Below are 57,671 nucleotides of genomic sequence, written 5' to 3'. Positions count from 1 at the left end.
TCGATAAAGCCAGATATGACCACTATGCAGACTATAACGTCCTGGCGGCCCGAAACGGCTGGCTCCCGTCTTATCCGACATTCGGCAAAAATGGCATCGACCTTTATAAAGAAGCGGCAGAGGCAGGCTGCACGACAGCGGAAGAGTTTGGTGAATACGTTGCCGAACAGCTGAAAAAGAAAGACTTGCGCTTTGCGATTGAGGATCCGGATAATCCAGCCAACTTCCCGAGAAACCTGTTTGTCTGGCGGGCGAATTTGATCTCTAGCTCAGGCAAAGGCCATGAATACTTCCTGAAGCACTTGCTCGGCACAACGAACGGCCTGTTGAATGAAGACCATGACACGCTGCGCCCGACAGAGATCGATTGGCATGACAAAGCGCCGGAGGGCAAGCTTGACCTGCTGATCAACCTTGACTTCCGGATGGCCGGCACGGCTTTATATTCCGATGTGATTTTACCGGCCGCCACATGGTATGAAAAACATGATTTGAGCAGCACCGATATGCATCCATTCGTCCATCCGTTCAATCCGGCGATTTCATCGCCATGGGAGGCGCGGTCTGACTGGGATATTTTCAAATCGGTTGCGAAAGCTGTATCCGAACTTGCGTATGAAATTGACATGGATCCCATCAAGGAAGTTGTCGCAACACCGCTTCTGCATGACACACCGCAGGAAATGGCTCAGCCGCTCGGCGCAGTTGATGACTGGATGAAAGGTGATAAAGATCCGGTGCCGGGTGTAAATATGCCGAACATCCATGTGGTGGAACGCGATTATAAAAATCTATATAAAAAGATGACGTCTCTCGGCCCGAATCTTGCCAGCCAGCCGAACGGCACGAAAGGCATGAAATGGTCGATCGCCAAAGAATATGAGCAGCTGAAAAGCCTGCTCGGCACTGTGCGTGAAGAAGGGATTTCAGAGGGCTGCCCTGATATCAGCACAGCGCTGAACGTGTCAGAAGCCATCCTGACAATGTCATCGACGACAAACGGAAAAGTGGCTGTGAGAGCCTGGGAAGCACTTGAGGACATAACAGGAAGAGAATTGAAGGATCTTGCTGCCGAGCGTGAAGAAGAACGGTTCACGTTCGAGCAGATCACGGCCCAGCCGAAAACGGTCATCTCTTCACCGGCTTTCAGCGGAAATGAAACTGGCGGCCGCCGCTACTCTCCTTTTACAACAAACATTGAAAGGCTGATTCCATGGCGGACGATCACCGGAAGGCAATCATTCTATATCGATCATGAAATGATGAAGGAGTTCGGTGAAATGATGGCAGTCTTCAAGCCGGTGCTTGAGCATACACCGTTCAAGGAGAAACGGCCGGAGTTTGAAGGCAAGGAAATCACCTTGAACTATTTGACACCGCATAACAAATGGTCGGTGCACAGCATGTATTTCGATTCCCAGCACATGCTGACATTGTTCCGCGGCGGTCCGACAGTGTGGATGAACAAAGATGATGCGGCCGAAGCGGACATTTCCGATAATGATTGGATCGAATGTTTCAACCGTAACGGCGTTGTTGTGGCGCGGGCGGTGCTGTCCCACCGGATACCGCGGGGCATGGCGTTCATGCACCACGCCCAGGACCGCCACATAAATGTACCTGGAACAAAATTGACAAACACGCGCGGAGGCACCCATAACAGCCCGACACGCATCCATGTGAAGCCGACCCACATGATTGGCGGTTACGGCCAGCTGAGCTACGGGTTCAACTACTACGGCCCGACCGGCAACCAGCGCGACCTTAATGTTGTCATTCGTAAATTGAAGGAGGTAGAGTGGCTTGAAAGTTAAAGCGCAGATCGGCATGGTCATGAACCTTGATAAATGCATCGGCTGCCACACATGCAGCGTGACATGCAAAAACACCTGGACAAACCGTCCGGGTGCGGAATACATGTATTTCAATAACGTCGAAACGAAGCCCGGAATCGGTTATCCGAAAAGATGGGAAGACCAGGAGCAGTATAAAGGCGGATGGGTTCTGGAGAAAGGGGAGCTCGTCCTCCGTTCCGGTTCCAAAACCCGCAGGCTGCTGAACATTTTCCATAATCCGGACCAGCCGACAATCGATGATTATTATGAACCGTGGGAGTACGACTATGAAACTCTGACAAACAGCCCGCAGAAAAAGCATCAGCCGGTTGCACGCCCGAAATCGGCCATCACCGGTGATTTCATTGAACTTGAATGGGGACCGAACTGGGAAGATGACCTTGCCGGCGGCCACGTGACCGGGCTGCAGGACCCGAATGTCCAGCAAATGGAAAACTCGATCAAAACTGAGTTCGAGGACGTTTTCATGATGTACCTGCCCCGCATTTGCGAACACTGCATCAATGCGCCCTGTGTTTCATCCTGTCCATCAGGGGCGATGTATAAGCGTGAAGAAGACGGCATCGTGCTGGTTGACCAGAATGCATGCCGATCGTGGCGTCATTGTGTCACTTCCTGCCCGTATAAAAAGGTTTATTTCAACTGGAAGACAAACAAAGCCGAAAAATGCACCCTCTGTTTCCCGAGAGTGGAGCAGGGGCAGCCGACAATCTGTTCGGAGACGTGTGTAGGCCGGATCCGTTATATGGGTGTCATGCTGTATGATGCCGACAAAGTGCAAGAAGCGGCATCAGTGGAAGATGAAAAAGAACTGTACCAGGCCCAGCTTGAAGTGCTTCTTGATCCGAATGATCCGGAAGTGGTTAAAGCTGCAAAAGAAGAAGGCATTCCGCTTGATTGGATCGAAGCGGCCCAGCAATCACCTATCTACAAGATGATCAAGGATTGGAAAATCGCACTGCCGCTGCACCCGGAGTACCGGACAATGCCGATGGTATGGTATATTCCGCCGCTTTCCCCGATCATGAATGCAGTGGAGGGAAAAGGCAGCAAAGCCGTTGATGCCGATATTTTCCCGGCAATCGATAACATGAGGATCCCGGTCGAGTATCTTGCTAATTTGCTGACGGCAGGGGATACCGAACATATCCGGATGACTCTCAAGAAAATGGCGGCCATGCGCCTGCACATGCGCGGCAGGCAAACAGGAAAGGAAGCAGATGAGGCCCGCCTTGAAGAACTCGGTCTTACATCGCAGTCTGTTGAAGATATGTACCGGCTGCTTGCAATCGCGAAATACAAGGATCGTTTCGTCATTCCGGCTTCACACAAAGAAGAAGCCCAGAACATGTATGATATGCAGGGAAGCTGCGGCCTTGACTTTGCCGGCGGTCCCGGCACCTGTTCCACAGTATCCTGATTGGAGGGAGCAACAATGGCAAACGAAAACTTTCAATACTTGTTCCGCTGTATCTCCTACCTTTTCGCCTATCCATCCGCGGAGTGGCAGGAAGGACTCGAGGACTGCAGGGAATTTGCCGAATCAGTCCCCCATAAGCAAATTAGCGCACGGTTGAGTGAGTTTGTCGATTATTTGCAAAGCCGCACACTCGATGAGCTGAGGCAGTCTTATGTCAATACAATCGACTTCGGCAAAAAAACGAATCTGTATGTAACTTATATGCAGCATGGGGAACAGCGGGAACGGAGCATGGAGCTTGTCCAGCTGAAACTCAAATATGCCAAAGCGGGGTTTCAGACAACTGACAGGGAACTTCCGGATTACTTGCCGCTTATGCTTGAATTTGCCGGTTTCGCTCCACAGAACCATGCCGTTCCTGTACTTGATCAATATCAGGCTGCGATCGAAGAAATGAGGGAACAGTTCATCAAGCAGGAAAGCGTGTATGCTTTATTGCTGGATGTCGTCCTGCTGGTGATTGAAGAATTTACTTTTGAACATGAAAGAAGGGCTGCCTTATGATGGACCAATTTTTATGGGTGATTTTCCCTTACCTTGCACTTGCCGTATTCATCGGCGGCCACATTTTCAGGTATAACTATGATCAGTTCGGATGGACCGCCAAATCGAGCGAAGTGCTTGAAAAGAAGAAGTTGAGATGGGGGAGTCTCCTTTTTCACTGGGGCATTCTGTTCGTCTTAGCCGGCCACATCATGGGAATTCTCATTCCAGCCGGTGTTTATGAGGCGATTGGGGTAAGCGAATATACTTACCACTATATCGCCATCGCAGGCGGACTTCCTGCCGGTATTGCAGCTGCCCTCGGTCTCGCCATATTTATCTACCGCCGTTATACGGTAAAAAGAGTGAGGCGTACGAGCAGCATCGGTGACTGGGCCGCCCTTTTCTTCCTGGCTGTCGTGATGGGCTCCGGCCTGTCGGCCACGTTCGCCAATATCGATTCACACGGGTTCGATTACCGGACGACGATCGGCCCGTGGTTCAGGGGGCTGTTTGTGCTGAGTCCTGATGCGAGCCTAATGGAAACGGTGCCGCTCTGGTTCAAAATCCATATTACCGCAGCATTCGGGCTGTTTGCGGCCTGGCCATTTACAAGGCTCGTCCACTTTTTCAGCATTCCGCTCCGTTATTTGCGTAGAAGTTATATCGTTTACCGGAAACGTGAACCAATCGGGACAAGTAAAAAGGTATCATGAGCGAACAAAGTGTAAATCACGCGTTCTCTTCCCGCTGATTAGTAATCAGCGGGTTTAGTCAATTCATTAGAGCTGCCGGACGGCCTGCAAACCGCCTATCCTGCTTCCGATTAATGATGAGCTTACCTGCTCAGGTAAACGCTCTCTCTGCATGGAAGTCTTATTAACATGTCAGCGGAAACATAGCTCGATTCCCCTTTCACGGAAAACTGTAACGTTCACTAAGGTGAGCGCGGCCTGTGTTTTCCGGTTCAGGAAATCATACAAGCAGCCAGGAAGGGCCAAACGGAAAAAAACAAAAGCGAATTCACCCATGTCAACACAAAGAAGGCGCCCGGCTTTAATGCAGCCGCGCGCCTTCTTTTGATTGATGTATGAATCCTGTCAGTGGCTTGTAAGTATGCTATCCGGATGTGACAGCGATTTTTCAAGGATTCTGAATCGCTTCCTTGTATGAAAATCCCTGCCGGTCAAAATAAGCGGAAGCCGCACCGTAAACTGGTGAATTTCACTGTTTTCAGTTATGGTGACAGTTGTTTTTCCGTCCTTTTCATCCAATTCGTAGCTCCACTTCCCCTTTATGCCGTAACTGCTGTCTAGTAAATTGATGGTCAGCTTTTTTGATGGTATCTTTCCGATGATTTCAAATTCAGACCATACACCAAATCCACTATACTCGCGCCAGATTGGAAACCCGAGATGATTTTTCCCGATTCGTTCAACCCGCTTCGCGAATCGGCTGCGCTCGGCCATCCGGTCCATATTTATAAGGGTGTTCCAGATGATTTCCGAAGATACGCTGTAGTTTTCTGAGTACTTAATATGAAAATGCGGGGGAATAAAGGAGCCTGTGTATATCACAATCATTACAACAGACACCGCTGCAATCGGGAGAACAAAAATCATATCCTGCCAATCCTCCTTATACTTTCAGTTCGGATCGAATGCAAATAGTACCGCGGAAATTTGCTGAAGTCCAACATAGGAAGCTTCCATATCCTTATTATTACATTTATCGAAAAAACGTATGCAAGGAAGAGGGTAATAATTATAGACAAAAACACTGAAACTTATTTTCCTGATTCCCGTAGAATAGAGTAATGAAAAAAGGGGGGAGTCATTGTGCTTAGTCTTGCAGTTGTTGCATCATTTGGCGCTGTCGCAGGTTTGTTCCTGCTGTTCGGGGCAGGGTTGATCATCTTGAATATTGTTACGAGTATCTGGGCATACCGGGATTCACTCCGGCATGGAAACAGTAAAGAGTATGCAATTGTTGTGCTGGTTGGAACGTTGTTTTTTCCTATTCTCGGATTAATTATTTATTTGATTATCAGGAGGGACTGACCCTTCTTCATTTACTGCCGATGACGCTCAAAAATGAAGGAAGAAGATGGATGGATGCAGGTGTAGTGTCCGATCGTTCACCGTCTGTATCGACTGTAAGTACAGGATCGGTATTAATCTGAAGCTCCCTGGTCTGGAAATAGACAATTTCGTCACTTTCAGCCTTTTCTGCTGATAAACGATGCTGGAACAGATTCCAGAGTGCTTTCATGGAAGCATTTTTGACAATGAGGACATCCAGCTTTCCATCCATGGTGCTGCAGTTTGGAAAAAAGGTGCGCATTCCGCCGGTGTATGGGCCATTTCCTGCAATTGCAAGAATGGCTTCACCGTCAAACTGTCCATCTGGAGAGCTGACTTGAAGGCGGAACGCTTCACCGCTGGCAGCGTTTTGAAGAGCGGAAAGATAGTAGGCAAGCCTGCCGAAAGATGATTTAATTTCAGAATCCACTTCCTGTGAAACAGTTGTGATCAGGCCGATTCCCCAAAAGTTAGAAAAAAACCGATCGTCCGCTTTTCCGATATCGATGTTAAATCGTGCCCCCTCTACTATGGTACGGGCCGCTCCTTCAGGGTCGAAGGGCATATTAAGGGAACGTGCAAAGTCATTACAGGTTCCGCCGGGAAGAATCCCGAAAACCGGTCTGTCTTCTAACTGTGATAAGGCATTGACCAGTTCATAGACTGTGCCGTCTCCGCCTGCACCGATGATGGAATCAAAGCTTTTGTGATATTCGGAAACGAGGGCCGCACCGTCGCCAGGCTTCTTTGTTTCAAAGATTTCAACGTCATCGTATTTTGAAAGAAGCTGTTTTTTTATCTCAGGAATGGCTTCATGCATCTTCCGGTTTCCGGATGCGGGATTTTGGATAATCGCTGCTTTTTTCATGGGCAGGCTCCTTTTGGTTGTCAGTATGTACCTATAATATTTATCCACGTCCATAAAAAGTAAACAAAAGAGTTTTTGGATGCAAAGGAAAAACAGATGTTTAGTAGAATACCATATCAGATTTGGTAAAATAGACTCATTTAATCGACTCAGCAGTTCAACGAGCAGGGAGTGATAAGCGATGAAACTGATGGAAGCAACAGGTCTGGCAAAAACATTCAAGGACGTCAATGCGGTAGCCGGCATCGATTTCTATATTGAGGAGGGGGAAATTTTAGGATTTCTGGGCCCCAACGGCGCAGGGAAATCAACGACAATCAATATGATTACATCCTTATTAAAACCAACAAGCGGAGAGATTCTGCTTCGCGGAGAGGATATCAAAGCCAATCCGCAAAAGCTCCGCACCCTTTTAGGAGTGGTGCCACAGGATATTGCGCTTTATCCGGAACTTACCGGTTTTGAAAATTTAGCGTTTTTCGGAAAAGTTCACGGGCTTAAAGGGGTGGAGCTGAAGGAAAAGATTAAGGCGGTTGCAGAAATCATCGGACTTCATGAAAAGCTGAAATCGAAAGTGGGCACTTATTCAGGGGGAATGAAAAGACGGCTTAACATCGGTGCGGCTCTGCTGCATAATCCAAAGCTGCTTGTAATGGATGAGCCGACTGTAGGCATCGATCCCCAATCGCGTAATCATATTCTGGAAACAGTCAAGCGTCTGAACCGTCAAGGGATGACGATTTTATACACCAGTCACTATATGGAAGAAGTGGAGTTTCTCTGTGACCGCATTTACATAATGGATAAGGGGAGAATGATTGCCGCTGGCACGAAGGAACAGCTGAAAGATGAAGTTTCGGGAAGTGATATCGTCGAACTTGCGATAGAAGAAGATAATGTAAAGTTTATCAATACCCTGAGGGAGATGCAGGAGATGAAAAGCGTCCAAAAAAAAGCGGAAGGCCTTTATGAGCTGGCTGGAGACAAAAACAGCGGCCTCCTGAGACTTATCCTCTCAGCTGCCGAGAAAACCGGGGCCGACTTGATATCTGTCCAGGTGAAAAAACCGACGCTTGAAGATGTTTTCCTTTATATGACGGGGCGGGCGCTAAGAGATTAGGGGGATACACGATGATTGGAAATCTCATTCTGAAAGATATGAAGCGTATCATAAGAGACAAAAAGACGCTGCTGATCATCCTGCTGATGCCGTTTGTCCTGACGGCAATACTTGGTTTTTCAATTGGAAAGTTCATGGATGCGCCTGCGGGGAATATTGATATCAAGCTCGGGGTCGTAATGGAAGCGGATAAAGAAGCAGATATTGAACGATTCCAGCATAAAATAGCCGACAGTTTGCCCGGGGCAATGGTGCTGCTTTCTGATCAGCGATTACCTGAGCAAATGGATCTATATAGCCAGTTCAAAAACGCTGTCCTTGAAAACAGGCAGGTCCGGGAATTTTTGCAATATGAAGAGCTCTCAGCCGAAGAAGCGGAAGCGATGCTGAAGGACGGCGAATTGACAGCGGTCGTAACCTTTCCGGAACATTTTTATTACAAGTCTTTGCTTCAATTTGTAACAGGTGATGGCGAACAAGTGGACATCAGGTTCGAAAAACGTTCTGAGTCAGGGTTCGGCGGGATGATTGCGGAAGATCTTGTAAAACGGTTCACGGATGGCCTGGCAGATGCTGCAGCGGCTAAAAATGCTTATCTTGCGACGGCGGCTGAAATCGATGCGTCGGAAGCGGGCTTTGCTGGGCTGCCGTTTTTCATGGAAGAAGTATTACAATCCAAAACGGTGATCGAGCTGACCGAGGAAAGAGTGCCTGCCAGGGAACCGCTGGATGGATTTCAATATTACGCGGCTGCCATGAGTGTAATGTTTATGCTTTTTACCGCCGGAGCCGTTTCACAGTCTTTCCTGGAAGAGAAGAAGAATTTCACCCTTCAGCGCATGATAGCAGGCGGCGCCGGATTGCACCGGATTGCCGCCGGAACGTTTTTAAGCGGTGCTGTTCTTGCTGCCCTCCAGCTAAGTGTTTTGATCATTGGAACAAAGATTGCTTTTGGAATTGAGTGGGGAGCCTGGGGGCAGGTAGTGATTCTCGTTTTACTCATGTCATTGTCAGTCGGCGGCTTTTCCATGATTCTAGCCGGTTTGAATTTCAAAAATGATAATGGGAAAGCAACAGCTTTTTTCGAAAATGCAGGCATTCAGGTCATGGCGCTGATAGGCGGAAGCTTCATCCCGATCAGCCAGCTCCCTGAAGCAATGGCTATTGCAGGTAAGTGGACACCTAACGGCATGGGCTTGCAGGCTTTTATGAAAACGATGCAGGGCTATCCGTTATCTGACCTTTACATGTATCTGGCCGGGTTTGCAGCTTCTGCCGGCGTACTGTTTCTGGCAGGCTCACTGGTGTTTTATGTTCATGCCAGGAAGGGGGACATGACATGAGAGCGGTTTTATGGGCAAGGCTCATGAATTTCAAACACAATCCGAAAACGTTTTTGCTTATGTTGATTCTTCCGGTTGCCTTCACGGCTGCTTTCGGTTTTGCCAATACGGAATACAGAGTGACTGTGCCGATTGTGGATGAAGATGAAACAGAGCTTTCCAGGAAACTGATATCAGCACTCAGCGAATCGGATGTCTTTACATTTGAAACTATGGAGAAGCAAACAGCAGAGGATGAAGTAACGGCGGGAAATGCAGAAGCTGCATTTATCATCCCGAACGGGTTTCAAGAGGATATACGTTCGGGCAGCAAGGCAAGTATCCGTGTATTGAAGGTGAAAGAAAGCCAGGTTTTTTATTCAGCTCAAAACGAAGTCTTGCAGGAAGCTCGCGAATTGGCTGATGAGCAATATACAGTGTCTCTCATTACAGCCGGGCTTGCTGAAGGCACAGGAGCGGCGGAGGCGACTGTCAGGCAGGCTGCATTAGCGGCATACTCTTATGAAAAACGCAGTACGCCGGCTTTTGCAGTCCATACCGGAACCGTTGAGGAAGAAGGCGGGTTCCTTTATGATCAGCAGCTCCAATCCTCACTCGGCTTCACGCTTTTCTTCGTCATGTTCACCGTTATTTTTTCAGTCGGGGAGCTGGTCGAAGACAGGGAAAAGGGGATTTTCAGCCGGCTTGTCGTCTCACCGGTTACCAGGTGGGAAATATATGCCGGAAATTTCTTTTACAGTTTTTTGATCGGTACCTTTCAGGTGATCCTGCTCGCTGCCTTGTGGAAATATGTGTTCCGATTCGACTGGGGGGACAGCTGGGGATTGATTTTTGCGGTGATGCTTCCGTTCGTGTTCGCTATTACTGCACTCGGTCTTCTGCTTTCCGCGTTTGTGAAAAATATGAAGCAGCTGAGCAGCATCGTTCCTTTGATTGCGGTATCGAGCGCTATGCTGGGGGGCGCTTACTGGCCGATTGAAATCGTGACATCAGATATTTTAATCTGGATCTCTAAGCTGATTCCGCTCTCTTATGCGGTGGAAGGCATGAAAGCGGTAGCCCTTTATCATGAAGGCCTGCAAGGAGTCGTACAGCCAGCACTCATCATGGCCGGCATGGGGGCCGCTATGGCCGGAGCGGGTATTTTCATACTCGAAAAACGATGATCAGGTTCTGCAAATTAAGCAGTAAAAAAGGAAACCGGGTTTTCCGGTTTCCTGATAAAGAACAGTGTTCAGCGGTAAGACTCACCGAGCCGTTTAAAGACGGGTTTTTCATACTTTTTTTGTTTGGGCGGATGAGTTTCATCCTTTTCTTTGTAACCTGTATACCGTTCCAGCAGTTTTTTTGCCTGGTTCAGCGGCATTTGAGCTTTTGGATTACGGTATGACTGGCTTGTCTTGCCCAGGTGTTCAAGTGTTTGGAAGTCTTCCTTTACAGGTGGCATATGAAAGTAATACTCTCCTACAGACACGAGGAGGTCTGATTGCTGCTGGCTGTATTTCGGATTCGGGGAAAAGTGCAGGCCGATCTTCCTGGCTTTTCCTTCTTTCAGCAGCTTTTGAAGCGATTTCTTTTTTAACGAGTAAAGAAATTTGGGGTTGGGCGCTGTCTTGGCGTGGCGGTTAACGGTGTACACAGCTTTTGCAAGGTTATCAGGATTAGCGGGGGGCAGCTCATTCTGCTGTTTTTTGCTGCGGCCTGATTGGTGTGATTGCATGGCGGGAACTCCTTTCAATTATTGGTGTCTGAACTGCCTCTGCGGCAGCAGTAATGCCGCTGCCACAAAGTTTAAAAGCCTGTCGTATTTATTATTATAAAGGAATTTTTCAGTCATTTATACGTCTCAGGTAATTTTTTCAAGCTTTTTCATTATTTTGTGATGGCTTTTGCATCATCGATGATTTCTTCATATGGAACATCCAGCCCATCATAGCTTTTTACAGCGTTTCCTTCCTGGTCAACAAGGTAAAAAGAGGTGCCGTGAATAACCTGGTCAGAACTTGGGTCATTTTGAACCAGGGTTTTGAATGATTTGCGGGCAAGTGTGACAATTTCTTCCTGGTCATAGCCGGTAAGGAAATGCCAGCTGTCGTAATCGGCATCAAATTTGTCACCGAACGCCTTTAATGTTTCAGGTGTATCAACCTCAGGGTCAACACTGAAGGAAACAATTTGCATATCGATGTTTTCTTTCTTCAGTTTTTCCTGTATGCGCGACATGTTCGCTGTCATGGGCGGACATACGGTGTTGCAGTTTGTGAAAACAAAATCGGCCAGCCATGGTTTTCCTTTGAGATCGTCAAGTGACACTTTTTCGCTATTCTGGTTCACATACGAGAAGTCCTGTACTTCATAGCTGAAATCACCGTCAAAATTGCTGCCGCCGCAGGCTGTCAGAGCAAGGAGGAAAAGTGCTGCTGCCAATGCTGCAAAAGTGCGTGTGCGCTGATTCATCATTTGTCTTCCTTTCGTTTCGGAATCAAATCCTGTTTTCCATAATTCTAGCATAATCGACTTAAAGAACGTATCAACTTGATTAGGGGAAACAATGTGAATATTTAATGAAAACGTTGACAGAAAGAAACTCGGAGCGTAAAGTATTATTTAGAAGATTATCTAATTATCTAAATACAAATGGGGTGGGAATATGGATATCAATTGGGGATTAATCGCACCGCTGCTCGTCATACAACTGCTGCTCATGGTACTGGCGCTTGTCGACCTGGCGAAAGCCGAACAGACGAATGGCTCGAAAATTATTTGGGTGTTTGTCATCATATTCATTAACTTGATTGGGCCGGTCATCTATTTCCTGTTTGGAAGGCGGAAAGCGTAATGTCACTCTTGAAAGCCGAAAGACTTGTAAAATCTTTCAATGGACAAAAGGTGCTCGATGATTTGGAGCTGACAATTGAAGAGGGGAGCTGTACGGCCCTGCTGGGCCCAAATGGCGCTGGCAAAACAACAACATTAAACATTTTGACAGGCCTTCTTGAAAAAGACGGCGGCCGGATCACATTCAAAGGACAAGAAGGAGGGGACTTCCGATCTGCCGTAGGTTATCTGCCTCAGTATCCCGCTTTTTACCCGTGGATGACCGGCAAAGAGTTTCTTCAATATGCGGCAGAATTATGCGGCATCCCGAAGCGGGAAGCACAGGAAAAGAGTTCCTATTATCTGGAAATGTTCGGGCTTGCGGATGCAGGGGCTAAAAAAACCGCATCTTATTCGGGCGGGATGAAACAGCGCCTCGGCCTGGCTCAGGCTATTATCCATGATCCTAAATTGCTGATCATGGATGAACCGGTATCATCACTTGATCCGATCGGCCGTTATGAAGTGCTGGATCTCATCCGGAAGCTAAAGAAGAAAACAACGATTTTATTTTCAACCCATATCCTTCATGATGCTGAAGAAGTATCCGACGATGTCTATATCATTGCCGGTGGGAAAAATGTCCTTTCAGGCCCGCTTCATGAATTGAGGCGCTCCCAGCGGGAACCTGTCATTGTAATAGAGTCAGCAGATGACCTGAACGAACTGGTAGCCTCATGGGAAAAGCGGAACTGGGCAGGGGAAACAAATTATCACGAAGGCAAAGCGAGGCTTGTCGTCAGCGATGTATCTGCTGCTCAAAAAGAAATTCTTGAAGACATTGCTGCGACAGGGAAAAGTCTGCAAAAATTCGAAGCAGGGCAGACAACCCTTGAAGATGTCTTCTTAAAGATGGTGACAGGAAAATGAAACAATGGCTCGTACTGTTCAAAAAGGAAACAGTTGAAATGATGCGGAATTACAAATGGGTCTGGATACCGCTTGTATTTGCTGTGTTTGGCTTGATGCAGCCCATTTCGTCATACTATATGCCTGACCTGATGGAAAACTTCGGTGACCTGCCGGAAGGAACGGTCATTGAGATACCGATCCCGCCTCCAGGCGCTGTAATGAACTCCGCCCTCGCCCAGTTCACCCAGATGGGTGTCCTTGTTCTTGTGTTAAGTTCGATGGGAGCGGTTTCGTCGGAGCGGACTGCCGGGACTGCCGGCCTTATACTTGCAAAGCCTGTTTCTAAGACATCGTTTATTACAGCGAAGTGGACGGCTGCCGTACTGGTTGCATGGCTCGCGCTCATCCTCGGTTTTGCGGCAGCATGGTACTATACGGAGTTGCTCATCGGACCGGTTGAAGCTGGTCCGGCAATCTCAAGTTTCTTTGTTTATGGGCTGTTTTTAACTTTTGTCGTGACTGTTACGATTTTTTTAAGCACATTGATGAAAAACAGCCTCGGTATCGCCTTTTTATCCATTGGGGTTGTACTGGCACTGTCGATATTGTCCAGTGTATTGAAATCGCTGCTGTTCTGGTCGCCAGGCACACTTACCGGGCATGCCGGCAGCCTGCTGGAAACAGGTGAAGCAGGGGACCACTTTGTTCTTGCGGTAACGATGAGCATAATTGTCATCGCTTCACTGCTGTTCCTTGCCCCGACTTTATTTAAAAGGCAAAAACGTGTTTGATATGCAGAGTTATTCATGATCAGGTACTGGAAAAAGCAACTGTTGAATTAACAAGTCAAAATAATATAGTAATCGCCTATAAAAACGTATGGATTCACTATCCATGCGTTTTGCTTTTGCTGGCCTTGTTCAGCTGAAGCTAGATTTAATAGAATAAATCTGGATAATAGACTGTTCGAAAAGTTGCATTTTAGAACGAGGAGTTGATTTACGCAGCGGGATCTTGATACCGCATGAAGAAATTGGTTTTTATTTTCGAGGAGTCGAGCCCCTTCCGCTCCAATCAAGTGGCGCATGAAGTGCTATTCCACTTTTATCTTAGATGGTTATTTTATACAAAAATGTCATATTCACAGATATACGAAACAAGACCAAATCACATAATGATTTGGTCTGCTCATTTCCACTCTATTTCTTATCCTTTTACGGCTGCTGTTTGTTTTAGTTTTGAAATCTCTTTCAATTCCCTGGTTGTTAGTTCATAAAGCTGCCTTCCATCCGCGTGTTTATAAATGCCGGCAGAAAGGCAATAGTCAATGTAATGCTGTTTACTGTCCTGCGGTTTCTTGCTTATCTTCATAGCTCGCGATGTTTTGGGCGATCTCTAGAATGCCGGATTCCAGGATTGAAGATGAAAGAGTGTCACGAAGGTCATTGACCGTTTTTTCAGCATCAGGGCCGTCTGCCGTCAGGATAATTGTATCGTTTTCCTGAAGGGATAAAAGAAGTGTAGTAAAATCAATATATTGCTGGGAAGTGCCGGACTGGTTGTAAAAAACTTGAATCCGGCTTTCGGAATTCTGTGCAGTATTTATGAAATCATAAATTTCTGAAGTTGAAACCGGCTTATGGATAACAAATGTTTTTTCTATCATTATGAAGTCCTCCTTGTTGAGTATATATTTTGGCAGGATATTTATGTGTGAAATGCTGGTTTTCTGTGTATGGTTCATTGAATACCCCTGTGATTTTGATGTTAAACTCATGGTGATATTACAATTTGGTTACGGGAGCAGAGGTGTACGGGTATGTTGAACATTTTTGGAACAGGACTTGGCGGGGCGCTTGGTGCAGCTGGCCGATATTACTTCAGTATAATTTTCAATGGAGACGGATTTCCGACAGGTACGCTGCTTGCCAATGTATTCGGGAGTTTTCTGCTCGGAATCCTGATCGGTTATAAATCGAAAAAACATGTGGATAGATGGATATACAACAGTGTAGGTACGGGATTGCTTGGAGGCTTTACTACGATGTCCGCTTTTGCAGGTGAAGCGGTTTCCCTTGGGGGAGAATTCGCCGGCACCGCTGTTCTGTACATTTCAATATCCCTGGCAGCAGGGATATTTTCCGCTTTTTTCGGATACGCTGCCGGGGAGCGGGCAGCCGAACGTAACGTTGGGGAAGCAGAAGGAGGGAGCTGATGAATATACTCGCAGTGATGACAGGGGGCTTTTTCGGAGCGCTGCTCAGGCTTTCAATCGGCGTGTTGCTGAAAAACGTGCAGGAAAAGGCTCCGGTTCCTTTTGCGATGATTGCTGCAAATTGGGCGGGTTCGTTCGGTCTCGGCATATTTATGTCATTATATGATAACAGTCCTGATGGATTTATCTTTCTATCTGTTACAACCGGATTTTTCGGGGCTCTCACAACCTTTTCCACTTTCAGTAATGAAGCTCTGCAGCTTTTTCGCAGCGGAAAATACGGATCTGGTTTTCTTTACATCCTATTATCCGCAGGAGGAAGCATTCTGCTGTTCTGGATAGGCCTGGGTCTATAGCCGCCCCTGGCGCCGGCTTCGTATGTGAGTTTTCTGTGAAAAGATGCTCCGATACCCATTGGAACAAAGGGAATTTTTACTGGCGGCATGTCGGATATCGTCGTTTATGATACAATAATAGATAAAATTGGCTATTTTTGAAAACGATTTCTTAAACAGGGAGAAAGCACATGAGCCGGATAAAAAATGCACTTCAGGAAGATTTCAACAGTTTGCTTAAAAGCGAACGGATCGAGCAATTCATACACCAGACCATTTTTAATGCCGTAAAAGATCTGGTTTTTTTGATGAAGGTCGAAGAAGGACCTCTTTTTCGGTATGTTGAGGTAAATGACAAAGCCCGTGAAGTGGCCGGGCTTCCGGAAACTGCAATAGGCAAGTACATTGATGAGGTGCTGTCTAAGGAGGCGGCCGGGCAGCTGCAGCAAGCCTATGAACATGTTGTCAATAAGAGGGAGCCGTATTCCTATCAGGATTTGCTGAAGATGGAAAACGGAAGAATCTTTTATGGAGAATCCATACTGACGCCTATCTTGGATGCCGACCATGAATGCAGGTATGTCGTATCAGTGACGCGCGATGTGACGCAAAGTGTTTTGGAAAAGCAGCAGCTGAACATCAACAAACAGAGGTACCAATCGCTTTTCGACCATAACATGGACGCGGTTTTCTCGCTCGACCAGGATGGGAATATAACAAGCGCCAATCCCGCTGCCGTTACATTGACCGGCCTCTCTGCCGGTACTCTATTCAATATCCCGTTCAGCAGCCTGCTGTTTGAGAGATGTAAGACCCCGTTTGAATACAGCTTGAGCATAACGATGAAAGAGGCGCGCAACCAGGAAACGAATTCGGAAATGAGAAATCTCGATGGGGCGGTCAAGCAAATTCAATTGAAGACAGCCCCTATCTTCGTCGATGAGCGGGTGACAGGTGTATATGTGATCGCGAAAGATGTAACCGACCAAAACCGTAATAAACGGATGATTGAATACATGGCTTACCACGACAGTCTCACGGGCCTTCCGAACAGGAGTTCACTTTCCCTGCAAATGGAGGCCTCCTTTGCAAAAGCTGACAGGACTAACGGGCAGGCGGCGGTGATGTATCTTGATATTGACCGGTTCAAATACTTAAATGATGCACTCGGGCACAGCTATGGTGATAAACTGCTAGTTGAAGTATCCAAACGCATACAGGCCCTTTCAGATGAAGGTATCTCCGTATTCCGGCAGGGCGGAGATGAATTTATCATTCTGCTTGAACAGACCGACAGAAACAGGGCGAGTTCGCTTGCTGAAGAGATTATAACGTCATTTTATGATCCTTTTATCATAAAAGGGCAGCATTTTTACATTTCGGTGAGTATCGGCATCAGCATGTTTCCACAGGATGGGCGCGATGAAGAAACCATCATAAAAAATGCGGATAATGCGCTGTATCGCGTTAAGGAAAATGGCAAAGGCCATTATCGTTTTTATAATAATACGATGGAGAAAAATAACTCACGCACATTTATGATGGAAACAGAACTTAGACAGGGTCTGGAGAAGGGTGACTTTCACCTCGAATACCAGCCGCAGCTGGATGTCCGTACAGGTACGATCATAGGGGTAGAAGCATTGCTGCGCTGGGAAAGCGGGAAATATGGGAAAGTTCCTCCCGGTGAATTCATCCCGCTTGCGGAAGAAACCGGACTGATCATTCCGATTGGCATGTGGGTGTTTGAAGAAGTATGCCGGCAGTATAGCGAATGGCTCTCTGAGGGTTACAAACCTGTTCGGATTGCTGTGAATCTGTCCGCTAAACAATTCCAGCAGGCCGATCTCGTAAACATTATCGCCGCTTCTTTGCAAAAGTATAATCTTCCGCCGTCTTGCCTGGAAATTGAAATCACTGAAGGGGCGATGCGGAATACCGCAGAGACAATTTCGATTCTTCAGCAGCTGAAGGAACTCGGAGTGGGTATCGCAATTGATGATTTCGGCAAGGGATACTCATCCCTCGGCCATTTGAAACGATTTCCGATTGATGTCCTTAAAATTGACCAATCATTTATTCATGATATTTTACAGGAACAAAAAGATGCGGCAATTACAGAAACAATTATACATATGTCTAAGAGCCTTGGCCTAAGTGTCATCGCTGAAGGTGTGGAACAGGAGGGGCAGAAAGACATGCTGCTTCAGCTCGGGTGTACAAGAGTGCAGGGCTACTTATACAGCAAGCCGGTACTGCCGGGCAATTTGGCCGCATCGTTTTTAATGAAAAAAGAAGCTGTGGGAGAGGGTGAGTGATGTGCCTTCTCCTTTTTTGCTGTTAAGGAAATTATAAAATGTAAGTGTTGTGGATTTAAAGCCAGGAGGGAATCGTCCAGCTCCAGGCGCCGGCGGCTATCGTCATAAACGGTGATCCCCTCCGGTAGGAAAGAGCGGGAACCCCGCTTATGCGTACGCCGCTAAGCGGACGTCTTGCGCATTTGTCCTGAAGTTTTTTTTTAATGATTGTTGGTTTCACCAAAGTGCCGGATAACATATTTTGGATATAGCTGAGTCATACAGCTCCGAGCGATAGCTGCTTTGATCCCCTCTGGGAAGAATAAGCGGCAAGCATAGGGTATATCCTGCTGCTATTCGTATACTTGCCAGCGTCTTACGCTGTTCAAAATAACAGGTTTATTGGACGTTGGCAGAACTCTCAGAGGCAGTGGACAGGTGAGGCACCAGGAGTATAGGTAGAATAATTAAATTGAAACTCTTCTTGGAGACGCCGCCTCCTGTGTAACTTCCGAAAATGAGTACCTGCAGTGCAAAACGCTTCTTCTTTTCAAATTAGCACCAATGTTTGCGAAAACAGTTTTGTAAAAAAATACATATGCCGTAAATCGGGTGTCACGATCCTTGATTCCGGAAATACAAAAAATAAGGACCGGAAGAGAGCGTTTTATTTTTGGTGCATATCAATATTTGTGCAAATGCTATTATGGAAATGCGCTATGCTGGACGAGGAGTGATTAAATGCCGGATGATATGACGATGACATTTATTATTTTAGGTATTGTGACAGCAATGTTTTTGACAGGAAAATTCCGGATTGATCTTGTGGCATTGGGCTCACTGCTTGCCCTGCTGCTGTTCGGAATTATAGACGCTGAGGAAGCGCTGGCGGGTTTTGCCAATCCGGTGGTTGTGATGATAGCCGGCTTGTTTGTGGTAGGGGCAGGAATTTTGAGAACAGGACTTGCTCAAATGATCGGCACGCGTATTCTTAAATTATCCGGAGGGAGTGAAGTCAAGCTGCTGATTCTCATGATGGGCCTTGTCGGGATGTTCAGCGGGTTCATCAGCAATACCGGAACTGTGGCAGTTTTACTCCCTGTCATCATGACGTTGTCAGGCGAAATTGGCCTTAATCCTTCAAAGCTTTTGATACCGCTTGCTTACGCAAGCAGTCTTGGCGGGGTTTGGACATTGATTGGAACTCCGCCAAACCTTGTAATCAGTGATACACTTCGGGAAAGCGGCTATGACCCACTTACCTTTTTTTCACTGGCACCGGTCGGGTTGGTCGGCCTTGCTGTTGGCATTATTTATATTTTGCTGTTTCGCAAATGGCTTTTCGGAAGTGAATCATCTGCTGCTGGAACAGAGATGTCCGAACGGACGCCGCAGACCCTCGCCGGACTCTATAATTTGACCGAAAGGCTTCACGAGTTAGAAGTTCCGGCAAATTCTCCACTGGCCGACAGGGCCATTTCTGAAATCAATGCCGGGAAAGAGTACGGGCTTACTATTCTGGAAGTAAATCGTAAAGGAAAGATGCTGAAGTCACTGGTAAGAAATGACGAACCGGAAGTGGGAAGGGCCGAGCTCCGCATTCAGGAGGGAGATCAGCTCCTATTGTTCGGTTCTCATCAGAATGCTGAACGCTTTGCGGCAGATTTTGACCTGTCGGAACTTCCCGAAACAGAAGAATTGCTTGTCGATGAACTTATTTCGAGTGATGTCGGAATCAGTGAAATGCTTATTGCGCCGCAGTCGTTTTTTGTCGGCCGTACGATTAGTGAACTTGAATTCAGGGACCGGTATAACCTTAATATCCTTTCGGTGAAAAGAGGAGAGAAGTATATTCACTCCGGCGTTGATGCAGCAAAACTTCAAAATGGGGATGCACTGCTTGTTCAGGGAAGCTGGAAAAGTATCGGGCTGCTTGCCAAAACATCTGCAGATCTTGTCGTTGTCGGTCGTCCGGATGAACAGGCCGGCAAAGAGCCGATAACGTCTAAAGCGCCGGTGGCCGGAGCCATCATGCTTTTGATGCTGATCCTTATGACATTTGGAATCGTTGAGACAGTGACCGCCGTCTTGATCGCTGCGATGCTGATGGCGGCAAGCGGCAGCCTGCGGACGACTAAAGAAGCCTACAACAGCATAAACTGGGAAACAGTCATCTTACTCGGAGGTATGTTGCCGATGGCAACTGCGCTCGAAAAGACAGGAGGAGTGAAGTTTATTTCAGACGGCATGCTCGATTTGCTCGGTTCGTTTGGGGCTTATGCCGTAATGGCCGGTTTCTATTTCGTAACAATGCTGTTAAGTCAATTCATCAGCAATACGGCAACTGCAGTCATCTTTGCGCCGATTGCCGTAACCGCGGCGGAACAAATGGGTGTAAGCCCATACCCTTTGCTCATTGCCGTTGCTGTGTCGGCGAGTATGGCTTTTTCAACGCCGATGGCTTCTCCTCCTAATGCGCTTGTCATGACTGCGGGAAGTTACAAATTCAGTGACTTTGCCAGAGCAGGCGTTCCGCTGCAGATCATACTGGCATTCATCATGCTTATCTTGATACCGGTCGTTTATCCGTTTTGATCGGTAAATTTGCGGCATGTATGATAATCAGTTATATAGATAGAGATATTTAAAGGAAAAGCAGCCGAGAATGGCTGAAAACCCTGTAAATGATTGTATCTCATTTCCATTACCAGAAAATTCGCGTTGATTTAGAATTTTCAGTTATGTATAATAGGTTTATATTTTGAAGATAAGCTTTTACCGGAATGGAGTAAAAAGCTTATCTTTTTTCTTTTTTATAAGGGATCAAGGAGTGGGTTAAAAAATCAAAAAAAGATTAAATATACAATTGATTTTATTTTTATTCACACTTATAATTGAAGAAATAATCTGGGAGGGGAACGATGAAAGCGGCAATCATAGGTGCCACCGGCTACGGGGGCGCAGAGCTTATCCGATTATTGAACGACCACGACCATGTCAGCAATATTACAGTCTACTCATCATCTAAAGCGGGAGAATCCCTTTCTGGACTCTTTCCACACCTTGCTGGATCCGGGATGAATCCTGTCCTGCAAAAGATTGAACCTCAAAAGATCGAAGCGGATGTCGTCTTTTTAGCAACGCCATCCGGTGTTTCCGCCAAACTGACACCTCAGCTTATACAGGAAGGACTTACCGTGATTGACCTTTCTGGAGATTTCCGCATCAAGAACTCTGCAGACTATGAAAAATGGTACAACAAGCCTGCACCTGATTCCGCATTCCTGGATGAAGCAGTGTATGGTTTGACTGAGTGGGAGAAAGAGAATGTCCGGTCGGCAAATTTGATAGCGAATCCCGGGTGTTACCCGACGGCTGTATTACTGGCGCTTGGCCCGCTCCTGAAAAACGGGCTGATAGATCCCCGCCGTATCATCGTCGATGCAAAATCGGGCGTATCGGGTGCGGGTCGCGGCACATCATTGACTGCCCATTTCGGGGAAATGAGCGAGAACTTTAAAGCGTACAAAGTGAACCGGCATCAGCATATTCCTGAAATTGAGCAGCAGCTTTCCAAATGGGACGGCAGTACAGGCCCGATTTCGTTTACGACCCACCTGGTGCCGATGGTCAGGGGGATTCTTTCTACCATATATGTCGAGTTGAACAAAGGCCTGACTGAAAAGGATGTGTCAGGCATATACATGGATGAATATGCCGGTGAACCGTTTGTACGAATACGTGACCCAGAAGATGTGCCCGCGACAAAGGAAGTCCGCGGCTCCAATTTTTGTGACATCGGGTTCTCTGTCGATCCCCGCACCGGCAGAACCACAATCGTATCGGCCATTGACAATCTTGTAAAAGGTGCAGCTGGGCAGGCTGTCCATAATATGAACGTACGTTTCGGATTTGATGAAAAAACCGGATTGAAACAAGTGCCGGTTTATCCATAAAAAATGGAGGGAGAAATAGTTTGATCACATTAACGACTGAACGTCCGATAAAAGTTGAGAATGGAAGCATCACCAGCCCTGCAGGATTCACAGCAGCAGGGATTCACGCCGGCTTGAAATATAAGCGGAAAGACCTTGGCGTGATCATCAGTGAAGTTCCGGCTGAAAGTGCTGCTGTATATACGAAAAGCCATTTTCAGGCTGCCCCGCTATCAGTGACTAGGGAGAGCCTTGCGGCGGATGGGAAGCTGCAGGCTGTGTTGGTGAACAGCGCCAACGCAAACGCCTGTACAGGAAAAGAAGGACTGGAAAACGCATACAGGATGAGAAAGCTGTGCGCCAGTCATTATTCCATTCCTGAGCATCGGGTGGCAGTGGCATCAACCGGAGTGATCGGCGAGCGGCTCCCAATCGAAAAAATTGAAAAGAATATGAAACGATTGAAACCGGCAGCGGGAAATAAGAATGCAAAGGACTTTGCCGAAGCGATTTTAACAACCGACCTGACAACGAAAGAAGCGTGCTACAAGGTGAAAGTCGGCTCGGCTGAAGTGACGATTGCCGGGGCAGCGAAAGGTTCGGGGATGATTCACCCGAACATGGGGACCATGCTTGCATTTATGACGACAGACGCGAAGATTGATCCGGGTGCTCTCAATTCGGCTTTGCGCACAGCGACAGACAAAACATACAATCGCATCACAGTTGACGGTGAAACCTCGACAAACGATATGGTGGTTGCCATGGCAAATGGCATGGCTGGAAATGAAACGCTTGATGAAACGCATCCCGATTGGCCGAATTTCATGGAAGGCTTCAAACTGGTTTGCCAGGACCTTTCCAAGATGATTGCCAGGGATGGAGAAGGTGCCACAAGGCTGATTGAAGTGAATGTGCATGGTGCGCAGACGGAAGAAGAGGCAGGTGTCGTGGCGAAAAAAGTGGTCGGTTCCAGTCTGGTGAAAACTGCCGTTTACGGAGCGGATGCTAACTGGGGAAGAATTATCGGTGCAATAGGGCATGCTGATGTTCTCGTGGACCCGGAGCTTGTCGATATTTATATCGGACCGTATAGTGTTCTTGAAAAAAGCAGTCCTGTTCCGTTTTCGGAAGCCGGCGTGTCTGAATATCTGAAAAACGAAACAGTGGAGATCAGTGTGAACCTGAACGTCGGCAAGGCCGGAGCCAAAGCGTGGGGATGCGATTTGACTTATGATTATGTGAAGATAAATGCGAGCTATCGCACATAAAGGAAGGCGGATAATCTGTGCAAAAAGATTGCGTTGTCATTAAATGCGGCGGGAGTACGCTTGATGAATTGACAGATCAGTTTTATCAAAAAATCAGCAAGTTGAAGCAGGATGGAAAACAACCGGTCATAGTCCACGGCGGCGGGCCGGAAATCAAGAAAGCATTGAAAGCATTCAATGTGCAATCTGAATTCATCGACGGCCTTCGCAAGACGACCGCTGAAGTGATGGATGTAGTCGAGATGATTCTTGCCGGCCGGGTGAATAAGCGGATTGTCAACAAGTTCCAGGGTCTTGGAATCCAGGCGATCGGACTCTCTGGATGTGACGGCGGCCTTATCAAAGCGCAGGCAATCGATCCTGATAAACTGGGGTTTGTAGGCAGTGTCAAATCCGTCCGGACCGATTTGATCGAAAAGCTGATTGATCTGGATGTCATTCCGGTGATCGCACCGATCGGCCTTGATGAAAACGGAAGCCGTTTCAATATTAACGCAGATACAGCTGCAGGAGCGGTTGCAGAAGCGCTCGGTGCTGAATCAATCCTGTTTGTCACAAATGTGCCGGGCATTTTAAAAGAAGAAGAACTGATACCTTCCTTAACCCATGAGGAAGTGAACGGGTATATCGCTGATGGGACGATTCATGGCGGAATGCTGCCGAAAGTAAAGGCGGCGCTCGCAGTCCTGGAACGGAACTTGAAAGAAGTCAAAATTGTCGGTGTCGACTCTTTTTCCGAGCCGGGGACCGGGACGATAATCGGAACAGCTATAACAAAAACGGGAAAAGCAGGCGCAGTGTAAAGGAGGAGTTTATGGATTATTTATTTCCGACATATAAACGATGGGATATCGAAGTGGTTTCGGCCGAAGGGACGAAGGTGACAGATAAAAATGGGAATGAATATCTCGATTTCATATCCGGAATCGGTGTTTGCAATCTTGGCCACCGCCATCCTGCAGTCCAAAAAGCGCTTGAAGACCAGCTTGACAGGGTCTGGCACGTATCCAATTTATTTACGATCAGGCAACAGGAGGAAGCAGCCCGGCTTCTGAGCAAAGCGGCCGGCGGCGGCAAGGTGTTTTTCTGTAACAGCGGCGCTGAAGCAAACGAAGCAGCGATCAAGCTGGCGAGGAAGTATACCGGCCGGAAGAAGATTGTCACATTCCTCCAATCCTTTCATGGAAGGACAATCGGCGCGATGTCAGCGACAGGGCAGGCAAAGATTCATGAAGGATTCGGTCCGCTTGTGCCTGAATTCGTATACAGCAAATTTAACGACATAGAACCCCTTGAAAAGGCGGTGGACAGCGAGACAGCGGCAGTCATGCTTGAAGTCGTTCAAGGTGAGGGCGGCGTAATTCCGGCTGAGAAAACGTTTTTGCAGGAAGCGGAGCGGCTGTGCCGGGAAAACGGTGCGCTGCTCATTATCGATGAAGTGCAGACTGGCATAGGACGAACCGGAAAAATGTTCGCTTTTCAGCATGAGGGGCTTTCGCCGGATATTATCACCGCGGCCAAAGGGCTTGGCAGCGGTTTTCCTGTAGGAGCGGTGATCGGAAAAGAAAAATTGGCTGAAAGCTTCGGACCGGGAAGCCATGGTACGACGTTCGGCGGTAACCCGCTCGCAGCAGCTGCAGCAAGGGCCACGCTCGAAGTCATCAATCAGGAGGCTTTCTTAGCAGAAACGGAAGAAAAAGGAGCATACTTGCAATCCAGCTTGGAAAGGCTGGCGGCTGATAACGACAGAATCAAAGGCATCCGGGGAATAGGCTTGATGGCCGGCATTGTTCTTGATGAAGAAGCAGCCCCGATCATATCAGATTTACAGGAAAGAGGGCTGCTCGCCGTTCCGGCCGGTCCGTCTGTCATCAGGCTTCTTCCGCCGCTTACTGTTTCATGGGAAGAGATTGACCAGGCCGTTGCAGCCTTAGCTGAAGTCATTACATCAGAAAAACTCGCAGCCCACTAATAGGGCTGCAAGTTTTTCGGCTGTTATGAATAAAAATACAATAAATAAAATAATTATACAAAAGGATGGTGAACGGCCATGCAATTTGCTGCAAGCCAAATGATTGAAAGAACAACAGTGAAACCGAAAGATATGCTGACGCTTCTTCATTATACGAAGGGTGAAATCCATCATTATGTGGAGACCGCAATCCAATTGAAAAAACAGAAAATACACCCTGATCAGCCACTTGCCGGGAAAATCCTTGGAATGATTTTTGAAAAGCCGTCTACAAGAACGCGTGTCTCGTTCGAGGCAGGCATGCTTCAGCTCGGCGGCAATGCCATCTTTTTGAGCAGAACCGATCTGCAGATGGGAAGAGGGGAAACGGTTGAAGATACTGCAAAGGTGCTGTCAGAATACGTTGACGGAATTATGATCCGAGCCAACGATCAGGCCACTGTGGAAACACTCGCAAAACACGCCTCTGTACCGGTCATTAACGGATTGACAAATGAATTCCATCCTTGCCAGGCCCTGGCTGACTTGATGACGATTAAAGAAATAAAAGGAAGGCTGGCGGGCAATAAACTTGTTTACGTGGGAGACGGCAACAATGTAGCAAATTCACTGATGATAGCAGGTGCCAAAGTCGGGATGGATGTGACAATAGCCTGTCCTGCAGGATACGAGCCTCAGGCAAAATTCATCGAAAAGGCAAAACAGGTGGCTGAAGCTGCAGGGTCACGCCTTGAAATCATTCATGATCAGGTTTCGGCAGTAAAAGGTGCTGATGTGATTTACAGTGACGTATGGACCAGCATGGGATCTGAAGGAGAGGAGTTAAAAAGAAAAGCCGCTTTTTATGATTACCAGGTTAACAAAGAGCTGGTTGTTCATGCAAAAGATGACTTCACTTTTTTACATTGCCTGCCCGCACATAGAGGCGAAGAGGTGGCCGCAGATGTGATTGACAGCCCTCATTCCGCCGTATTTCAGCAAGCCGGCAACCGCCTTCATGCCCAGAAAGCGGTATTAATTGACCTCATGAACAAGTAGACAGCGGATAACAGAACAAAACATGGAGGCAGGGACATAAGTATTTCAGCTTAACTGATTATTAGTAAATAGTATTACGTTGAATAGATATTGTTCGTCTCTAAGCGTGACTTATTTAGTTATGTCCCAACCTCTTTTTCGTATAGGAGTATAAATTGCCAGCAAGAAAGCGTTTCGGCTCAGTTGCCAAATTATTAGAATATAGATAAGGGCGGCTGCGTCCCTGTCTTCTCCTAAAAGCTCGCCTATGGGCGAGTTTTCTTTACATGGAAACATAACAGAAATCAGACAACCATCCCTAAGGAAAGATTTGCAATGTGAGATTAATTTTCAGCGGACTCTGACTATCGGGTTGTTCAAATAGCCACGGGGAATGATGACACTCTTGCGGGAACACAGACGGGACAAGAGCCTGCAGTCAGTGAGCGGGCGGGGGAGGAGGCTTGTCCGCAAGGCCTCGGAAAAGTATTGAGACCTTGTCCACGGAAGACACATCCGACGAAAACGAGGCTACAACTCACCAATAAGGTTTAAGCAATCTGTAAGAAAAGAAATTAATTTTTGAAATAGTGCGACAATACCCTTGAGTAATGATAGAATTATGAATAGTGATTCATTTTTTTGCGAGGGAGAGATTGCGATGAAAGGTAAAGTAGTAATTATCACAGGAGGATCCAGCGGGATGGGAAAGGCGATGGCGAAACAGTTTGCGGAGGAAGGAGCATTTGTCGCCATTACCGGAAGAAATGCGGAAAGGCTGGAGGAAGCCAAAAACGAAATTGAGCAAAAGGAAGGAACAGTCCTGACTGTCCAGATGGATGTTCGTGAACCTGAAGACGCAGACCGGATGGTGAAAGAAACACTTGATGCTTTCGGCCGGATTGATGCTCTGGTCAATAATGCAGCTGGCAACTTTCTCGTCCATGCAGAAGACTTATCAGTGAACGGGTGGAAGGCTGTCATTGATATCGTGCTCAACGGCACATTTTATTGCAGTTCAGCAGTTGGAAAGTACTGGATTGAAGAAGGGATAAAAGGAAGCATACTCAATATGGTTGCGACCTATGCCTGGACTGCAGGGGCAGGTGTCATTCATTCCGCGAGCGCAAAGGCCGGAGTGCTTGCAATGACCCGGACGCTTGCAGTCGAATGGGGCCATAAATATGGGATACGGGCGAACGCCATTGCCCCGGGTCCCATCGAACGGACAGGTGGAGCTGAAAGGCTTGTCCAGGATGAGAAAGCTGCCGAAACCATGTTGAAAAGCGTACCCCTCCACCGCCTGGGAACGCCGGAAGAAATTGCCGGACTCGCTTCATTCCTGTTGTCTGAAAAAGCCTCTTACATCAACGGGGAATGCATCACCATGGACGGCGGACAAGCACTGAATCCGTTCCCGTTCAGTTTCTGATTGCAAATTGTCATCCAGTTTCATTATGCTAGTCCCGGTTATATAATACCGGGGCTTTTTTATCGTATAGGAAAATAGAAATTTCCCTCAAGAAAAAACTTCGGCGCAGCGGCCGGTTTTTAAGAATATAGATAAGGGCAGCTTCGCCTCTGTCATTGCCTGAAGGCTCGCCGATCGGCGAGTTTTTTATATGGTAAGAAAGCATAAGTTTTTCAAGTAAGATTAGTGTCCAGCTCCAGGCGCCAGCGGCTATCGTCATAAGCGGTGATCCCCTCCGGGAGGAAAGAGCGCCTCCCTGCGGGTACCCCCGCTTATGCGTACGCCGCTAAGCGGGCGCCTTGCGCTTTTCGAATGTCCAGCTCCAGGCGCCAGCGGCTATCGTCATAAGCGGTGATCCCCTCCGGGAGGAAAGAGCGCCTCCCTGCGGGTACCCCCGCTTATGCGTACGCCGCTAAGCGGGCGCCTTGCGCTTTTCGAATGTCCAGCTCCAGGCGCCAGCGGCTATCGTCATAAGCGGTGGTCCCCTCCGGAAGGAAAATCCGCCTTCCTGCGGGTACCCCCGCTTATGTGTACGCCGCTAAGCGGGCGCCTTGCGCTTTTCGAATGTCCAGCTCCAGGCGCCAGCGGCTATCGTCATAAGCGGTGATCCCCTCCGGGAGGAAAGAGCGCCTCCCTGCGGGTACCCCCGCTTATGCGTACGCCGCTAAGCGGGCGCCTTGCGCTTTTCTTATTTGGTATAGGCTGTTGATTTGATCGGGTAGGATGCAGGCTGCAATTTTTGAACATTTTCTTAACAATTCACTTAACTAAAGTGAACACTTTGTGAAAAAAAGATGAAAAGCCTGACTGGGAAATTCCCCCGTGCTATATTTTTAGTGAATCATACCCATAAGGGGTTTTTTGTGACATAAGTCACAATTATTGGAATGAGGGGGTGCGGAAAATGATTCGTTCACTGACACCTGAAGAATACCCGATCACACTCTACGTGAATGGCGAGGAATTGGCCACCTATCAGCTTAGTAAAGCCGACTTGAAAGATTGGGCGGCGGGCTACTTATATGCTGAAGGAATCATAGAGGGACCCGATGACCTGCAAAGGCTTTCGATAGATGAATCAAGAAATACCGTGTTGGCGGAAGTGGCGCGATTTAATAAAAGCGCTTTCGGAAACAAGAAAAAACACTATACCGCCGGCTGTGGGAAAGGCATGACGTTCTTTTCGATGACGGATGTAAAGAAATTCAACAAAGTAAATTCGAAAAGAGCTGCATCCATTTCCTATTTGCTGAAAAAAAGACACGAATTTGCACAGGCATCACCAATGTATCTGTCATCGGGTGGAATGCATGGCGCTTGCATCATATTACCGGACGGCACCATCACTGTCCGGGAAGATATCGGCCGGCATAATGCCGTTGATAAAATCCTTGGCCATGCATTGTTGAACGGGCTTAATCCAGAAGAACTCATCTTGCTTACTACAGGAAGGATTTCGTACGAAATGCTTTCCAAATCAGCCCGCTTCGGCATCGGCATCATCGGTTCAAGGACGGCTGCCACAAAACAGGCAGTCGAACTTGCAAGGTTTTTGAACATCGAGCTCGTCGGATACTTACGGGGAAAAATGGCGACTGTTTATACTTCATCCGGCAGAGTGCTCAATGATGTCAGCGAAAAAGCCGCTGGAGGCTGATTTGAGAGGGGGGATTCGCGACAAAAAAGCTTCAAAGAACAACTTGAACAGATTAAAAAATGGGGATATTTGCTTTAGGGAAGGAGATGAGAAAATGGTTGAATTGTCACGCAGGCAGTTTTTGAAATTGTCTGGTGCTACAGCAGCGACGTTGGCCGTAGTGGAATTGGGATTCAATGAAAATGAGGCCCACGCAAAGACTAGAGAATTGAAAATCGCTGAATCAACTGTTACACCAACCATTTGTCCATACTGTGCAGTGGGGTGCGGCATACTGGTCCATACAAAGGACAATGATGTCGTTTATACAGAAGGAGATCCAGATCATCCGATCAATGAAGGGAAACTCTGCAGTAAAGGGACAACGATTCGCCAGCTTTACACATCAGAAAAAAGGCTGACCAAACCGCTTTACCGTGCTCCAGGAAGCGATAAATGGGAAGAAAAAGACTGGGGCTGGATGCTTGACACAATCGCAAAGCGGGTTAAAGAAACACGTGATGCCACCTTCATTCCGAAAGAGGGCGGTATGACCGTCAATAAAACGGAAGGCATTGCCTGCCTTGGCGGAGCAGCGCTTGATAATGAAGAAGCATACATGCTTGTGAAACTGATGAGAGGGCTTGGTCTCACCTATATTGAGCACCAGGCACGAATATGACACAGCTCTACGGTTGCCGGTCTGGCACCTTCATTTGGACGTGGAGCAATGACGAATCACTGGAATGATTTACAGCATACGGATGTGGCGATGATCATCGGCGCCAACCCGGCTGAAAATCATCCGATCAGTTTCAGATGGCTGTTAAAAGCAAGAGAACGCGGAGCGAAAATCATTTCGGTTGACCCGCGTTTCACCCGAACATCGTCACAGGCCGATTTATATGCGCCGTTGCGTTCAGGGACGGACATTGCTTTTATCGGCGGTATGATCAATTACGCAATTGAAAACAATCTTATCCATAAAGAATATGTAGCCCATTATACGAATGCCGCCTTCCTTCTTGATGAAGGCTTCGGTTATGATGATGGATTATTCACAGGCTATGAGGAAGCGGAGCGGAAATACGACAAGAGTACTTGGTCTTTCCAGCAGGATGAAGAAGGGAATATCAAAAAAGATTATACACTTGAGAATCCTCGCACCGTTTTCCAGGTCATCAAAAAGCATTATTCAAGATATGATGCTGATACTGTCGCAAACGTTGTAGGAATGCCGAAAGAAGATTTCCTGAAAGTGGCGGAGCAGTTCTGTTCAACAGGTGCCGTTGAGAAAACGGGCACCATCATGTATGCGATGGGAACAACCCAGCATACAGTCGGCACGCAGAATGTCCGCAGCTATGCGATGCTTCAGCTTCTTCTTGGAAACATCGGGCGTCCTGGCGGCGGTGTAAACGCACTCCGCGGAGAGTCCAATGTACAGGGGTCAACTGACTTTGCCCTGCTATATCACATTTTGCCGGGATATATTGGAACACCGACAGCAATTCCGGAGCACAGCACGCTTGAAAAATATCTTGAAAAAGAAACGCCGGCCAGCGGTTACTGGAGCAACAAACCGAAATTCATGGTGAGTCTTCTTAAAGCGTTCTATGGACCGAACGGGACAAAAGAAAATGAATTCGGTTACCAGTACCTGGCTAAAGGAAATAAAAACTATTCTCACATTTCCCTGTTTGAGGCGATGTACGCCAACCAGATAAAAGGGATGTTCGCATTTGGAACCAATCCGGTAGTCGGCGGACCAAATGCAGGTAAAGAGAAGGAAGCAATGGCGAACCTTGATTGGCTCGTTGCTGCCGATCTTTGGGAAACAGAAACAGCCGCCTTCTGGCAAAAAGAAGCGGGCAGCGATCCAAGCAAAATTAAAACGGAAGTATTTCTGCTTCCTGCCGCAGCTTCTTATGAAAAAGAAGGGACCGTTTCCAACAGCGGGCGCTGGATGCAATACCGCTGGAAAGCGATCGAACCAAAAGGCGATTCCAAGGCGGATCTTGAAGTCATCAATATGCTTGCCCTCCGTCTGAAAGAACTGTATAAAGGCGGAAGCACGCCGGCGGATAAACCTGTCCAGGCCCTACATTGGAACTATGGACACGGTGAACATCCGGATATTGACCTTGTTTCAAGGGAAATCAACGGCTATGACACGAATACCGGAAAGTTGGTGCAAAACTTCACCAAACTGGCTGATGATGGATCAACATGCAGCGGAAACTGGATCTACAGCGGTTTCTATCCAGAAGAAGGCAAGAACCTTTCCAAGCGCCGTGACAACAAAGACACCGGCATGGGGAATTTCCTGAACTGGTCATTTGCATGGCCTGTCAACCGCCGTATCCTTTACAACCGGGCTTCTGCGGATCTTAATGGAAAGCCGTGGGCCAAGGATAAAGAAAACATCTGGTGGGACCCGGCTAAAAAAGAATGGACAGGTCATGACGTACCTGACTTCGGAAAAACAAAGGCGCCAACAGATCCAGGTGGCAAAGATCCATTCATTATGCTTCCTGACGGAGTAGGCAGCATCTTTTCCAAAGCTCCTGCCGACGGTCCGTACCCAGAGCATTACGAACCATTTGAAAGTCCTGTGCCTAATGCATTTTCAAGTCAAGAAATCAATCCGACAATCAAGATTTGGACAGGAAAGCACAACCCTAAAGGCGCAAAGAAAGACTTCCCGATTGTCGCGACAACTTACCGTGTGACGGAACACTGGCAATCAGGCGCAATGACGCGTAACCAGGAATGGCTGTCTGAACTCATGCCGCATATGTATGTGGAAATGAGTGAAGAACTCGCTAAAGAAAAAGGAATCAAAAATAAAGATAAAATCATGATCAGCTCCGCGCGCGGTGAAATTGAAGCCTTTGCGATGGTTACCAAGCGCTTCAAGCCATATACGGTAAGAGGCGAAAAAATCCACCAGGTCGGTATGCCGTGGCATTTCGGCTATAAAGGATTTGTTACAGGAGGCACGGCGAACCGCCTGACACCGCACATCGGTGATGCCAACACGATGATCCCTGAGTACAAGGCATTCCTCTGTAACGTAAGGAGGGCTGACTAATGGGACAGTATACAAAATTGGTCGATGTCACCAAATGTGACGGCTGCCGCGCCTGTATGGTGGCATGTAAAAACTGGAATGACCTGCCGGCTGAGCCGCAGGATTTCGGAGGCAGCTATCAGTCCCACAAAAGCGTTACTGCGCATACGTGGAATAACCTGACATTCACAGAGCACGAAAACAGCAAAGGCAACATGGAGTGGCTGTTCCGCCACTCAGCCTGCTTGCACTGTACCGATGCGGCATGCCAGAAGGTTTGCCCGGAAGCTGCAATCAGTTATACAGATCACGGGTCTGTTGTCATAGATGCTGATACGTGTGTCGGCTGCGGATACTGTGAACAAAACTGCCCGTTTGGCGTCATTTCTCTGGCAGATTATAAAGACGACAACGGAAAAGAGTACCGGAAAGCACAGAAATGCACACTTTGCACCGACCGCCTTGACGAAGGGATGGCACCTGCCTGTGCGACGGTTTGCCATACCGGCGCCATCGAGTTCGGCGATCGTGAGGAAATGGTATCAAAAGCGGAAAAGCGCGTGAAAGAAGTGAAGGACCGCTTCCCGAATGCCACCCTTTACAATCCATCTGGTGTAGGCGGCACTCACACTGTGTACGTTCTGGCTGATAAGCCGTCTGTTTACGACCTGCCGGAAAATCCGAAAGTACCGACATCAGCTGTACTCTGGAAAGACTATGCACAGCCTCTTGGCAAAGCGATGCTCGGTGCCACAACAATGGCAGTCATCGGCGGTTACATTTCTAACCACTTGTTCAATAAAGATAAAGAAGATCATTCCAGTGATGGAGGTGAAGGCAATGAGTAAAACGCAAACGCCTGTCAAAACAGTCAAACGTTTTTCGAAAGCCTTTATCTGGGCCCACTGGGTCAATGCAGTCGCGTTTTTTGCACTGTATCTCACAGCGCTGCCGATGTATACGGAATTTTTTGATTGGCTTTATCCGGTATTTGGAGGGCCAGAAAATGCGCGTCTTTTGCACCGTGTCTTTGCAGTCATCTTCTTGCTGCCGACATTCATCTGGCTCGTGTTTGATCCAAAAGGATTTTTCCGGTGGATCAAGGAAATCATAACGTGGCGGAAAGAAGATATTAAATTCTTCGGTCCATTCGTGAAAGAATTTTTCGGTAAGAAAGGCAAAGTGCCGAAGCAGGGCTTTTTCAATGCCGGAGAAAAAGTGAACTCCTGGCTGCAAATTATTACAGCGGTCATCATCATCTTTTCAGGTTTCACAATGTGGTTTCCGGACGTATTCCCGCAGGCACTTGTACAATGGGGTTACTTCCTCCACAATGTAGGATTCGGCCTTGCCATTGCCGTAGTTGTCGGACATGTTTACCTCAGTGTCGGCCATCCCGGCTCAAGGGCGTCCATGCGCGGTGTGATCAAAGGTGATGTTGATGTGGAATACGCCAAGGATCACCATGGAAAATGGTACGATGAGCTTGTGAAAGAAGGAAAGGTTAAACCTGATAAAAAAGGGAAAAAAGGTGCATAAACAACTGCAGCCTTAAGAAGAATACCACTTTTAAATCAAGCAATAACGATTCCGTTCCCGGAATTATGCTACAGCATATAGGGATCGATCAATCGAATAACAATTTGTTCCTAACATATGACACCGTACACAGATACGGGCACAAACCATTATCCTATAAGGGCTGCTCGGTGCCGGGCAGCCCTTTCTTTTGAAAATAATTTCCCGGTTGTGAAAATCAATCGGAAACTACTTATAAATGGGGGTACAATCATGAAAAAACATTCTGTTGTCTCAGAGTCCTATATTGCCCTGCAAAAAGAAATTCTCTCGTTCCAGGACAGCTGGAAAAATGAACTGGAGAAAGAGGCCGTCGTCCTTAATAATGAAGCGTTTCTGGAAACCAAAGCGCCGGCAGTACTGTCTGCAAGCATCAAGTTTGATCCTGAAACATATATCAAGTGGATCATTGACCTTGCTTCAAGGCTGGAACAGGAAAATGCTGAAGTCGAGGGGCTTTCCGAGAAAGCGTCGCAATTGCTTGATAAGGACATTGCCGAAAGATGGTTCAGCGAAGCATTGTCATTTAACAATTATTATTTTGCCGGGTTTGCAGAAGAGCATAGCTTGCCGGAATGGGTGCCGCATTATCTTGCGGAACAGGCTGTCCGGCCGTATTTACGTCTGCTTGCAGATGAAGCAGCCCCTTATTTGGATAAAGCCGAAAATGAGAGCGGCTGTCCGGTATGCGGCGAACCGGTCCGGCTTTCACACCTTGAAGGTGAAGGCAAAAAAGTTGCTGACTGTCCGCGCTGCCACGCAAGCTGGCAGGAAAAACGGCTATCTTGCACACATTGCGGCAATGATGATCATGACACTCTTCAGTATTTGCAAATCGAAGGGGACTCTGTAAACAAAATCCAGGTCTGTAAAGAATGCAACGGATATATGAAAATCATTGACAGCCGCCAGCTGCTAAAGAAGCCAGCGCCCTCTTTACTCGATATCCAGACGATACACCTGGATTTCGTTGCCCAAGATAAAGGTTACGGAACTGGTCCTTCAGGGGAGGAAACAGTCTCTTAATGTCGAACGAATATAGGAGACTGCCCAAGTGCAGTCTGCAAACGGGGTGAAAGGTTTGAAAGCAGGGGCAATTATCCTCGCCGGCGGAAAATCGAGCCGGATGGGGACAAACAAAGCGCTGCTCCCGATCGGTGACAGGACGACGATTGAAATACTATCCGAGAGGATGCTTACAGTCTTTGATGAAGTTATTGTGGTTGCCAATGATCCCGGCACATACAAGTTTTTGAATGTTCCCGTCATCACCGATCGTTTTCCAGGAGAAGGTCCGCTGGCAGGAATACATGCCGGTTTGAAGGCGTCAAGTTACGATTTGAATCTGGTGATGGCCTGTGATATGCCGTTTGCCTCTTCAGATCTGGCTGCGCTGTTTGTAGAAAGAGGCCGCGATTTCGAAGCGGTAGTTCCAAACATAAAGGGAAAGCTTCACCCGCTTTTTGCTGTCTATCATAAACATGTTTATGAAAAAGCCGGGGAGTGCCTGAAAAAGGGGAACAGGCGGGTGACGGATCTGCTCGGTGGCCTTAACGTCCTTTATATCGATGAAAAGGCAATTGAGGCGGAAACGGACGTTTCCGTTGATGATTTGTTTTTTAACATGAACCGGCCCGGTGAATATGAAACAGCAAAGAAAAAAGCGGACCAGCGCCCTTTGTGAACATAGGGAGGAAGTAACACATGCAATTTTTTAACGTGAAGACGGTCGAAGAAACGTTTGAACTGATCCGGCAGTATGTCCAGCCGCTCCAGGAGACGGAAATAATCCCTCTTGAAGCAGCCCGGGGCAGAATTCTGGCAGCAAACGTAGCCGCCGCTGAAAATGTGCCGGGGTTTGCACGGTCAACAGTAGACGGGTATGCCGTCATCGCAAGGGACACATATGGATCAAGTGAGTCCATGCCCGGTTTCCTTGATGTCGCCGGACGTGTAGAAATGGGAGAAGAGGCCGTACAGCAGCTGAATCAGGGCGAAGCTATATCAGTGCCGACAGGAGGTATGCTGCCCCCGGGAAGCGACAGTGTCATCATGATCGAGCACTGTGAGGAAATGGACGGCCTGCTGAATACATTCCGGCAGGTCGCCCCGGGTGAAAATGTGATTTCCGCCGGTGAAGATGTCAAAGAAGGCGAACCCGTTCTCGAAATGGGGACAAAACTGCGGCCCCAGGAACTTGGTGCGCTCGCTTCCCTTGGTGTAACAGAAGTGGAAGTATACAGGAAAGTGAAAGTTGCCTACTTGTCTTCCGGCGATGAAATCGTCCCTTACTCCACAAAGGAGCTGTCATCAGCCCAGATAAGGGACATCAACCATATTACCGTAACAAGCCTTGTGGACGAGTGGGGGTATGATGCCGTTTATGGAGGGATCGTAACCGATGATTACGAAACGTTCCGGTTGCGGGCAAAGGAATTGTTTGATGAAGCCGATTGCCTGGTTTTATCCGGCGGCAGTTCAGTCGGGGCAAAGGATTACACGACAGAGGTCATTTCATCGCTTGGCGAACCGGGTGTATATGTCCACGGTGTTTCCATCAAACCGGGTAAACCAACTATTCTGGCACAAGCAGGAGGAAAGCCTGTGATCGGCCTGCCGGGCCATCCTGCTTCTGCAATGATCATCTTCCATCTTTTCGGGAAAAAAGTTATGGAACAGCTCAGTGGTGGAAATCCTGGGGAGCGCCCTGACAGAGTCCTCGCCCGAATGACTAAAAACATCCCATCTTCGCCGGGCCGTGCCGACTACGTACGGGTAAAACTGGCCAAAACCGGCAACGAATGGCAAGCCGAACCGATAATAGGCAAATCAGGACTAATATCTACGCTTGTCAAAAGTGATGGTGTTGTGGAAATCGGATCTGAAAAAGAAGGTGTCCAGCAAGGGGAACTTGTTCCGGTCATCGTTTTTGATTAATGGGGGGTAGTGGTGTGAACTCAAAGCATTATAAGCGAAAAATATATCTTGAAGACAAACCGCGCGCCCAGGCAAGGGATGAACTGCTTAATGCGTTCATGTTCGACCGGCAGATTGAACACATCCCTGCAAGGGAAGCCCTCGGCCGTGTAACCGCCGAACCTATATACGCCAGGCTGTCCATGCCACACTACCATGCATCAGCAATGGACGGCATAGCGGTCAGGGCGGAAGATACATATGACGCCCATGAACAGCGCCCGCTCTTGCTTAAAAAGAACGAGCAATTTCGATATGTGGATACAGGCAATGTAATACCGGGTGATTTTGATGCTGTCATTATGATAGAAGATGTCCAGATCCTTGATGAAGAGACAGTTGAAATTATCGTTCCGGCAACGCCCTGGCAGCATATCCGTCCGATCGGGGAAGATCTTGTCAACGGGGAAATGCTGCTCCCGCAAGGGCACAGCTTACGGCCGGTTGATCTTGGAGCATTAACGGCCGGCGGTGTTTTTGAAGTGCCCGTTGTCAAACAGCCGCATGTCTCCATCATACCTACGGGGAACGAATTGGTCCAGCCCAAACCGGAAATGGAGCCTGGCGATATCATCGAATTCAATAGTGCCGTTTTTGCTGGGTATGTGCAGGAATGGGGCGGCCGCCCTATCGTTGAAAATATTGTAGAAGACAGGCCGGAACTTATTCGCGAAGCCCTTAAAGTTGCCTGTTCAGCATCTGATATCGTCATTATAAATGCCGGGTCATCGGCAGGTTCAAAAGATTATACAGTGCACATTATCGGAGAACTTGGTGAAGTGATGAGCCATGGTGTGGCAACAAGGCCGGGAAAACCGGTCGTCCTCGGTAAAATTGACGGAACGATCGTTGTAGGACTGCCTGGTTATCCGGTATCAGCCTATCTGGCTATGGAATGGTTCGTCAGGCCGCTTATTTGTAAGTATCTCGGCATACCGGAACCGAAACGGGAAACGCTTAAGGCGAAGCTGGGCCGGAGAGTTGTTTCAAATATGGGTTCTGAGGATTTCGTCCGAATGAATATTGGCTATGTTGACGGTGTGTTTACCGCGAATCCGCTGACACGTGCTGCCGGTGTCACCATGTCGCTTGTCCGCGCTGACGGGCTGCTTGTAGTACCGCCGAACAGCCTCGGGCTCGAACAGGGAGAAATGGTGGACATCGAGTTGTATAAACCGGTGTCCGAAATTGAAAAATCCATTTTATTTACAGGAAGCCATGATTTATCAATCGATGTATTATCGTCTTTAATACGCAAACAAGATGAAGAGCGGCAGATTATTTCAGCCCATGTCGGAAGCATGGCGGGCATCATGGCCATCCGCAAAAAGGAAGCGCATGTCGCAGGCATCCATCTGCTGCATCCAGAAAGCGGAACGTATAACCTTCCGTATGTTGAACGTTATTTAAAAGGTCAAAAAGCCGTGATCTTGCCATTTTTAAAACGAGAACAAGGATGGATTGTGCCTAAAGGCAATCCGCTTGATATAAACACGATTGAAAACATTTCGAACCTGGGCATCCATTATGTGAACCGCCAGCGCGGTGCAGGGACGCGCATCTTATTTGATGATATGCTGAATAAAGCCGGAATTGCCCCTGAACAAATACAGGGCTATGACCGGGAGATGTTTTCTCATTTGAGTGTGGCGGCAGAGGTGAAACAGCAGGAAAATGCCGCTGGTCTCGGCATCTATTCAGCAGCAAAAGCGATGAATCTCGGTTTTGTACCGGTCGCTTATGAATCATATGACCTCTTGATGTCTGCTGATTTTTTGGAAAGCGAAGCAGGGCGGATGTTGTTAAGTGTCATTCGATCTGAAGATTTCAAAGCAGAAGTCGAAAAGCTGGGCGGCTACAAAGTGGCCGATGAAGAGCCTGTTTATATTGATTGATCAAAAGAAGAGGGCACTTGCTCTCTTCTTTTTTACCGTATAAATTGCCAGCAAGGAAGTATTTCCGCTTTAACAATATAGAGAAGGGCAGCTATATCCCTGTCTTCGGTTAAGGCTCGCAAGTCGGCCGGTTTTCTTTATCAGTTGATTCAGGTTTAGGTGAATCTTAACATTATCTTGACAACTCCCCGAAAAGTTCTGGAAAAGAAGGGTGTACCATTAAGGTGCAGTAAGAGATTGTCTAATATGAAAGGAGCTTGACAACGATGAAAAAATGGAAAATGGTACTGGCGGCGGGGACACTTGCAGCTTCATTTGGCCTTGGTGCGATGGCAGGGCCGCAAGAAGAGCCCCTGGCTGCAGCTAACAGCGGGGAACCGGCTGAACTTCAAAATCAAAACGGCCAATTATACCGCCAGGGTCCAAATGGCAATGGAAAAGGAATGGGCAGTTATTTTGCGGGAACCAGTTCAGAAGCGGCTGCTGATATCCTCGGTATGACAGCTGATGAACTGCGGGAGGCGCGTCTCAGCGGCCAATCGCTCGCGGAAATTGCGGAACAAAAAGGTGTTACAGCCGAGAATCTATTGGCCGGATTGTTGGAAGTGAAGAAAGAGCAGCTTGATAAAATGGTAGAAGACGGAGTAATAACCGCAGAACAAAAAGAGTACATGCTTCAAAACATGGAACAAAACATGGAAAACGGCATCGAACGAACTGAAACAGGCCCAATGAATGGAAAAGGCATGCGCGGAGGCGGAAAATGGAATAATAATGGCGGCCAGCGCGGCAGCGGCCAATGTCTTACAAACCCGACAACCTAAACGGATTAAGAGCCCCGAAGGAAACAGCCTTCGGGGCTGTATTTGTCTGGAATTCATTAAAAAGCTGTCAATTGTTCAAGCGCGACGGCCAAAATGGATTTGCTATAATTGAAGTTAAGATAAGGGGGGGCTGGCCGTGGGGCTGCGAGTAGCGATTGTTGATGATGAAAATGAGATGCGCAAAATGATTTCATCTTACTTAGTGAATGAAGGATTTGAAGTCATTGAGGCTGAGAATGGCATAGAAGCAGTTGAACTCGCCAAGCAGGATATGTGTGACTTTTTGCTTCTTGATGTGATGATGCCTGATATGGATGGACTTCAAACCTTGCGTGAAATCAGGGCCATCAAAAAAAGCCTTCCAGTCATTATGCTTACTGCCAAATCGGAAGAAATCGATAAGCTCTTAGGTCTTGAACTTGGTGCTGATGACTATTTGACAAAGCCGTTCAGCTTGCGGGAACTGACAGCCAGAATGCGGGCTGTGCTGAGGAGAAGCGGGCAAGAGCAAACGGAAGATGCCGGACAGGATGAGCTGATTGTAAGAGGCGCAATCACAATTAATGTCTCCTCATATGAAGTGTTTGTGCGAGGCGAAAAACTGACGCTGACACCAACTGAATATAAAATCCTAGTGACGCTTGCAAGGAAGCCTGGCCGGGTCTACAGCAGGCTGCAGCTCATGAACAGTGCAATGGGGGAAGCCTATGTCAATTATGAACGGTCCATTGATACACATGTAAGCAATCTCCGCAAAAAGGTGGAAAAGGATCCATCTGCACCTGAATATATACATACTGTGTATGGGATCGGCTACAGATTCGGTGGCGAATCATGAAACTCCGCACCAAAATCATTCTTACATTCGGATTCATCATTCTTTTGACGGGCATTTTTCAATCTATTTACCTCTATCAACAGGTGAAGAATATTTTCCAAATATATCTTGAAGAAAATCAAAGCGGAATGGTCGAACGCCTGGCCCGTTCACTTGAATCTTATTATGAAATGAATGGTTCCTGGGAAGGAGCGGGCATCTTTGCCGAAAGTTCCATTTATGGAGAGGGGCAGCGCGGACCAGGGATGATGAGGGGGAGAATGGGGCTGTCAGGCATGGCGTCTGCTTCCGATTTTGTTGTCCTTGACCAAAACGGCAGTGCAGTGGCTGATACAGGCGGCATACCATCTGACCCGGATACCGGCGAATATGAGGGGGTCAGGCGGGAGTTGACCGCAAACGGGCGTTTCGCCGGAACTCTTGTCGTCCACGATGCAGCTTCCAAAAACCTGCTGGGCATAGAACAGCAATTCATGGATTCGACCAATCGCTCGATTTTGCTTGGCAGCATCGGGGCAATCCTCCTGGCGGTTGCTGCCGGTTACATCTTTGCCGGAGTGCTGACAAAGCCCCTGAACAGGCTCATGTCAGCTGCTGAACGGATTGGCAAAGGCGAGACCGACCACAAGGTGACGGTGGAAAGCCGTGATGAATTTCAGGACCTTGCGGGTTCCTTTAACGATATGTCGGAAGCACTTGCACGGAATGAGGAAGCAAGAAGAGCCCTCGTAGCAGATGTGGCGCATGAACTGCGGACGCCGCTCGCAATCTTGAGCGGCCGGCTTGAATCGATTCAGGAAGGAGCCATTGAGGCGGATGAAAAAACCATTCTGCAAATGAGCGATGAAGTGTATAGGCTGAGCAGGCTTGTTCAGGATTTACAGCAATTGACCCTCGCAGAAGCAGGGAAACTGACTCTGAACCTTGAGCCGGTTGAGCCAGGCACACTCATCCGGAATGTGGTGGAGCACTTCAAATGGGCTGCCGACGAAAAAGGAATATCGCTTCACTTTGATGAAGGGAACGAAATCCCTCTTCTCAACCTTGACGCAGACCGGATCACTCAGGTCGTCGTCAATTTAGTCGGAAATGCTTTGCGGCATACACCGGAAGACGGTGATGTCAGCATAAGCCTTTATCATACAAATAAGGAAGTCACTATAGAAGTGCTGGATACAGGGCCCGGCATTGAAGAAGAACTGCTGCCGCACATTTTTGAGCGCTTTTATCGGACCGATTCAGCCCGGACAAGGAATGACGGCGGAACCGGCCTGGGATTATCAATAGCGAAGGGTTTTGTGGAAGCACACGGAGGTACGCTTACAGTTTCGAGCAAGAAAGGGAAGGGGACATCGTTTTTTGCTGTACTCCCTTTAGCACATGAGAAAACAGCCGGCTGACACGGACGCCGGCTGTTTTTCATTGCAGGATTAGAAAGCATAAATTGTCAGCAAGGAAATAGACTGACGCAGCGGCCAATTTTAAGAGTATAGATAAGGGGTGCTGCGCCTGTGCATTTGTTGGGCTGCTGAGCAGTTGTGTCATGAAAACACAGGTTGCGGCGTGAAATCCGGGCTGAACGGCGTGAAACAGATGCTCCGGTTTGAATGTCGGGCTCTACGGCATGAAAAGTGAGAGATTGTGCGTGAAACAGTTATAGTTTGGCGTGAAAGAAACGGGGTGCCGCGTGAAAGTGCATCGACCTGGTCACTGTTGTTCGTGTACGGCGAGAAAAGCCGGGGATATGGTGCGAATGAACAGGTATCTGGCGTGAAATAGGTAAGCATGAAGAAAACGAATTGCCTTTTTTAAAAATAATGAGTCAAATCCGCCAAGCCACCAGCCATAATTGGGGTTGAGTGATACCGCACATGAGTAAACAGGCCGGTTTTGGCCGTCGGTATGCGTGATTTGGAGGAAGGAACGTCTCAAATTTCAATGTTTTGAATTCAGGCTGTGTATGTATGAGATCGTATGGGACCGGAGCAGTTGCGCGTGAAAACACGGAGTTGCGGCGTGAAATCCGGGCTGAACGGCGTGAAACAGCTGCTCCGGCGTGAAAGTCGGGCTCTACGGCATGAAAAGTGAGAGGTTGCGCGTGAAACAGTTATAGTTTGGCGTGAAAGAAACGGGGTGCCGCGTGAAAGGGCATCCCCTGGTATCGGTTGTTCGTGTACGGCGAGAAAAACCGGGGATATGGCGCGAATGAACAGTTATCTGGCGTGAAATAGGTAAGCATGAAGAAAACGAATTGCCTTTTTTAAAAATAATGAGTCAAATCCGCCAAGCCACCAGCCGTAATTGGGTTTGAGTGATACCGCACATGAGTAAACAGGCCGGTTTTGGCCATCGCCATGCGTGATTCGAGGAGTTAGGTGCAAATTGTCCTGGTGGAGCCGCTCAACCTGCCGCGTGTCCAGTAGGTCGAATTCCAGTTTGTCCGCGGGTTTTCTTTGCCGTTATGCATACTTTAGCCGCGTGCGCAAAAGCTAAGGTAAACTTTCAAAGGAAGGGATGAGTATGGACAGCTTAACATTAGCACTGATTGTATTAGTAGTGATCACCACACTGTATGGGCTCTTCTGGACATACCGGCTCGGCCAGAACCAGAAAAGCGAAAGAGATTCGGATATCAGCGAACAAGTAAAGGCACACCCGATTGCCCGGAATCCCGTTTTCCTTGCGTACGCCGTTATGGCGGCCGTCTTGCTCGGCTATATCTTTTATCTGTTTATTGTTTTTTATTAAATTAGACAATAAAGCAGTTGGCGGGCATATGATGGATTAAAAAGGAGTTAATGATATGCATTATGCCTGCCGTCGATGCTGTACGATCATAAAAGAACGAAACGAGTGTCCCGCTTGCCGGACTGATCATTTTCTTGAACCGATCATAATAGAAGTCCATAAAAACCCCAAAGATCCAAACCCTCCGGAAAAGTGAGGGTTTTCAATTGCCGGGTTTCAAAGAAAAGGGGAAGGGAATAACAAAAAGGAAAAAGGAGGGATTCAATTGCCACTTGAAATTGGACAACCAGCCCCTGATTTTCAGCTGTCGTCTACAACAGGCAATAAAATTTCATTATCTGATTACAAAGGAAAGAAAAATGTTCTCGTCGCTTTTTATCCACTCGATTTTACACCTGGCTGAATCAAGGAACTGTCTTCCTGGAAGGAAGATTACAAAAAAATTGAGGAATATGATGCAGAAGTGCTGGCAATCAGTGTTGACCATATTTTTGCACATAACGTATTTGCGGCAAGTCTGGGAACACTGCCGTATCCGCTTCTGTCGGATTGGCACAAAGAAACGGCCAGGAAGTACGATGTATTCAATGACAAGGATCTTGTCGCCAGGCGTTCAGTATTCGTTGTCGGCAAAGACGGCAATTTGAAATATCAGAATACCGAGTTCGGGGCAGGCACTGCAGAACATTATGAACGTACGATGGAGGAACTGCGCAGATTGAAAGCGGAAGAATGATCATGAAAAAGGCTTTCAGGCGAAAGATGCCTGAAAGCCTTTTTAATACCCTACAGGTAAGGATAAATTGTCAGTAAGGCAGTGTTTCGACGCAGCGGCCGGTTTAAAGAATATAGATAAGGGCAACTACGCCTCTGTCTTTGCCTATAGGCTCGCCAGTCGACAGGTTTTCTTTAAAATGTATAAGTTGCTGTCCAGTTCACGGACAAGCTTATGCTGTGCCTCAGAATGAGCACCTCAACATTTCTTATCTCACTTGCCTTTTTTCATCAAGTAATCGGCAAGCCCCATGGCGCTAACTTCAAGGTCGAGCTTAATCAAATCATAAACACGATGGCTTTCTGGAATGCCTTTGTCCGTCAGGTGGGATGATACTTTTTCATAAAGCCTTTCATAGACGGCGGCTGTTGCCTCTTCCATGCTTGCAGATCCCGCTTTTTCCATTCCGCTTTCACCTGCTTCGACAAATTCCGGAATCCAGAACCTCATCTGTTTGTATACTTCCTGGGGATTTTCAGACATTCCGTAATGTCCGAAGTAAATCCGTTCCGGGCCGATTTCTTCGAACTTTTCGATGCTGTTCAGCATGGCATCAGGGTCAAACTGATTCGGCGAAGTTGAAGGAATATAGAATTCAAGCCCGTCATCCAGAAGCTGGTGGTAAAAGATCCCGGCTGTATCACCGGCGAAAATGCCGTTAGAAACCGGATCAAAAATACTGAAATGGTGTTTTGCGTGACCGGGGCTATCGTAAAAGGTCAGGGTGCAATCATCACTAATGGCAAGGCCTTCACCGTCTTCCATGACAATTAATTTTTCTTCAGGAATCGGCACTATCGGGTTGAACAAGCCATCGAACTTTTCTCCATACACTGCCCGAGCTCCGGCAATGAGTTTAGAAGGATCGGCAAGATGGCGCTTTCCGCGGGAATGGACAACTACCTTCGCATTAGGGCAGTCGTTCAAGAGAAGTCCAGCACCCCCGGCGTGATCCAGATGGATATGTGTGACGATGATGTATTCCACATCCAGGGGGTCCAGATTCAACTGTTTAAGACCGTCCAATATATAAGGGACAGAAGGACTTGCACTCGTTTCAACAATCGTGAGCTTATCACCGAGCATCACATAAGAGCCGGTGCGCCCTTCCGTATTTAAATCATAACCATCAATCAGATACGTGCGGTGTTCCAGGTTTTCAGGTGTTTTTGGTTCCACAAAAGTTCCCCCTTTATAAATTTGTTTTCATTTCCATTATTGTAGCATTATCATCGTCTTGCATCACACTCAAAGCCTTCTAATCAGGGGGGATACCGACTGCAGGGCGGTTTTGCACGGAAAAAAGCACCGGGGCGGGCTGCACCGGTGCATATCTTCAAAATCAGTTCGCTTTGTTGACAACAATTTTTCCGTCTTTGACGTCGGCTCTCAATGATTTAACATTTTCTTCATCAAGCAGAAGATCGGCGATATTATCTTCAAGGTGTTCCTGGATCACCCTGCGGAGCGGGCGGGCGCCAAACGCCGGATGGTAACCGAGTTCAGCAAGCTTCTGCTTGGCATTGTCTGAGACTTCGAGAGTCAGTTCTTGCTCTTTCAGCGATTCAGCAAGTTCGTCAGTCATAATCTCAACGATTTGCAGGAGATGCTTTTCTTTAAGAGGGCTGAACTGAATGATGCTGTCAAAGCGGTTTAAAAATTCCGGCTTGAAAAAGGAACCGAGTGATTCAAGTATGCTGCTTTCCTCAGCATATTCCTCAGTTGTTCCAAAACCAAGCTTCTTTTTCCGATCAGCGGTTCCTGCATTACTTGTCATGATGATGACAGAATCTTTGAAGCTGACCGTCCGTCCCTGGCTGTCAGTGAGGCGGCCGTCTTCAAGAATTTGCAGAAACATATGCTGTACATCAGGATGGGCTTTTTCGATTTCATCGAGCAAGATGATGCTGTACGGCTTGCGGCGCACTTTTTCAGTAAGCTGGCCGGCTTCATCATGCCCCACATATCCTGGAGGGGAACCGATCAGCTTGGAGACCGAATGTTTCTCCATATATTCGCTCATATCCAGGCGGATCATCGCTTCCCGGCTGCCGAATAATTCTTCGGCAAGTGCGCGGGTAAGTTCTGTTTTACCTACACCTGTCGGACCGACGAACAGGAAGGAACCGATCGGCCGGGTTTTCGCCTTCAAGCCGGCCCGGCTGCGGCGCACCGCTTTCGTCACTTTTTTGACGGCTTCTTCCTGGCCGATGACTTTTTCGGAAAGTTTCTTATCAAGGTTTTTCATTTTTTGCTGTTCATCAAGCTGAAGCTTGCGTACGGGTATTCCGGTTTTCTTTTCTATGATGGACTGGATATCTTCTGCAGAGACGTTAATTTTGTTATTGTCAGATGTTGCTGAAAGCTTTTTTTCCAGTTGTTTTTCTTCATCGCGGAGCCGTGCGGCCAATTCGTAATTTTCTTCTTTTGTCGCCTTCTCTTTTTGTTGATGCAGTTCTCCGAGCCGATTTTGGATGCTTGCCTCATCCTGTGTGACGTCTGATTTTAGGTTCGCTTTGGATCCCGCTTCATCAAGCAGGTCGATCGCTTTATCCGGCAAGTGGCGATCCTGAATATAACGGTGGGACAGAAGGGCACATGCTCGGATGGTTTCTTCTTCATAAGATACACCGTGGTATTCTTCATATTTGTCACGAATGCCGTTTAGGATTTCGATTGTTTCCTCAACTGTCGGTTCGTTGACAATGACCGGCTGCAGTCGGCGCTCAAGCGCGGCATCCTTTTCGATATCGCGGTATTCTTTGAGTGTGGTTGCACCGATCAGCTGCAATTCACCGCGGGCCAGAGCCGGTTTTAAAATATTGCCTGCATCCATTGAGCCCTGGGCCGAACCGGCACCGACAAGGAGATGGATTTCATCTACAAACAGGATGACGTTTTTCCGTTCCTGCAATTCTTTGATTAATTCCTGCATCCGTTCTTCAAATTGTCCCCGGATGCCTGTATCGGCTACAAGTGATGCAACATCAAGCACATACAGTTCTTTATTGAGCAGCTTGGATGGCACATCACCTTCAGTAACCTTTAGGGCAAGGCCTTCAGCGATTGCTGTTTTTCCGACCCCGGGTTCACCGATCAAGACAGGGTTGTTCTTATTTCGGCGATTCAGGATTTCGATTACCCGTTCCACTTCTTGGTCACGGCCAATCACCGGATCGATTAAGCCTGCACGGGCAGCGTTTGTCACATTTCGGCCCAGTTCGTCAAGGAGCCCCTGGTGTTCCTGGGGGGCAGCTTCATTAGCGCCTGCTTCGTGAGGAGGCGTGAAGCCGCCGTTTCCTGAAAACATCCCATTGAAAGGCTGCTGTGAGCCAAACATGCCGGATGGACTGGATGCCCCCATTTTATTGCGGACCTCTGCATAACATTCAGCACAAAGATGCAATTCTTTTTGTTCATGATTGTTTCTGATTTTGAAATGGACAACTGCAGGTTTAGTCTGGCACTTTTCACAATACATGAAGTAACCTCCTCCATATTTTTCATTCTTTTTAAGTTAATTTGATAAGGTGTATGGTTAAAAATCTCTTCAGTCTGTTCATTAGCCGGTTTGTTTGACTTTGACTATCTTTGACTAATGTACTTTCATTATACTTTGACCTTTTTTGACTTTCAAGAGTTTTGCTGAAAAAATTTCCGGTTCATCGCGAATGTCCATTTTGGGGGATGTGGGGCGTTTATTTACCGTGAGCCGGCATGAGCGTACCGGGACACACGAGTGAGAGCGTTTACACAGGGTTTCTCGGGATATACATGCCGACTTCCTTGAAAATGGTTGAAGTTATAATGAATCATGTTAATATGATATATCGTGCAGGAAGAAACGACTAATTCTTCTAAGGAGGTAACGATGTTACAAAATACAAATGTACTTTTCATCGGAGCCGGTTCTATGGCCGAAGCAATGATTGCCGGTATGCTTCAAGAAAAAAAGCTTCGCCCTGAGAATGTTACGGCCGCTAACAGAAGCAATAAAACAAGAAGAAATGAACTCGAAAACAAATATAATATTAATGTGACAGCCGACTGCGCTTTGCGAATTGACGAAGCAGATATCATCATCCTCGCTGTAAAACCGAAGGATGCAGAAAAAGTTCTGGAGCCCCTTAAAGGAAGAATCACAGACGGCCAGCTTGTGCTATCCGTACTTGCCGGGATCTCAACTTCTTATATAGAAGAAGAAATTGGCGGCGCGCCGAAGGTGATTCGCGTCATGCCGAACACCTCAAGCATGATCGGTGAATCATCTACTGCCATATCAGCAGGTTCCCATGTGTGCCGCTCAGAAATGGAAACTGCAGCTGAACTTCTTCAGACTATCGGTGATGTGACAACGATTGAAGAAAAGCACATGGATGTCTTCACTGGCCTCGCAGGCAGTGGTCCCGCATACATCTACTATGTAATTGAGCATCTTGAACAAGTAGCTGCAGCAGAAGGGATGGATCGTGAAACAGCCCGCAAAATAGCTGCACAGATGGTGCTTGGAGCAGGCAAAATGGTACAATCCGGCGATGATACACCTGCTGATCTTCGTCGTAAAGTGACTTCCCCGAACGGAACCACCCAGGCTGGCCTCGAGGCACTTGATGAAAACGGCGGTGGAGCAGCTTTCATGGAAGCAGTCAAGAATGCTGCCAAACGGTCAAAGGAAATCAGCTCGCAATTTGAGAAAAAACCTGTTTTACTATAAGAACTAAAAAATCGAGTAAGAAGCCATGCAGGCTTCTTACTCGATTTTTTGTTAAATATTAGGCGACTCTCGCAAAGTTAACGAATTTGCAAGAGGAATAAATTTTTAAATACAACTATTGCTGTCACAAGACTTCGAAGTTATGCAGCCTGCTTTTGGTTTTCTTCATAAACAGAACTGCTTCCTTCAAAGCACCGTCTTAATATTGCCTTTAAGCGGGTATACTAATTGTCGAATATGTTACGGGAGTGGATGTAAAGATGGCACAGGAAGATATACAGGAAATTCTGAAGCTGGGGATATACGGAACACCCCAGACGAAACCGGCTGAGCGCAAGTTGTTTTTATCGTCCATCCGTGAACGGGTATGGCTGGCATTGACCCGCTCGCAGGTGAACAGGGGAATGCCGTACCGTGAAGTTGAGGAAGTGCTGCGATCGAGAAATGATGTTCATCTGTTCCTCAATGGCAGCCTGCCGTATGAATCCATTTCCCCTTATATCAAATTGGCTTCCAAAAACGGTGCGCAGTTCACCATCGTTTCCAATCAGGCTTCAGAAACACCGGTTGGACTGGTCGCGTCAGCATCGAAGGCAGTGGATGTATCATCTGTCTTCATTGAAGATGAAAGATATGAAAGAGATATCGGTGAAAAAAAGTAAGAGATTAAATAAATTACCGAAAATCAGGACTCTAAAAGATTACGGAGGTGAAAGATTATGGATAAGCCTGCAGTTATTTGTCCAAGCTGCACGAAATCCGCTCCGCTGGAAAAGGTGCTGACAGCCCAATCAAATCAAAATGTCATCTACGGCTGTCTTTATTGCAAATATGAAGTGAAAAATATCAGAATAAGTAAAGGATAATCTGATTAAAGCATTCTTCCTTAATTACGATTCAATCATTGGCTGGATATGGTAAAATATAATGGAGAATGTTTTGGAGGAATTGGTCCTGATGGGTAAGAAATATGTGATCCACAGCCTGTTATTGGCTTTGTTTTTAATAATGCCGGTCGTGACGGCATATGGGGAAGAAGGGCAAAATCTGCCTATTCCTGATGACAGTGCGGGCGGCGGACAACTGAATATATTTGATTCAGAGAATCCGCAAACCGATGTTCCCCGGTTTGACCAGTTTATTTATATGGTGAGGGCTGATGACACGGTTTATACAATCAGTGAAAAATTCGGTTTCGACCTGGAGAAGCTGGTGGAACTGAATGACCTTGTGCCGCCATATGAATTGACGGAAGGGCAGCTTCTTGAAATTCCAATCAATGATATTACCGACCTTCAACAGACGGAATCTCATGAGTATACCGTTAAAAAAGGGGACACGCTGTCCGAAATCGCTGAAAAATACGGATTGGACTGGCATGATCTCGCAATTTGGAACAAACTTGAAAATCCTCATTTAATCTTAATCGGCCAAAAAATCCTCTTTCCGGCAACGGAAAAACAAGAACAGGAGAAAAACGTCATCATTTTCTATCGGGCTGAGAACTAGGAAGATCTGCAAATGTGCAGGTCTTTTCGTTTAGTTCTTTTCGAACATGTTGCAAGACGGTTTCGACAAGTCCTTCTGTGGAGGTAATATTTAAGTTGCAAAGGAGAGAGTGGAGTGGGCTTCAATGAAAAAGTCGCAATTGTAACAGGTGCTGGTAACGGAATCGGACGGAAAGTGGCAGAAATGTACGCACAGGCTGGAGCTGCCATTGTTCTAGCTGATATCGACCTGGAAAACGGCCGGAAAACGGCTGATCAAATAACGGCGGACGGCGGCAAAGCCCTGTTTATCGAAACAGACATGAAAAATGCTGTTGATATCGAGAAAATGATCAAGAAAACAGCAGATACGTATGGGCGGCTTGATATCCTGGTCAATAATGCCGGCGTTTCCAGGTTCAAGTCACCATTCGAGCTGTCGCTCGATGAATGGGACGATATTCTTGCAGTCAACTTGCGCGGCTACTTTGCCGCCGCGCGTGCGGCAGCCCGGTTTATGCAGGATACCGGCGGTGGTTCCATTGTTAATATTGCATCTACACGTGCCGTCATGTCAGAACCGAATTCAGAAGCGTATGCGGCATCAAAAGGAGGAGTACTAGGGTTAACGCACGCACTTGCAGCATCATTCAGTGAGTTGAATGTGACCGTTAATGCCATCAGTCCCGGGTGGATTGAAACGGGTGACTATGATGATTTAAGGGAAATCGATCATAGTCAGCATCTTTCCAATAGGGTGGGAAGACCAGAAGACATTGGAAGGGCCTGTCTGTATCTGACTGATGAAGCAAATAACTTTGTAAATGGAACGAACCTTGTCATTGACGGCGGAATGACACGAAAAATGATTTATGAACACTGACAGAACACATCCGTTTTGGTGAGCCGGCAATTATGTTAAAATGATGAATGGGATGTGAAGAGCTAAGTATCCCTGCATCCCTGATTGTAATTTAGATGAAGGGAAGACGGTACATGATCAGTCTTCAGACAGATGACCTGCTGAAAACAAGTATTAGTGATCTGCTGATCCCTGCTGAAAAAGTAGCACATGTCCAAATCGGCAATCCGCTTGAACACGCGCTGCTTGTCCTTATTAAATCCGGTTATTCCGCGATACCTGTGCTTGATGCTTCCTATAAGCTGCATGGTCTGATCAGCAATTCAATGATTCTTGATTCAGTACTTGGAATTGAACGGATTGAACTGGAAAAGCTCGAAGGGAAAAAGGCAGAAGAAGTGATGGAAAAAGAAATTCCGCGGCTTCATGAACATGATCCATTTCAGAAGGCGCTCGGCCTGACAATCAATAACCCTTTCGTCTGCGTAGTCGATGATGAGGGCTACTTTCTCGGAATACTTACACGAAGAGCAATATTGAAACTGTTCAACAAACAGCTCCAGCCAGTGAAAAAGTGATGAGGTTTTTGAATGTTGGCCCGTAACCGGGCCAACATTTTTTACACCGATACAGTCTCTGCAACCAAATACATGGGAATTCAGTTTGAAGAATAGGATGTGATGCCGGTTTGAGTCTGATTTTGGAAAAAATACAGGCAGACAGAGGAACGCACAGGCCGCTTGTACTTGCTGCCATCATGCTCGCCATGTTTATGGCTGCGATAGAAGCGACAATTGTGTCGACCGCAATGCCTAATATTGTGGCAGATCTTGGCGGATTTGCCCTATACAGTTGGGTGTTTTCCGCTTACCTTCTGTTCCAGGCAGCAACCGTACTTATTTACGGGAAAATGTCAGATTTATTTGGCCGGAAGCCGGTTTTTGTTGTCGGCGTCACTATTTTTTTGGCAGGCTCTATTTTGGCGGGATTCGCTTCATCAATGAAAATGCTCATTGTTTTCCGGCTGATCCAGGGGTTCGGGGCCGGTGCTGTCATGCCGATTGCTTCAACGATTGTCGGTGATATTTACACAAAAGAAGAACGGGCAAAAATCCAAGGGTACCTATCCAGTGTATGGGGAATTTCCGCAATCATGGGACCAGCACTTGGAGGGTTTTTTGTCCAATATGCAACCTGGAGACTTGTATTCTGGATAAATGTTCCACTCGGCATTCTTTCCATACTCGGGGTAGTGCTGTTTTTGCACGAGGGTGTGGAGAAACGGAAACATACGATTGATTATGCAGGTTCAGTCTTTCTTGTTATCGCGATCACTTCGCTTATGGTCATTCTCGTTGAAGGCGGAGTAAGAATTGCGTGGGGTTCCTGGCCGGCTGTTTTTTTGATTTCGGCATTTCTCATAGGTTTTATTTTATTTATTGTGCAGGAAAGACGGGCTGAGGAACCGATGATGCCATTTGATATTTGGAAATACCGGTCCATCACGGTCGCTAACCTTACTTCGCTGACAACAGGTGTCATTTTAATCGGCATTTCAAGCTTTTTGCCGGCATATGTCCAGGGAGTTATGGAACGGTCGCCGATCGTGGCGGGTTTTACACTTACGACCATGTCAATCGGATGGCCGATATCCGCCACGATTGCCGGCCGGCTCCTTCTGAAAATCGGTTTCCGCAAGACATCCCTCATCGGCGGGTTCGCCCTCGTTGCCGGTTCGCTGTTTTTCATTCTGCTGTCGCCTGACAAAGGGCCGGTATGGGCCGGGATAGGATCGTTTTTCATCGGGGTCGGAATGGGGATGTCGACGACATCTTTCATTGTTTCGATCCAGTCGACGGTCAGCTGGAGGATGCGCGGCATCGCGACGGCTTCAAACATGTTCATGAGGACCCTTGGCAGCACGATAGGGGCGGCCTTGCTCGGCGGAATACTGAACAGCCGTCTCCAGTCGCATATCCAGCAATCAGGAGTCGATTATGATGTCAGCCTCGACACAGCGAATATTCTGTTAAATGAAGAGCAGAGGGCTTCGCTGCCCGGACAAGTACGGGCCGTTCTGCAGGAAGGGCTGACGGGGGCACTCCATAATGTTTACCTGTGGGTTGCCGCCTTTGCTGTGATCAGCTTGATCCTCATCGCATTTATGCCTAAAGTGGAGAACGAATAATGGAAAGCCGCGGTTTTCGAGTTGCTCGAAGGCCGCGGCGTTTTATTTAACGAAAATTTTGCTCCCCGGAGAAAAAAGAGAAGTTGTGCCTTCCAGTTCCATCAAGACCGAATGCTTAAAGTTGTTTGATGTTAAGAATGATAAGCCAGCAGTTCAATCCGGTTTCCGAACGGGTCCCGAAACGAAAAGCGGTCCCGGAGCGGAATGGGTGTTTCTTCTTTGATGTTTAATCCAGCCTGTTCCAGAACCGACCTGGCTGCTGTCAGGTCCCCAACTTCAAAGGCGATGTGCCGTTTGGACAGGCCCGGTTCGTGACCTGGCTCAATTCCGATATGCAATTCCACCCCTGGAGCCTGCATCCAGAATCCGCCGTTACTTTTTAAGGAGTCCGGTTTTTCGATTTCGATGAATCCAAGCAAATCAATGTAAAAAGACTTCGCATCATCTTCCATATCAGCTGGTATGCACACTTGCACATGGTCCAGTCCCTTGAATGCAATTCCCATACGAACACCCCATTTTAATATGTTACTTTCACTTTACCTTGTTTATTTCAATTAATAAATTTTAAAATAGTTAAAGAAAAGGTTAAGATAATCTTATGATTGAAAAGTAAATGATCGGTCCGGCGCTTCAGATGGCCGGACGTCAAAAGGGGGATGACGGATGCAGACGGTTGAGTTCCAGATTCTTGCCGTCCTGGCCCAGGAGATGAACATGCGAAAGGCGGCTGAACGGCTGTTTGTTTCACAGCCCGCCCTAAGCCAGAGACTGCAATCGATTGAAAAAGCATGGGGCGTGAAAATTTTTCTAAGATCCCAAAAAGGGCTCGCTCTGACACCGGCGGGGGAAAAAATCACCTCGTTTGCACAGGAAGTGGTGGAAAAAGGGGAAAAAGTAAGAGAGGAGATTGAAGCGCTCGATTCAGAGGTGTATGGAACACTTAAGCTGGCTGTTGCCTCCATTGCCGGGCAATATTGGCTCCCGGCCGTTTTGAAACAGTTTGTCAGAAAGTATCCGCTTGTCAAAGTGTCATTGATTACCGGCTGGTCGAGCGAAATGCTAAGGCACATTTACGAGGACCATGTCCATATCGGAATTTTGCGGGGCAATCCCGAATGGAAAGGAAGAAAACTGCACTTATTTTCCGATTCGCTTTATCTTGTTGACACAGAAATGGGCAAACTTGAAGACTTGCATGACACAGCCCGGCCATTTATCCAGTTCAAAAGCGATTCCAATTATCATCAGGAAATCCAGGAATGGTGGCACCGGCAGTTTAAAGCGGTTCCCCAGCGGACAATCGTCGTCGACCAGATTGAGACATGCAAGCAGATGGTGTTAAACGGCATCGGCTATGCAATCCTTCCGGGTGTAACCCTGGAAGGCGAAGATACATTGACGAAAATACCGCTCCTTGATGAGGCCGGGACGCCGATGCTGAGGGATACCTGGCTGATCGGCTACGAATCGGGCTTCCAGCTGAAACAGGTACAGGCTTTTATTGAGGTTGTGAAGGACACTGCAGGCATTGAGTGATAATTTCTTGTCACGCGCTGCTCGTTTTGATACATTTAAAAAACAGATTGACTAAACAAATAAGAGGAGGACATACGAATGAAAATGATGGATGCAAATGAAATCATATCTTTTATTCAAAACAGCGAGAAATCGACTCCTGTAAAAGTACATATTAAAGGCCAGATCGAAGGCTTGGACTTCGGAGGAAACACAAAGACGTTCATCCAAGGGGACACCGGCGTCCTATTTGGAGAGTGGAAAGATATTAAATCTGCCATTGATCGAAACGCTGACAAGATCGATGACTATGTTGTCGAAAACGACCGCCGCAACTCTGCCATCCCGCTTCTTGACCTGAAGGACGTTCCGGCCCGTATCGAACCCGGTGCCATTATCCGTGATCAGGTTGAAATCGGTAAAAATGCCGTCATCATGATGGGAGCTTCTATCAACATCGGGTCCGTCGTCGGTGAGGGCACAATGATCGATATGAACGTAGTACTCGGCGGCAGGGCGACAGTCGGAAAGAACTGCCATATCGGTGCAGGCGCTGTCCTTGCGGGGGTCATTGAACCACCTTCCGCTAAACCTGTCGTCATTGAGGACGAAGTGGTGGTCGGTGCAAATGCGGTCATCCTTGAAGGTGTGACAGTCGGAAAAGGCGCGGTTGTCGCAGCCGGCGCCATAGTGACCGAGGATGTCGAGCCGAACACGGTTGTAGCAGGCACCCCGGCACGGGTCATCAAGAAAATCGATGACCAGACAAGAAGCAAGACGGAAATTAAGCAAGAGCTTCGCCAACTTAAAGAAGATTGATTGCGGAGAAGTATAAATGAAAACGGATGAATTGATCACATTAAGAAGGAAGCTTCATCAAATTCCGGAAATCGGTTTCCAGGAAAAGAAGACGCAGCAGTTATTGCTTGAGCGCATTTCCGAATTCCCGCAGGACCGGGTTGAAATCAAAACGTGGCGGACAGGAATCTTCGTAAAAGTGAAAGGGTCAAACCCTTCAAGGTGCATCGGCTATCGGGCGGATATTGACGGACTGCCGATAACAGAAGAAACCGGCTATCCGTACGCATCACAACACGATGGATTCATGCATGCCTGCGGACATGACTTTCATATGACAATTGCGATGGGAGTACTGTCCCGTGTTGTCAGTGAACCGATAGCTGATGATTTGCTATTCATTTTCCAGCCTGCTGAGGAAGGCCCCGGCGGTGCTGTTCCGATGCTTGCCAGCAGCATCATGGAGGAGTGGCGTCCTGATATTGTCCTTGCACTTCACATCGCGCCTGAATATCCTGCCGGCACGATCGCTGTGAAAGAGGGATTGTTATTTGCCAATACATCTGAGCTGTTCATCGACCTGAAAGGCAAGGGGGGGCATGCGGCATACCCTCATCAGACAAATGATATGGTCGTAGCTGCCAGCCATCTTGTGACACAGCTGCAAACGATCGTGTCACGGAATATCAATCCGCTCGATAGTGCTGTCGTCACAATAGGCAAAATAACCGGCGGGACTGTTCAGAATGTGATTGCGGAAACAGCACGTCTTGAAGGGACGATCCGTACGCTGTCTTCCGATACGATGACAATTGTAAAAAATAGGATTGAGACACTTCTGAACGGAATCGCCGCCGGCTTTTCATGCAGTTATGAACTTGATTATGGAAGCAATTATTATCAGGTTTACAACGAAGAGCGGCTGACCAGGTCTTTCATGGACTTTATTGATAACGAGACGCCGTATGACCTTGTAGAATGCCGGACAGCCATGACCGGTGAAGATTTCGGCTATATGCTGAAAGAAATCCCCGGATTTATGTTCTGGCTTGGCGTCGGATCCGAAAGCGGCCTTCATTCATCAACGCTCAAACCGGATGAGAAGGCAATCGGGATAGCGGTTGACGCTATTTTCAGTTATATAAAAGCAGGAATTCCTGAAATGGAATAGGAAATTTCAGCCCCGCCTATACTGCGGGGCTTTTTTGTTGTGCAGGAAATTATAAAATGTAAGCGTTGCGGATAAAAAGCCAGGAGGGAATCGTCCAGCTCCAGGCCCCAGCGGCTATCGTCATAAACGGTGATCCCCTCCGGGAGGAAAGAGCACACTCCATGCGGGTCCCCCCCGCTTATGCGTACGCCGCTAAGCGGGCGCCTTTCGCATTTGTTCATTTTCCGGAAATCAGCAGCTCGATATTCAACAGCGGCTGTATGGCAGAGTGCATATAGTCCATTATGGTGATTATAAGAATAAGCCGCAAATTACCGGGACAAAATGTAAATGTAAAAGAAGGAGGATGAAATTATGGCTAAGATTGGTGTAGAAGAATCTTTGACTAACATTTATGATGTGCTACAAGAAAAAGGATACGATGTGATCCAACTGAAACAGGAGCAGGATGCCCAAAATTGCGATCTATGTGTCATGACCGGACTTGATTCAAATGTGATGGGAATCGCCGATACGGTCATAGCCGGACCTGTCATCGAAGCTAACGGCCTGTCGGCTGAACAGGTGCTCGGCCAAATTGAGCAAAGTCTGAACCGCTGATTCGAACGCGCTGTAAACAAGTACAAAGAAGAGAGGGGGAACAGCGGGATGCTGTCCCCTTTTTCTGTTGGCTTTACGTATGATTTCGGAAAGGCTTTTCGTGAATATGGAACACTATTCAACAAGCGGGCAGGATTGTGGAAAAAGGGAATTAGGTCTCCTGAATTTTTCCCCAAACAGAGTCTATTAATCAGATTCATTCGATCGGGGAGGTATTACAAGGACGATTCGGCTGGAATCACGCCTCTAATCTGGTCAAAGCGCAATTACAAGGACGAATTAATAGCATAACTTTCATTAAAAAACCCCCCTTTATATCAAGGCTGTGTTAAAGCTCAATGTTGATTTTTTACACTAGTTGATTGGAGTGGAAGGTGCGAGACTCCTCGAAAATAAAAGTCAATTTTCTTCGTGCGGTGTCTTTTCAAAGAAGCTTATTCAACGTCTTGCGGGACTAGCGGGACATGTGAGACCCCGCAAGAGCGATAGCGATGAGAAGGCTCACCGCCCGCCCTGC

The 57,671-nt window shown here is 47.5% G+C and carries 55 protein-coding genes (1 of these 55 running past the window's edge); 45 read left to right on the top strand and 10 right to left on the bottom strand.

What is annotated here, in order from left to right; translation table 11 throughout:
* The 4 genes in view from A4U59_RS06320 to narI are tightly spaced (at most 15 nt apart) and all read left to right on the top strand, a layout consistent with a single transcriptional unit that may run on beyond the window.
* Positions 1-1,814 carry the final stretch of a nitrate reductase subunit alpha gene (locus tag A4U59_RS06320; RefSeq protein ID WP_070120328.1) on the top strand. 1,870 nt of this gene lie to the left of the window's left edge, so only the last 1,814 of its 3,684 coding nucleotides appear in the window; its start codon lies beyond the left edge, outside the window; the stop codon is at positions 1,812-1,814.
* Positions 1,804-3,276: a nitrate reductase subunit beta gene (gene narH / locus A4U59_RS06315; protein WP_070120326.1), complete on the top strand. Its 1,473-nt coding sequence runs from the start codon at positions 1,804-1,806 to the stop codon at positions 3,274-3,276. The genes A4U59_RS06320 and narH overlap by 11 nt, the downstream gene beginning before the upstream one ends.
* 15 nt (positions 3,277-3,291) lie before the next feature.
* Positions 3,292-3,840, top strand: a complete 549-nt coding sequence (narJ, locus tag A4U59_RS06310; RefSeq protein WP_070120324.1) for a nitrate reductase molybdenum cofactor assembly chaperone — start codon at positions 3,292-3,294, stop codon at positions 3,838-3,840.
* Positions 3,837-4,535 carry a respiratory nitrate reductase subunit gamma gene (gene narI, locus A4U59_RS06305; RefSeq protein ID WP_070120323.1) on the top strand — a complete coding sequence of 233 codons (699 nt, stop codon included), beginning with the start codon at positions 3,837-3,839 and terminating at the stop codon, positions 4,533-4,535. Before narJ ends, narI begins: the two co-directional genes overlap by 4 nt.
* A 384-nt stretch (positions 4,536-4,919) precedes the next feature.
* Here the strand turns inward: narI and A4U59_RS06300 are convergent, their stop codons facing one another.
* Complete coding sequence (locus A4U59_RS06300; RefSeq protein WP_070120321.1) at positions 4,920-5,441, bottom strand: hypothetical protein; 522 nt, start codon at positions 5,439-5,441, stop codon at positions 4,920-4,922.
* A 261-nt stretch (positions 5,442-5,702) separates the two neighbouring features.
* Here A4U59_RS06300 and A4U59_RS06295 point away from each other — a divergent pair, with 261 nt between their 5' ends.
* Complete coding sequence (locus A4U59_RS06295) at positions 5,703-5,879, top strand: PLDc N-terminal domain-containing protein (protein ID WP_245680506.1); 177 nt, start codon at positions 5,703-5,705, stop codon at positions 5,877-5,879.
* A gap of 7 nt (positions 5,880-5,886) precedes the next feature.
* Here A4U59_RS06295 and A4U59_RS06290 read toward each other — a convergent pair whose 3' ends face one another.
* Positions 5,887-6,768, bottom strand: coding sequence for a diacylglycerol/lipid kinase family protein (locus A4U59_RS06290; protein WP_070120318.1), 882 nt, complete (start codon positions 6,766-6,768; stop codon positions 5,887-5,889).
* A 187-nt stretch (positions 6,769-6,955) separates the two neighbouring features.
* On the opposite strand from A4U59_RS06290, the gene A4U59_RS06285 reads away from it, so the two are divergent.
* The 3 genes from A4U59_RS06285 to A4U59_RS06275 are packed head-to-tail and all read left to right on the top strand — an operon-like array spanning position 6,956 to position 10,397.
* The gene (locus A4U59_RS06285) at positions 6,956-7,888 is read left to right on the top strand and encodes an ABC transporter ATP-binding protein (RefSeq protein WP_070120338.1); all 933 of its coding nucleotides are present in this window, start codon (positions 6,956-6,958) and stop codon (positions 7,886-7,888) included.
* 11 nt (positions 7,889-7,899) lie between these two features.
* Positions 7,900-9,231 (top strand): ABC transporter permease, encoded by a 1,332-nt coding sequence (locus A4U59_RS06280; RefSeq protein WP_070120316.1) that lies wholly within the window; start codon positions 7,900-7,902, stop codon positions 9,229-9,231.
* Positions 9,228-10,397: an ABC transporter permease gene (locus tag A4U59_RS06275; RefSeq protein ID WP_070120314.1), complete on the top strand. Its 1,170-nt coding sequence runs from the start codon at positions 9,228-9,230 to the stop codon at positions 10,395-10,397. The genes A4U59_RS06280 and A4U59_RS06275 overlap by 4 nt, the downstream gene beginning before the upstream one ends.
* 68 nt (positions 10,398-10,465) lie before the next feature.
* Here A4U59_RS06275 and A4U59_RS06270 read toward each other — a convergent pair whose 3' ends face one another.
* Both A4U59_RS06270 and A4U59_RS06265 read right to left on the bottom strand, forming a co-directional pair.
* Positions 10,466-10,951 (bottom strand): YkyB family protein, encoded by a 486-nt coding sequence (locus A4U59_RS06270; RefSeq protein WP_070120313.1) that lies wholly within the window; start codon positions 10,949-10,951, stop codon positions 10,466-10,468.
* A gap of 152 nt (positions 10,952-11,103) precedes the next feature.
* Complete coding sequence (locus A4U59_RS06265) at positions 11,104-11,688, bottom strand: SCO family protein (protein ID WP_070120312.1); 585 nt, start codon at positions 11,686-11,688, stop codon at positions 11,104-11,106.
* A gap of 193 nt (positions 11,689-11,881) precedes the next feature.
* On the opposite strand from A4U59_RS06265, the gene A4U59_RS06260 reads away from it, so the two are divergent.
* Genes A4U59_RS06260 through A4U59_RS06250 form a run of 3 tightly spaced genes read left to right on the top strand, consistent with a single transcriptional unit; the run spans position 11,882 to position 13,751 of the window.
* Positions 11,882-12,070, top strand: coding sequence for a PLDc N-terminal domain-containing protein (locus A4U59_RS06260; RefSeq protein WP_070120310.1), 189 nt, complete (start codon positions 11,882-11,884; stop codon positions 12,068-12,070).
* Positions 12,070-12,978 (top strand): ABC transporter ATP-binding protein, encoded by a 909-nt coding sequence (locus A4U59_RS06255; protein WP_070120308.1) that lies wholly within the window; start codon positions 12,070-12,072, stop codon positions 12,976-12,978. The genes A4U59_RS06260 and A4U59_RS06255 overlap by 1 nt, the downstream gene beginning before the upstream one ends.
* Positions 12,975-13,751: an ABC transporter permease gene (locus A4U59_RS06250; protein ID WP_070120306.1), complete on the top strand. Its 777-nt coding sequence runs from the start codon at positions 12,975-12,977 to the stop codon at positions 13,749-13,751. Before A4U59_RS06255 ends, A4U59_RS06250 begins: the two co-directional genes overlap by 4 nt.
* 415 nt (positions 13,752-14,166) lie before the next feature.
* Here the strand turns inward: A4U59_RS06250 and A4U59_RS22550 are convergent, their stop codons facing one another.
* Together A4U59_RS22550 and A4U59_RS06245 are read right to left on the bottom strand one after the other, a co-directional pair.
* Complete coding sequence (locus tag A4U59_RS22550; RefSeq protein ID WP_083270690.1) at positions 14,167-14,331, bottom strand: Fur-regulated basic protein FbpA; 165 nt, start codon at positions 14,329-14,331, stop codon at positions 14,167-14,169.
* On the bottom strand, positions 14,300-14,626 hold the full coding sequence (locus tag A4U59_RS06245; protein ID WP_070120305.1) for an HPr family phosphocarrier protein: 327 nt from the start codon (positions 14,624-14,626) through the stop codon (positions 14,300-14,302). The genes A4U59_RS22550 and A4U59_RS06245 overlap by 32 nt, the downstream gene beginning before the upstream one ends.
* Positions 14,627-14,779: 153 nt before the next feature.
* Here A4U59_RS06245 and A4U59_RS06240 point away from each other — a divergent pair, with 153 nt between their 5' ends.
* From A4U59_RS06240 to fadH, 10 genes are all read left to right on the top strand, one after another.
* Entirely contained in the window at positions 14,780-15,175 is a 396-nt protein-coding gene (locus A4U59_RS06240) for a fluoride efflux transporter FluC (protein WP_070120303.1), read from the top strand.
* Positions 15,175-15,531: a fluoride efflux transporter CrcB gene (gene crcB / locus A4U59_RS06235; protein ID WP_070120301.1), complete on the top strand. Its 357-nt coding sequence runs from the start codon at positions 15,175-15,177 to the stop codon at positions 15,529-15,531. Before A4U59_RS06240 ends, crcB begins: the two co-directional genes overlap by 1 nt.
* A gap of 170 nt (positions 15,532-15,701) precedes the next feature.
* On the top strand, positions 15,702-17,828 hold the full coding sequence (locus A4U59_RS06230) for a sensor domain-containing protein (protein WP_083270689.1): 2,127 nt from the start codon (positions 15,702-15,704) through the stop codon (positions 17,826-17,828).
* Positions 17,829-18,548: 720 nt separating this feature from the next.
* Positions 18,549-20,402 carry an SLC13 family permease gene (locus A4U59_RS06225; RefSeq protein ID WP_070120300.1) on the top strand — a complete coding sequence of 618 codons (1,854 nt, stop codon included), beginning with the start codon at positions 18,549-18,551 and terminating at the stop codon, positions 20,400-20,402.
* Positions 20,403-20,728: 326 nt separating this feature from the next.
* Positions 20,729-21,763, top strand: a complete 1,035-nt coding sequence (argC, locus tag A4U59_RS06220; RefSeq protein WP_070120298.1) for an N-acetyl-gamma-glutamyl-phosphate reductase — start codon at positions 20,729-20,731, stop codon at positions 21,761-21,763.
* Between the two features lie 23 nt (positions 21,764-21,786).
* Positions 21,787-23,013 carry a bifunctional ornithine acetyltransferase/N-acetylglutamate synthase gene (gene argJ, locus A4U59_RS06215; RefSeq protein WP_070120336.1) on the top strand — a complete coding sequence of 409 codons (1,227 nt, stop codon included), beginning with the start codon at positions 21,787-21,789 and terminating at the stop codon, positions 23,011-23,013.
* Between the two features lie 17 nt (positions 23,014-23,030).
* On the top strand, positions 23,031-23,816 hold the full coding sequence (argB, locus tag A4U59_RS06210; protein WP_070120297.1) for an acetylglutamate kinase: 786 nt from the start codon (positions 23,031-23,033) through the stop codon (positions 23,814-23,816).
* Positions 23,817-23,827: 11 nt separating this feature from the next.
* Positions 23,828-24,985 (top strand): acetylornithine transaminase, encoded by a 1,158-nt coding sequence (locus tag A4U59_RS06205; protein ID WP_070120295.1) that lies wholly within the window; start codon positions 23,828-23,830, stop codon positions 24,983-24,985.
* A gap of 99 nt (positions 24,986-25,084) precedes the next feature.
* Positions 25,085-26,023 carry an ornithine carbamoyltransferase gene (gene argF, locus A4U59_RS06200; protein ID WP_070120335.1) on the top strand — a complete coding sequence of 313 codons (939 nt, stop codon included), beginning with the start codon at positions 25,085-25,087 and terminating at the stop codon, positions 26,021-26,023.
* Between the two features lie 640 nt (positions 26,024-26,663).
* Positions 26,664-27,434 carry a 2,4-dienoyl-CoA reductase gene (gene fadH / locus A4U59_RS06195; RefSeq protein ID WP_070120293.1) on the top strand — a complete coding sequence of 257 codons (771 nt, stop codon included), beginning with the start codon at positions 26,664-26,666 and terminating at the stop codon, positions 27,432-27,434.
* A 28-nt stretch (positions 27,435-27,462) separates the two neighbouring features.
* On the opposite strand, the gene A4U59_RS06190 is transcribed toward fadH, so the two are convergent.
* Positions 27,463-27,693: a hypothetical protein gene (locus tag A4U59_RS06190; protein WP_070120292.1), complete on the bottom strand. Its 231-nt coding sequence runs from the start codon at positions 27,691-27,693 to the stop codon at positions 27,463-27,465.
* Positions 27,694-28,377: 684 nt separating this feature from the next.
* Here A4U59_RS06190 and fdhD point away from each other — a divergent pair.
* The 14 genes from fdhD (at position 28,378) to A4U59_RS06115 (ending at position 43,777) form a co-directional block, all read left to right on the top strand.
* Positions 28,378-29,130 (top strand): formate dehydrogenase accessory sulfurtransferase FdhD, encoded by a 753-nt coding sequence (fdhD, locus tag A4U59_RS06185; protein WP_070120291.1) that lies wholly within the window; start codon positions 28,378-28,380, stop codon positions 29,128-29,130.
* A gap of 94 nt (positions 29,131-29,224) precedes the next feature.
* Complete coding sequence (fdnG, locus tag A4U59_RS06175) at positions 29,225-32,203, top strand: formate dehydrogenase-N subunit alpha (protein WP_083270688.1); 2,979 nt, start codon at positions 29,225-29,227, stop codon at positions 32,201-32,203.
* Positions 32,203-33,030, top strand: coding sequence for a 4Fe-4S dicluster domain-containing protein (locus tag A4U59_RS06170; protein WP_070120285.1), 828 nt, complete (start codon positions 32,203-32,205; stop codon positions 33,028-33,030). Before fdnG ends, A4U59_RS06170 begins: the two co-directional genes overlap by 1 nt.
* Positions 33,023-33,721: a formate dehydrogenase subunit gamma gene (locus tag A4U59_RS06165; protein ID WP_083270687.1), complete on the top strand. Its 699-nt coding sequence runs from the start codon at positions 33,023-33,025 to the stop codon at positions 33,719-33,721. The genes A4U59_RS06170 and A4U59_RS06165 overlap by 8 nt, the downstream gene beginning before the upstream one ends.
* Before the next feature lie 252 nt (positions 33,722-33,973).
* Positions 33,974-34,786 carry a formate dehydrogenase accessory protein FdhE gene (locus A4U59_RS06160; RefSeq protein WP_070120281.1) on the top strand — a complete coding sequence of 271 codons (813 nt, stop codon included), beginning with the start codon at positions 33,974-33,976 and terminating at the stop codon, positions 34,784-34,786.
* Positions 34,787-34,814: 28 nt separating this feature from the next.
* Complete coding sequence (gene mobA, locus A4U59_RS06155) at positions 34,815-35,444, top strand: molybdenum cofactor guanylyltransferase (RefSeq protein WP_245680505.1); 630 nt, start codon at positions 34,815-34,817, stop codon at positions 35,442-35,444.
* Positions 35,445-35,464: 20 nt separating this feature from the next.
* On the top strand, positions 35,465-36,697 hold the full coding sequence (locus tag A4U59_RS06150) for a molybdopterin molybdotransferase MoeA (RefSeq protein ID WP_070120280.1): 1,233 nt from the start codon (positions 35,465-35,467) through the stop codon (positions 36,695-36,697).
* Between the two features lie 14 nt (positions 36,698-36,711).
* Positions 36,712-38,631 (top strand): molybdopterin biosynthesis protein, encoded by a 1,920-nt coding sequence (locus tag A4U59_RS06145; RefSeq protein WP_245680504.1) that lies wholly within the window; start codon positions 36,712-36,714, stop codon positions 38,629-38,631.
* 266 nt (positions 38,632-38,897) lie between these two features.
* Positions 38,898-39,455 (top strand): DUF2680 domain-containing protein, encoded by a 558-nt coding sequence (locus A4U59_RS06140; RefSeq protein ID WP_070120276.1) that lies wholly within the window; start codon positions 38,898-38,900, stop codon positions 39,453-39,455.
* Between the two features lie 136 nt (positions 39,456-39,591).
* A complete protein-coding gene (locus A4U59_RS06135; protein WP_083270685.1) occupies positions 39,592-40,293 on the top strand; it encodes a response regulator transcription factor in 702 nt (233 codons plus the stop codon).
* The gene (locus A4U59_RS06130; RefSeq protein ID WP_070120275.1) at positions 40,290-41,693 is read left to right on the top strand and encodes a sensor histidine kinase; all 1,404 of its coding nucleotides are present in this window, start codon (positions 40,290-40,292) and stop codon (positions 41,691-41,693) included. The genes A4U59_RS06135 and A4U59_RS06130 overlap by 4 nt, the downstream gene beginning before the upstream one ends.
* Before the next feature lie 241 nt (positions 41,694-41,934).
* On the top strand, positions 41,935-42,072 hold the full coding sequence (locus tag A4U59_RS21680; protein WP_169823917.1) for a hypothetical protein: 138 nt from the start codon (positions 41,935-41,937) through the stop codon (positions 42,070-42,072).
* Positions 42,073-42,813: 741 nt separating this feature from the next.
* Positions 42,814-43,041: a hypothetical protein gene (locus A4U59_RS06125; RefSeq protein WP_083270684.1), complete on the top strand. Its 228-nt coding sequence runs from the start codon at positions 42,814-42,816 to the stop codon at positions 43,039-43,041.
* Positions 43,042-43,306: 265 nt separating this feature from the next.
* A complete protein-coding gene (locus tag A4U59_RS06115; protein WP_245680503.1) occupies positions 43,307-43,777 on the top strand; it encodes a redoxin domain-containing protein in 471 nt (156 codons plus the stop codon).
* A gap of 252 nt (positions 43,778-44,029) precedes the next feature.
* On the opposite strand, the gene A4U59_RS06110 is transcribed toward A4U59_RS06115, so the two are convergent.
* Together A4U59_RS06110 and A4U59_RS06105 are read right to left on the bottom strand one after the other, a co-directional pair.
* Positions 44,030-44,995, bottom strand: a complete 966-nt coding sequence (locus A4U59_RS06110; RefSeq protein ID WP_070120268.1) for an MBL fold metallo-hydrolase — start codon at positions 44,993-44,995, stop codon at positions 44,030-44,032.
* Positions 44,996-45,158: 163 nt separating this feature from the next.
* A complete protein-coding gene (locus A4U59_RS06105; RefSeq protein WP_070120267.1) occupies positions 45,159-47,297 on the bottom strand; it encodes an ATP-dependent Clp protease ATP-binding subunit in 2,139 nt (712 codons plus the stop codon).
* Positions 47,298-47,687: 390 nt separating this feature from the next.
* Between A4U59_RS06105 and proC the strand changes: the two genes are divergently transcribed.
* The 6 genes from proC (at position 47,688) to A4U59_RS06075 (ending at position 53,067) form a co-directional block, all read left to right on the top strand.
* On the top strand, positions 47,688-48,530 hold the full coding sequence (proC, locus tag A4U59_RS06100; protein ID WP_070120266.1) for a pyrroline-5-carboxylate reductase: 843 nt from the start codon (positions 47,688-47,690) through the stop codon (positions 48,528-48,530).
* 260 nt (positions 48,531-48,790) lie between these two features.
* Positions 48,791-49,192, top strand: coding sequence for a YueI family protein (locus A4U59_RS06095; RefSeq protein WP_070120265.1), 402 nt, complete (start codon positions 48,791-48,793; stop codon positions 49,190-49,192).
* Between the two features lie 295 nt (positions 49,193-49,487).
* Complete coding sequence (locus A4U59_RS22195; protein WP_070120263.1) at positions 49,488-50,039, top strand: LysM peptidoglycan-binding domain-containing protein; 552 nt, start codon at positions 49,488-49,490, stop codon at positions 50,037-50,039.
* A gap of 114 nt (positions 50,040-50,153) precedes the next feature.
* Entirely contained in the window at positions 50,154-50,900 is a 747-nt protein-coding gene (locus A4U59_RS06085; RefSeq protein ID WP_070120261.1) for an SDR family NAD(P)-dependent oxidoreductase, read from the top strand.
* 113 nt (positions 50,901-51,013) lie between these two features.
* Entirely contained in the window at positions 51,014-51,457 is a 444-nt protein-coding gene (gene cbpB / locus A4U59_RS06080; protein WP_070120260.1) for a cyclic-di-AMP-binding protein CbpB, read from the top strand.
* Positions 51,458-51,567: 110 nt separating this feature from the next.
* Positions 51,568-53,067 carry an MDR family MFS transporter gene (locus A4U59_RS06075; RefSeq protein ID WP_070120258.1) on the top strand — a complete coding sequence of 500 codons (1,500 nt, stop codon included), beginning with the start codon at positions 51,568-51,570 and terminating at the stop codon, positions 53,065-53,067.
* Between the two features lie 131 nt (positions 53,068-53,198).
* Here A4U59_RS06075 and A4U59_RS06070 read toward each other — a convergent pair whose 3' ends face one another.
* Entirely contained in the window at positions 53,199-53,573 is a 375-nt protein-coding gene (locus A4U59_RS06070; protein ID WP_070120256.1) for a VOC family protein, read from the bottom strand.
* Between the two features lie 160 nt (positions 53,574-53,733).
* On the opposite strand from A4U59_RS06070, the gene A4U59_RS06065 reads away from it, so the two are divergent.
* From A4U59_RS06065 to A4U59_RS06050, 4 genes are all read left to right on the top strand, one after another.
* The gene (locus tag A4U59_RS06065) at positions 53,734-54,606 is read left to right on the top strand and encodes a transcriptional regulator CcpC (RefSeq protein WP_070120255.1); all 873 of its coding nucleotides are present in this window, start codon (positions 53,734-53,736) and stop codon (positions 54,604-54,606) included.
* 78 nt (positions 54,607-54,684) lie between these two features.
* Entirely contained in the window at positions 54,685-55,404 is a 720-nt protein-coding gene (gene dapD / locus A4U59_RS06060) for a 2,3,4,5-tetrahydropyridine-2,6-dicarboxylate N-acetyltransferase (protein ID WP_070120253.1), read from the top strand.
* A gap of 16 nt (positions 55,405-55,420) precedes the next feature.
* Positions 55,421-56,554, top strand: coding sequence for an N-acetyldiaminopimelate deacetylase (locus A4U59_RS06055; protein ID WP_070120252.1), 1,134 nt, complete (start codon positions 55,421-55,423; stop codon positions 56,552-56,554).
* 354 nt (positions 56,555-56,908) lie between these two features.
* A complete protein-coding gene (locus tag A4U59_RS06050) occupies positions 56,909-57,154 on the top strand; it encodes a YkuS family protein (RefSeq protein ID WP_070120251.1) in 246 nt (81 codons plus the stop codon).
* Positions 57,155-57,671: the final 517 nt, after the last annotated feature.

The organism is Bacillus marinisedimentorum, assembly GCF_001644195.2.
Taxonomy (GTDB): domain Bacteria; phylum Bacillota; class Bacilli; order Bacillales; family Bacillaceae_O; genus Bacillus_BL; species Bacillus_BL marinisedimentorum.
Note: the sequence above shows the minus strand (reverse complement) of the source record. Positions and strands in the feature narration are given on the sequence as shown.

Bases quoted from the DNA above. Each gene is read 5' to 3' on its own strand.
- narJ (WP_070120324.1), top strand. From the start codon at position 3,292: ATGGCAAACGAAAACTTTCAATACTTGTTCCGCTGTATCTCCTACCTT.
- narI (WP_070120323.1), top strand. From the start codon at position 3,837: ATGATGGACCAATTTTTATGGGTGATTTTCCCTTACCTTGCACTTGCC.
- A4U59_RS06300 (WP_070120321.1), bottom strand. From the start codon at position 5,441: ATGATTTTTGTTCTCCCGATTGCAGCGGTGTCTGTTGTAATGATTGTG.
- A4U59_RS06290 (WP_070120318.1), bottom strand. From the start codon at position 6,768: ATGAAAAAAGCAGCGATTATCCAAAATCCCGCATCCGGAAACCGGAAG.
- A4U59_RS06280 (WP_070120316.1), top strand. From the start codon at position 7,900: ATGATTGGAAATCTCATTCTGAAAGATATGAAGCGTATCATAAGAGAC.
- A4U59_RS06275 (WP_070120314.1), top strand. From the start codon at position 9,228: ATGAGAGCGGTTTTATGGGCAAGGCTCATGAATTTCAAACACAATCCG.
- A4U59_RS06270 (WP_070120313.1), bottom strand. From the start codon at position 10,951: ATGCAATCACACCAATCAGGCCGCAGCAAAAAACAGCAGAATGAGCTG.
- A4U59_RS06265 (WP_070120312.1), bottom strand. From the start codon at position 11,688: ATGAATCAGCGCACACGCACTTTTGCAGCATTGGCAGCAGCACTTTTC.
- A4U59_RS06260 (WP_070120310.1), top strand. From the start codon at position 11,882: ATGGATATCAATTGGGGATTAATCGCACCGCTGCTCGTCATACAACTG.
- A4U59_RS06255 (WP_070120308.1), top strand. From the start codon at position 12,070: ATGTCACTCTTGAAAGCCGAAAGACTTGTAAAATCTTTCAATGGACAA.
- A4U59_RS06250 (WP_070120306.1), top strand. From the start codon at position 12,975: ATGAAACAATGGCTCGTACTGTTCAAAAAGGAAACAGTTGAAATGATG.
- A4U59_RS22550 (WP_083270690.1), bottom strand. From the start codon at position 14,331: ATGAAGATAAGCAAGAAACCGCAGGACAGTAAACAGCATTACATTGAC.
- A4U59_RS06245 (WP_070120305.1), bottom strand. From the start codon at position 14,626: ATGATAGAAAAAACATTTGTTATCCATAAGCCGGTTTCAACTTCAGAA.
- A4U59_RS06240 (WP_070120303.1), top strand. From the start codon at position 14,780: ATGTTGAACATTTTTGGAACAGGACTTGGCGGGGCGCTTGGTGCAGCT.
- crcB (WP_070120301.1), top strand. From the start codon at position 15,175: ATGAATATACTCGCAGTGATGACAGGGGGCTTTTTCGGAGCGCTGCTC.
- A4U59_RS06230 (WP_083270689.1), top strand. From the start codon at position 15,702: ATGAGCCGGATAAAAAATGCACTTCAGGAAGATTTCAACAGTTTGCTT.
- A4U59_RS06225 (WP_070120300.1), top strand. From the start codon at position 18,549: ATGCCGGATGATATGACGATGACATTTATTATTTTAGGTATTGTGACA.
- argC (WP_070120298.1), top strand. From the start codon at position 20,729: ATGAAAGCGGCAATCATAGGTGCCACCGGCTACGGGGGCGCAGAGCTT.
- A4U59_RS06205 (WP_070120295.1), top strand. From the start codon at position 23,828: ATGGATTATTTATTTCCGACATATAAACGATGGGATATCGAAGTGGTT.
- argF (WP_070120335.1), top strand. From the start codon at position 25,085: ATGATTGAAAGAACAACAGTGAAACCGAAAGATATGCTGACGCTTCTT.
- fadH (WP_070120293.1), top strand. From the start codon at position 26,664: ATGAAAGGTAAAGTAGTAATTATCACAGGAGGATCCAGCGGGATGGGA.
- A4U59_RS06190 (WP_070120292.1), bottom strand. From the start codon at position 27,693: ATGACGATAGCCGCTGGCGCCTGGAGCTGGACACTAATCTTACTTGAA.
- fdhD (WP_070120291.1), top strand. From the start codon at position 28,378: ATGATTCGTTCACTGACACCTGAAGAATACCCGATCACACTCTACGTG.
- A4U59_RS06170 (WP_070120285.1), top strand. From the start codon at position 32,203: ATGGGACAGTATACAAAATTGGTCGATGTCACCAAATGTGACGGCTGC.
- A4U59_RS06165 (WP_083270687.1), top strand. From the start codon at position 33,023: ATGAGTAAAACGCAAACGCCTGTCAAAACAGTCAAACGTTTTTCGAAA.
- A4U59_RS06160 (WP_070120281.1), top strand. From the start codon at position 33,974: ATGAAAAAACATTCTGTTGTCTCAGAGTCCTATATTGCCCTGCAAAAA.
- A4U59_RS06150 (WP_070120280.1), top strand. From the start codon at position 35,465: ATGCAATTTTTTAACGTGAAGACGGTCGAAGAAACGTTTGAACTGATC.
- A4U59_RS06140 (WP_070120276.1), top strand. From the start codon at position 38,898: ATGAAAAAATGGAAAATGGTACTGGCGGCGGGGACACTTGCAGCTTCA.
- A4U59_RS06130 (WP_070120275.1), top strand. From the start codon at position 40,290: ATGAAACTCCGCACCAAAATCATTCTTACATTCGGATTCATCATTCTT.
- A4U59_RS06125 (WP_083270684.1), top strand. From the start codon at position 42,814: ATGGACAGCTTAACATTAGCACTGATTGTATTAGTAGTGATCACCACA.
- A4U59_RS06105 (WP_070120267.1), bottom strand. From the start codon at position 47,297: ATGTATTGTGAAAAGTGCCAGACTAAACCTGCAGTTGTCCATTTCAAA.
- proC (WP_070120266.1), top strand. From the start codon at position 47,688: ATGTTACAAAATACAAATGTACTTTTCATCGGAGCCGGTTCTATGGCC.
- A4U59_RS06095 (WP_070120265.1), top strand. From the start codon at position 48,791: ATGGCACAGGAAGATATACAGGAAATTCTGAAGCTGGGGATATACGGA.
- A4U59_RS22195 (WP_070120263.1), top strand. From the start codon at position 49,488: ATGGGTAAGAAATATGTGATCCACAGCCTGTTATTGGCTTTGTTTTTA.
- cbpB (WP_070120260.1), top strand. From the start codon at position 51,014: ATGATCAGTCTTCAGACAGATGACCTGCTGAAAACAAGTATTAGTGAT.
- A4U59_RS06070 (WP_070120256.1), bottom strand. From the start codon at position 53,573: ATGGGAATTGCATTCAAGGGACTGGACCATGTGCAAGTGTGCATACCA.
- A4U59_RS06065 (WP_070120255.1), top strand. From the start codon at position 53,734: ATGCAGACGGTTGAGTTCCAGATTCTTGCCGTCCTGGCCCAGGAGATG.
- dapD (WP_070120253.1), top strand. From the start codon at position 54,685: ATGAAAATGATGGATGCAAATGAAATCATATCTTTTATTCAAAACAGC.
- A4U59_RS06055 (WP_070120252.1), top strand. From the start codon at position 55,421: ATGAAAACGGATGAATTGATCACATTAAGAAGGAAGCTTCATCAAATT.
- A4U59_RS06050 (WP_070120251.1), top strand. From the start codon at position 56,909: ATGGCTAAGATTGGTGTAGAAGAATCTTTGACTAACATTTATGATGTG.